At 71.4% G+C, this 56,397-nt stretch carries 57 protein-coding genes and 1 pseudogene (2 of these 58 only partly in view); 34 read left to right on the top strand and 24 right to left on the bottom strand.

The window, feature by feature from the left end:
• The 3 genes and pseudogenes from LZ604_RS05385 to LZ604_RS05375 form a co-directional block, all read left to right on the top strand.
• Positions 1-574: pseudogene (locus tag LZ604_RS05385) on the top strand (response regulator) (it extends 60 nt beyond the left edge of the window).
• 221 nt (positions 575-795) lie between these two features.
• Positions 796-2,535, top strand: coding sequence for an MFS transporter (locus LZ604_RS05380; protein ID WP_234512996.1), 1,740 nt, complete (start codon positions 796-798; stop codon positions 2,533-2,535).
• A 130-nt stretch (positions 2,536-2,665) separates the two neighbouring features.
• Positions 2,666-3,328, top strand: coding sequence for a class I SAM-dependent methyltransferase (locus LZ604_RS05375; protein ID WP_234512995.1), 663 nt, complete (start codon positions 2,666-2,668; stop codon positions 3,326-3,328).
• 88 nt (positions 3,329-3,416) lie between these two features.
• Here LZ604_RS05375 and LZ604_RS05370 read toward each other — a convergent pair whose 3' ends face one another.
• Together LZ604_RS05370 and LZ604_RS05365 are read right to left on the bottom strand one after the other, a co-directional pair.
• A complete protein-coding gene (locus tag LZ604_RS05370) occupies positions 3,417-4,619 on the bottom strand; it encodes a site-specific integrase (protein WP_234512994.1) in 1,203 nt (400 codons plus the stop codon).
• The gene (locus tag LZ604_RS05365) at positions 4,612-5,163 is read right to left on the bottom strand and encodes a helix-turn-helix domain-containing protein (protein ID WP_234513110.1); all 552 of its coding nucleotides are present in this window, start codon (positions 5,161-5,163) and stop codon (positions 4,612-4,614) included. The genes LZ604_RS05370 and LZ604_RS05365 overlap by 8 nt, the downstream gene beginning before the upstream one ends.
• 60 nt (positions 5,164-5,223) lie before the next feature.
• Between LZ604_RS05365 and LZ604_RS05360 the strand changes: the two genes are divergently transcribed.
• The 11 genes from LZ604_RS05360 to LZ604_RS05310 all read left to right on the top strand — a co-directional run bounded on the left by LZ604_RS05360 (position 5,224) and on the right by LZ604_RS05310 (position 13,600).
• Positions 5,224-5,418 carry a helix-turn-helix domain-containing protein gene (locus LZ604_RS05360; protein WP_234512993.1) on the top strand — a complete coding sequence of 65 codons (195 nt, stop codon included), beginning with the start codon at positions 5,224-5,226 and terminating at the stop codon, positions 5,416-5,418.
• A 244-nt stretch (positions 5,419-5,662) separates the two neighbouring features.
• Positions 5,663-5,836, top strand: coding sequence for a hypothetical protein (locus tag LZ604_RS05355; protein ID WP_234512992.1), 174 nt, complete (start codon positions 5,663-5,665; stop codon positions 5,834-5,836).
• A gap of 298 nt (positions 5,837-6,134) precedes the next feature.
• Complete coding sequence (locus LZ604_RS35985; protein ID WP_234512991.1) at positions 6,135-8,942, top strand: YfjI family protein; 2,808 nt, start codon at positions 6,135-6,137, stop codon at positions 8,940-8,942.
• Complete coding sequence (locus LZ604_RS05345; RefSeq protein WP_234512990.1) at positions 8,939-9,106, top strand: hypothetical protein; 168 nt, start codon at positions 8,939-8,941, stop codon at positions 9,104-9,106. The genes LZ604_RS35985 and LZ604_RS05345 overlap by 4 nt, the downstream gene beginning before the upstream one ends.
• Complete coding sequence (locus tag LZ604_RS05340; RefSeq protein ID WP_234512989.1) at positions 9,103-9,249, top strand: hypothetical protein; 147 nt, start codon at positions 9,103-9,105, stop codon at positions 9,247-9,249. Before LZ604_RS05345 ends, LZ604_RS05340 begins: the two co-directional genes overlap by 4 nt.
• A 187-nt stretch (positions 9,250-9,436) precedes the next feature.
• Positions 9,437-9,799 carry a hypothetical protein gene (locus LZ604_RS05335; RefSeq protein ID WP_234512988.1) on the top strand — a complete coding sequence of 121 codons (363 nt, stop codon included), beginning with the start codon at positions 9,437-9,439 and terminating at the stop codon, positions 9,797-9,799.
• Positions 9,800-9,801: 2 nt separating this feature from the next.
• The gene (locus LZ604_RS05330) at positions 9,802-10,446 is read left to right on the top strand and encodes a hypothetical protein (RefSeq protein ID WP_234512987.1); all 645 of its coding nucleotides are present in this window, start codon (positions 9,802-9,804) and stop codon (positions 10,444-10,446) included.
• Positions 10,443-11,051 (top strand): hypothetical protein, encoded by a 609-nt coding sequence (locus LZ604_RS05325; RefSeq protein WP_234512986.1) that lies wholly within the window; start codon positions 10,443-10,445, stop codon positions 11,049-11,051. The genes LZ604_RS05330 and LZ604_RS05325 overlap by 4 nt, the downstream gene beginning before the upstream one ends.
• Entirely contained in the window at positions 11,048-11,875 is an 828-nt protein-coding gene (locus tag LZ604_RS05320; RefSeq protein WP_234512984.1) for a hypothetical protein, read from the top strand. The genes LZ604_RS05325 and LZ604_RS05320 overlap by 4 nt, the downstream gene beginning before the upstream one ends.
• Positions 11,876-12,368: 493 nt before the next feature.
• A complete protein-coding gene (locus LZ604_RS05315; RefSeq protein ID WP_234512982.1) occupies positions 12,369-12,755 on the top strand; it encodes a hypothetical protein in 387 nt (128 codons plus the stop codon).
• Positions 12,756-13,099: 344 nt separating this feature from the next.
• Positions 13,100-13,600, top strand: coding sequence for a low molecular weight protein-tyrosine-phosphatase (locus tag LZ604_RS05310; protein WP_234513109.1), 501 nt, complete (start codon positions 13,100-13,102; stop codon positions 13,598-13,600).
• Between the two features lie 128 nt (positions 13,601-13,728).
• Here the strand turns inward: LZ604_RS05310 and LZ604_RS05305 are convergent, their stop codons facing one another.
• From LZ604_RS05305 to LZ604_RS05265, 9 genes are all read right to left on the bottom strand, one after another.
• Positions 13,729-15,927, bottom strand: a complete 2,199-nt coding sequence (locus LZ604_RS05305; protein ID WP_234512980.1) for an FtsK/SpoIIIE domain-containing protein — start codon at positions 15,925-15,927, stop codon at positions 13,729-13,731.
• Positions 15,928-16,013: 86 nt separating this feature from the next.
• Positions 16,014-16,190, bottom strand: a complete 177-nt coding sequence (locus tag LZ604_RS05300; protein WP_234512978.1) for a DUF6257 family protein — start codon at positions 16,188-16,190, stop codon at positions 16,014-16,016.
• 1 nt (position 16,191) lies between these two features.
• On the bottom strand, positions 16,192-16,347 hold the full coding sequence (locus LZ604_RS05295; protein WP_234512976.1) for a hypothetical protein: 156 nt from the start codon (positions 16,345-16,347) through the stop codon (positions 16,192-16,194).
• Between the two features lie 3 nt (positions 16,348-16,350).
• A complete protein-coding gene (locus tag LZ604_RS05290) occupies positions 16,351-16,653 on the bottom strand; it encodes a hypothetical protein (protein WP_234512975.1) in 303 nt (100 codons plus the stop codon).
• A complete protein-coding gene (locus LZ604_RS05285; RefSeq protein WP_234512974.1) occupies positions 16,650-17,585 on the bottom strand; it encodes a hypothetical protein in 936 nt (311 codons plus the stop codon). The genes LZ604_RS05290 and LZ604_RS05285 overlap by 4 nt, the downstream gene beginning before the upstream one ends.
• A 190-nt stretch (positions 17,586-17,775) precedes the next feature.
• Positions 17,776-18,141 (bottom strand): DUF6907 domain-containing protein, encoded by a 366-nt coding sequence (locus LZ604_RS05280; RefSeq protein WP_234512973.1) that lies wholly within the window; start codon positions 18,139-18,141, stop codon positions 17,776-17,778.
• Positions 18,138-18,461, bottom strand: coding sequence for a hypothetical protein (locus LZ604_RS05275; protein WP_234512972.1), 324 nt, complete (start codon positions 18,459-18,461; stop codon positions 18,138-18,140). The genes LZ604_RS05280 and LZ604_RS05275 overlap by 4 nt, the downstream gene beginning before the upstream one ends.
• Before the next feature lie 2 nt (positions 18,462-18,463).
• The gene (locus LZ604_RS05270) at positions 18,464-18,613 is read right to left on the bottom strand and encodes a hypothetical protein (protein ID WP_234512971.1); all 150 of its coding nucleotides are present in this window, start codon (positions 18,611-18,613) and stop codon (positions 18,464-18,466) included.
• Entirely contained in the window at positions 18,613-19,143 is a 531-nt protein-coding gene (locus tag LZ604_RS05265; RefSeq protein ID WP_234512970.1) for a DUF6907 domain-containing protein, read from the bottom strand. Before LZ604_RS05265 ends, LZ604_RS05270 begins: the two co-directional genes overlap by 1 nt.
• A 186-nt stretch (positions 19,144-19,329) precedes the next feature.
• Here LZ604_RS05265 and LZ604_RS05260 point away from each other — a divergent pair, with 186 nt between their 5' ends.
• From LZ604_RS05260 to LZ604_RS05250, 3 genes are all read left to right on the top strand, one after another.
• Positions 19,330-20,244, top strand: coding sequence for an N-acetylmuramoyl-L-alanine amidase (locus LZ604_RS05260; RefSeq protein ID WP_234512969.1), 915 nt, complete (start codon positions 19,330-19,332; stop codon positions 20,242-20,244).
• 158 nt (positions 20,245-20,402) lie between these two features.
• Complete coding sequence (locus LZ604_RS05255) at positions 20,403-21,158, top strand: DUF5336 domain-containing protein (RefSeq protein WP_234512968.1); 756 nt, start codon at positions 20,403-20,405, stop codon at positions 21,156-21,158.
• A gap of 113 nt (positions 21,159-21,271) precedes the next feature.
• Positions 21,272-22,306 carry an LLM class F420-dependent oxidoreductase gene (locus tag LZ604_RS05250; protein WP_234512967.1) on the top strand — a complete coding sequence of 345 codons (1,035 nt, stop codon included), beginning with the start codon at positions 21,272-21,274 and terminating at the stop codon, positions 22,304-22,306.
• Positions 22,307-22,357: 51 nt separating this feature from the next.
• Here the strand turns inward: LZ604_RS05250 and LZ604_RS05245 are convergent, their stop codons facing one another.
• A complete protein-coding gene (locus LZ604_RS05245; protein ID WP_234512966.1) occupies positions 22,358-22,912 on the bottom strand; it encodes a hypothetical protein in 555 nt (184 codons plus the stop codon).
• Between the two features lie 162 nt (positions 22,913-23,074).
• On the opposite strand from LZ604_RS05245, the gene LZ604_RS05240 reads away from it, so the two are divergent.
• On the top strand, positions 23,075-23,368 hold the full coding sequence (locus tag LZ604_RS05240) for a hypothetical protein (protein WP_234512965.1): 294 nt from the start codon (positions 23,075-23,077) through the stop codon (positions 23,366-23,368).
• 22 nt (positions 23,369-23,390) lie between these two features.
• Here LZ604_RS05240 and LZ604_RS05235 read toward each other — a convergent pair whose 3' ends face one another.
• A complete protein-coding gene (locus tag LZ604_RS05235) occupies positions 23,391-24,770 on the bottom strand; it encodes an FAD-binding oxidoreductase (protein ID WP_234512964.1) in 1,380 nt (459 codons plus the stop codon).
• Between the two features lie 45 nt (positions 24,771-24,815).
• Positions 24,816-25,853 (bottom strand): antibiotic biosynthesis monooxygenase, encoded by a 1,038-nt coding sequence (locus tag LZ604_RS05230; protein ID WP_234512963.1) that lies wholly within the window; start codon positions 25,851-25,853, stop codon positions 24,816-24,818.
• On the opposite strand from LZ604_RS05230, the gene LZ604_RS05225 reads away from it, so the two are divergent.
• Positions 25,845-26,411, top strand: coding sequence for a nucleoside deaminase (locus LZ604_RS05225; RefSeq protein WP_234512962.1), 567 nt, complete (start codon positions 25,845-25,847; stop codon positions 26,409-26,411). The genes LZ604_RS05230 and LZ604_RS05225 overlap by 9 nt on opposite strands.
• Before the next feature lie 73 nt (positions 26,412-26,484).
• Here the strand turns inward: LZ604_RS05225 and LZ604_RS05220 are convergent, their stop codons facing one another.
• From LZ604_RS05220 to LZ604_RS05210, 3 genes are read right to left on the bottom strand one after another with little or no spacing between them, the layout of a single operon-like run.
• Positions 26,485-27,555 (bottom strand): prenyltransferase/squalene oxidase repeat-containing protein, encoded by a 1,071-nt coding sequence (locus LZ604_RS05220; RefSeq protein ID WP_234512961.1) that lies wholly within the window; start codon positions 27,553-27,555, stop codon positions 26,485-26,487.
• Positions 27,552-28,304: a class I SAM-dependent methyltransferase gene (locus LZ604_RS05215; protein WP_234512960.1), complete on the bottom strand. Its 753-nt coding sequence runs from the start codon at positions 28,302-28,304 to the stop codon at positions 27,552-27,554. The genes LZ604_RS05220 and LZ604_RS05215 overlap by 4 nt, the downstream gene beginning before the upstream one ends.
• Entirely contained in the window at positions 28,298-29,749 is a 1,452-nt protein-coding gene (locus LZ604_RS05210; protein ID WP_234512959.1) for a glycosyltransferase family 4 protein, read from the bottom strand. Before LZ604_RS05210 ends, LZ604_RS05215 begins: the two co-directional genes overlap by 7 nt.
• 224 nt (positions 29,750-29,973) lie before the next feature.
• Between LZ604_RS05210 and LZ604_RS05205 the strand changes: the two genes are divergently transcribed.
• Positions 29,974-30,621 carry a TetR family transcriptional regulator gene (locus tag LZ604_RS05205; protein WP_234512958.1) on the top strand — a complete coding sequence of 216 codons (648 nt, stop codon included), beginning with the start codon at positions 29,974-29,976 and terminating at the stop codon, positions 30,619-30,621.
• A 230-nt stretch (positions 30,622-30,851) separates the two neighbouring features.
• On the opposite strand, the gene LZ604_RS05200 is transcribed toward LZ604_RS05205, so the two are convergent.
• A complete protein-coding gene (locus LZ604_RS05200; RefSeq protein ID WP_234512956.1) occupies positions 30,852-31,085 on the bottom strand; it encodes a ferredoxin in 234 nt (77 codons plus the stop codon).
• Positions 31,086-31,088: 3 nt separating this feature from the next.
• Positions 31,089-32,549 carry an aldehyde dehydrogenase gene (locus LZ604_RS05195; RefSeq protein ID WP_234512954.1) on the bottom strand — a complete coding sequence of 487 codons (1,461 nt, stop codon included), beginning with the start codon at positions 32,547-32,549 and terminating at the stop codon, positions 31,089-31,091.
• Between the two features lie 404 nt (positions 32,550-32,953).
• On the opposite strand from LZ604_RS05195, the gene LZ604_RS05190 reads away from it, so the two are divergent.
• From LZ604_RS05190 to LZ604_RS05145, 10 genes are all read left to right on the top strand, one after another.
• Entirely contained in the window at positions 32,954-33,976 is a 1,023-nt protein-coding gene (locus tag LZ604_RS05190) for a Strvi_7410 family MBL fold metallo-hydrolase (protein ID WP_234512952.1), read from the top strand.
• Positions 33,977-34,367: 391 nt separating this feature from the next.
• Positions 34,368-35,603, top strand: a complete 1,236-nt coding sequence (locus tag LZ604_RS05185) for an SCO2321 family membrane protein (RefSeq protein ID WP_234512950.1) — start codon at positions 34,368-34,370, stop codon at positions 35,601-35,603.
• On the top strand, positions 35,600-36,277 hold the full coding sequence (locus LZ604_RS05180; protein ID WP_234512948.1) for an SCO2322 family protein: 678 nt from the start codon (positions 35,600-35,602) through the stop codon (positions 36,275-36,277). The genes LZ604_RS05185 and LZ604_RS05180 overlap by 4 nt, the downstream gene beginning before the upstream one ends.
• Entirely contained in the window at positions 36,250-37,368 is a 1,119-nt protein-coding gene (locus LZ604_RS05175) for a CbiQ family ECF transporter T component (RefSeq protein ID WP_372482091.1), read from the top strand. Before LZ604_RS05180 ends, LZ604_RS05175 begins: the two co-directional genes overlap by 28 nt.
• Entirely contained in the window at positions 37,365-39,074 is a 1,710-nt protein-coding gene (locus LZ604_RS05170; protein WP_234512945.1) for an ABC transporter ATP-binding protein, read from the top strand. The genes LZ604_RS05175 and LZ604_RS05170 overlap by 4 nt, the downstream gene beginning before the upstream one ends.
• Positions 39,074-39,976 (top strand): ECF transporter S component, encoded by a 903-nt coding sequence (locus LZ604_RS05165; RefSeq protein WP_234512944.1) that lies wholly within the window; start codon positions 39,074-39,076, stop codon positions 39,974-39,976. Before LZ604_RS05170 ends, LZ604_RS05165 begins: the two co-directional genes overlap by 1 nt.
• A gap of 112 nt (positions 39,977-40,088) precedes the next feature.
• Positions 40,089-41,027: a CHRD domain-containing protein gene (locus tag LZ604_RS05160; RefSeq protein ID WP_234512943.1), complete on the top strand. Its 939-nt coding sequence runs from the start codon at positions 40,089-40,091 to the stop codon at positions 41,025-41,027.
• Positions 41,028-41,174: 147 nt separating this feature from the next.
• Positions 41,175-41,522, top strand: a complete 348-nt coding sequence (locus LZ604_RS05155; protein WP_234512942.1) for a zinc-binding dehydrogenase — start codon at positions 41,175-41,177, stop codon at positions 41,520-41,522.
• An 86-nt stretch (positions 41,523-41,608) separates the two neighbouring features.
• Positions 41,609-42,163 (top strand): DoxX family membrane protein, encoded by a 555-nt coding sequence (locus tag LZ604_RS05150; RefSeq protein WP_234512941.1) that lies wholly within the window; start codon positions 41,609-41,611, stop codon positions 42,161-42,163.
• 421 nt (positions 42,164-42,584) lie between these two features.
• A complete protein-coding gene (locus LZ604_RS05145; RefSeq protein WP_234512940.1) occupies positions 42,585-43,001 on the top strand; it encodes an aggregation-promoting factor C-terminal-like domain-containing protein in 417 nt (138 codons plus the stop codon).
• Positions 43,002-43,077: 76 nt separating this feature from the next.
• On the opposite strand, the gene LZ604_RS05140 is transcribed toward LZ604_RS05145, so the two are convergent.
• Complete coding sequence (locus LZ604_RS05140; protein ID WP_234512939.1) at positions 43,078-43,500, bottom strand: ATP-binding protein; 423 nt, start codon at positions 43,498-43,500, stop codon at positions 43,078-43,080.
• Positions 43,501-43,592: 92 nt separating this feature from the next.
• Between LZ604_RS05140 and LZ604_RS05135 the strand changes: the two genes are divergently transcribed.
• Both LZ604_RS05135 and LZ604_RS05130 read left to right on the top strand, forming a co-directional pair.
• Entirely contained in the window at positions 43,593-44,441 is an 849-nt protein-coding gene (locus tag LZ604_RS05135; RefSeq protein WP_234512938.1) for a helix-turn-helix domain-containing protein, read from the top strand.
• Entirely contained in the window at positions 44,401-44,676 is a 276-nt protein-coding gene (locus tag LZ604_RS05130) for a DUF397 domain-containing protein (RefSeq protein WP_234512937.1), read from the top strand. The genes LZ604_RS05135 and LZ604_RS05130 overlap by 41 nt, the downstream gene beginning before the upstream one ends.
• 43 nt (positions 44,677-44,719) lie before the next feature.
• Here the strand turns inward: LZ604_RS05130 and LZ604_RS05125 are convergent, their stop codons facing one another.
• Positions 44,720-45,889, bottom strand: coding sequence for a steroid 3-ketoacyl-CoA thiolase (locus LZ604_RS05125; RefSeq protein WP_234512934.1), 1,170 nt, complete (start codon positions 45,887-45,889; stop codon positions 44,720-44,722).
• A 258-nt stretch (positions 45,890-46,147) separates the two neighbouring features.
• Here LZ604_RS05125 and LZ604_RS05120 point away from each other — a divergent pair, with 258 nt between their 5' ends.
• The gene (locus LZ604_RS05120; RefSeq protein ID WP_234512933.1) at positions 46,148-47,383 is read left to right on the top strand and encodes a cytochrome P450; all 1,236 of its coding nucleotides are present in this window, start codon (positions 46,148-46,150) and stop codon (positions 47,381-47,383) included.
• 239 nt (positions 47,384-47,622) lie between these two features.
• Positions 47,623-49,383 (top strand): DUF8823 domain-containing protein, encoded by a 1,761-nt coding sequence (locus tag LZ604_RS05115; RefSeq protein ID WP_372482090.1) that lies wholly within the window; start codon positions 47,623-47,625, stop codon positions 49,381-49,383.
• 20 nt (positions 49,384-49,403) lie between these two features.
• Here the strand turns inward: LZ604_RS05115 and LZ604_RS05110 are convergent, their stop codons facing one another.
• From LZ604_RS05110 to LZ604_RS05100, 3 genes are all read right to left on the bottom strand, one after another.
• Entirely contained in the window at positions 49,404-49,751 is a 348-nt protein-coding gene (locus LZ604_RS05110) for a hypothetical protein (RefSeq protein WP_234512931.1), read from the bottom strand.
• Positions 49,744-53,574, bottom strand: a complete 3,831-nt coding sequence (locus LZ604_RS05105; RefSeq protein WP_234512930.1) for a polymorphic toxin-type HINT domain-containing protein — start codon at positions 53,572-53,574, stop codon at positions 49,744-49,746. Before LZ604_RS05105 ends, LZ604_RS05110 begins: the two co-directional genes overlap by 8 nt.
• Positions 53,575-54,695: 1,121 nt before the next feature.
• Positions 54,696-56,397 carry the 3' portion of a bifunctional glycosyltransferase 87/phosphatase PAP2 family protein gene (locus tag LZ604_RS05100; protein ID WP_234512929.1) on the bottom strand. Its footprint extends 416 nt past the window's final position, so the window shows 1,702 of its 2,118 coding nt (coding positions 417-2,118); the start codon falls outside the window, past its right edge — the gene reads right to left on this strand; its stop codon occupies positions 54,696-54,698.

The following is a 56,397-nucleotide window of genomic DNA, read 5'->3' as shown; positions in this document are numbered from 1 at the left end:
ATGATGCGCGGCGCCCTCGCCCTGCTGCTCGGCATGGAGGAGGACATCGAGGTCGTCGCGCAGATCGCGGCGGGCGACGCGATCGTGGACGCCGTGCTGACCCATCGCCCCGATGTGGCCCTGCTGGACATCGAGCTGCCGGGCATGAGCGGCCTGGGACGCGGCGGCCGTGCTGCGCGAGCAGGCCCCGGACTGCCGGGTGCTGATCCTCACCACCTTCGGGCGGCCCGGCTATCTGCGCCGCGCCATGGAGGCGGGCGCCGCGGGCTTCCTGGTCAAGGACGGTCCGGTGGAGGAGCTGGCCGCGGCGATACGGCGGGTCCTCACCGGGGAGACGGTCGTCGACCCGGCCTTGGCCACGGCCGCCCTCAGCGCCGGTCCCAGCCCGCTGACCGCCCGCGAGTGCGACGTGCTGAACGCCTCCGTGGACGGGGCGACGGTCGCGGACATCGCCGCGAGGCTCCATCTCTCGGAGTCCACCGTGCGCAACTACCTCTCCTCCGCCATCGGCAAGACGGGCACCCGCAACCGCATGGAGGCGATGCGGGAGGCCCGGCAGCAGGGGTGGCTCTAGAACGCCGAGCATCGCCCGACGGGCCGTGCGCGACGTCCGCCGCCCGATGAGGCCCCGCCCGCCGGAACGCCGGAAAACCAAGGACGGGTCAAGGATTCGTTAGGCCGCCGAAGCAACGGAATAGTTGCCCGTGCATACGGGTTGCACCGAGCACTCACCCGCACGGATTCCGCGCGCGGCCCGTCCGCTCCCGTTCACTCCCGGCCTGGAGGCCCCCTGCCATGACGCACACGACGACCGACCAGCCCGCTCGGAGGCCGTCCGGCGCGGTCGTGCCGGTGCTCGCCTTCGCGGGCATCGTGGTCGCGGTGATGCAGACGCTGCTGGTGCCGGTCATCAAGGATCTGCCCCAGTTGCTGAGCACCGCACCCAGCAACGCCACCTGGGTCCTGACCTCCACCCTCCTCTCGGGCGCCGTGGCCACCCCGATCATGGGCCGCCTCGGTGACCTCTACGGCAAGCGGCGGATGCTGCTTGCCAGCCTGGCCGTGATGGTGGTCGGCGCACTGGTCAGCGGGTTCACCGACGCCCTGCTGCCGATGATCGCCGGCCGTACGCTCCAGGGCTTCGCGATGGGCGCGATCCCGCTCGGAATCGGCCTGATGCGCGACATGCTGCCCCGGGAGCGGCTGGGCTCGGCGATGGCCCTGATGAGTTCCTCGATCGGCGTCGGCGGCGGACTCGCGCTGCCCGCCGCGGCCCTGGTCGCCCAGCACGCCGACTGGCACACCCTGTTCTTCGGCGCCGCCGGACTCGGTGTCCTCTCGATCGTCCTGACCCTGCTCGTCGTGCCGGAGTCCCCCGCGCGCGCCGCGGGCTCCTTCGACCTGCCGGGCGCGCTCGGCCTGTCCGCCGGTCTGGTGCTGCTCCTGCTGCCGATCACCAAGGGCAGCGACTGGGGCTGGGGCTCCGGCACCACCCTCGGTCTGTTCGGCGCGTCCGCCGTGGTCCTCGTCCTGTGGGGCCTGCTGGAGCTGCGCGTGGCCGCCCCGCTGGTCGACCTGCGCACCACCGCCCGCCGCGAGGTGCTGCTCACCAACCTCGCCTCGATCATGGTCGGCGTCTCGTTCTATGTGGTCTCGCTCGTGCTGCCGCAGCTGCTCCAGCTGCCCGCCGCCACCGGCTACGGCCTCGGCGAGTCGATGGTCGTCGCGGGCCTGTGCGTGGCCCCGCTGGGCCTGACGATGATGTTCACGGCACCGGTCTACGCCCGCCTCTCCGCCCGCTACGGCCCCAAGGTCACCCTGATCCTCGGCCTGCTGGTCATCGGCATCGGCTACGGCGGCGGCCTCGGCCTGATGGACGCCGCCTGGCAGACCGTGGTGACGTCGGTGGTCCTCGGCGCGGGCATCGGCCTCGCCTACTCCTCGCTGCCCGCGCTGATCGTCGGCGCCGTCCCGGCCTCGGAGACGGGCGCGGCCAACGGCCTCAACACCCTGATGCGCTCCATCGGCACATCGGTCTCCAGCGCCGTCATCGGCATGGTGCTCGCCAACACCGCGCAGCATGTGAACGGCATCGCGATCCCGACCATGCACGGCTTCCGCGTCTCGTTCGTGATCGCGACCGCCGCGGTGGGGCTCGGCCTGCTGCTCGCCCTGTTCCTGCCAGGGCAGCGCCCCTCGGCCCACACCCAGCTGCGTGCGAGCAGCGAGGAGGACGCCAACCTGGAACGGGCCGAGGAGGTTCTGCGGGGCTTCCGCGGCCGGGTCATGGACGCCGGTGGAGCCCCGGTCGCCCGCGCCAAGGTCACGCTGATCGACCGCCGGGGCCGCCAGGCGGGCGCCACGCTCTCCGCGGAGGACGGCAGCTATGCGCTGGCCGTACCGGCGCAGGGCCCCTATGTCGTGGCCGCCAGGGCGGCGGGCCACGCCCCGCTCGCCTCGTCGGCCACCCACACCGGCGACGAACGCCCGGTGGATCTGGATCTCTCCCTGCCGGGCGAGACGGTCTCCGCCTGACCCGCCCCCCATCCGCACCCCCTGTCGCCCACGCGCCGGGGGGTGCGGCAGCATGGGGCGCCTACAGGTCCGTACGACGCCCTTCGCGGCCGTGCGAGATCTGCCCGTACGTACGACCGAAAGGACCCCCATGCCCGCGGCACCGAAGCCTGAGATCCTGGCCGCTTTCGAGGCCGCGAAGGGGTTCATGCCGCTGCGCGAGGGGCTCGCGCTGTACGAGGCCGCCGTGGAGGCCGGGCGGCTCGGGCTGCCCCTGCTGGAGGTCGGCACCTACTGCGGGCGCTCCACGATCCTGCTCGCCGACGCGGCCCGCGCCACCGGGGTGACCGCGCTCACGGTCGACCACCACCGCGGCAGCGAGGAGCAGCAGCCGGGCTGGGAGTACCACGACCCGGAGACGGTCGATGCCGAGGTCGGCCTGATGGACACGCTGCCGACCTTCCGGCGCACCCTGCACAAGGCGGGTCTGGAGGACCACGTGGTCGCGCTCGTCGGCCGATCGCCGCAGGTGGCCGCCGTCTGGAACAGCCCCCTCGGCCTCGTCTTCATCGACGGCGGCCACACCGACGAGCACGCGAACGCCGACTACGAGGGCTGGGCTCCCCATGTGGCCGAGGGCGGCCTGCTCGTGATCCACGACGTGTTTCCGGATCCGGAGGACGAGTTCACCGGCCAGGCCCCCTACCGCGTCTACCTCCGGGCCCTGGAGTCGGGCGCGTTCACGGAGGTCTCGGCGACCGATTCGCTGCGCGTCCTGAGGCGAACGCGGACGGGGAGCACGGCGCGCGGTTAGGGTCGCAGGCATGTCGTAAGGATTGCGAAGTCTTCCCAGCTCAGTGGCTATTCAGTTGTCGATGTGAGAGACCGAATCTCACGATTTCTCACACCGGGGTCTCGGACGGGCCGTCGGCGACGCCGAGAAGTTCGTTGAGGTGGAGCACCGCGGTACCCATGTCGGCGGCCGTCGGGTGCACGTACTTCTTCTTGGTGAAGCTCGCGTTCGCGTGGCCGGCCCACGCGGCGAGGATGACGTCGGGGACGCCGTTCACCGCAAGGAACGTCAGGCAGCTGTGGCGGGCGTCGTACAGGCGCACCCTCCGCAGCCCCAGCTTCGCCATCAGCCGGTATGCGTGCTCTCGCAAGTGCCGGGGCGTGAGGGCCTGGCCCAGCTCGTCGACGAACACGTAGCCGGAGCCCACGTAGTAGTCGCCGACCGCGGCTCGCTCCGCCTCCTGCAGCACCTTGAAGTTCATCAAGGCCAGTCGCACCGGTTCCGGCAGCGGCAGTGTGCGCTCGCCCGCCTCGCTCTTGGTGTCCTTCTCCAGGATGCGCGCGTTCCGGATCATGGTGCGAGTGTTGGCCACCTCCAGCGCTCCCGCCTGGAAGTCGATGTCCTGCTCCCACCGCAGGCCAGCGACCTCGGCGGGCCGCAGCCCCATGCAGGACAGCAGCAGCGGTGCGAACAGGCGATCCTCGCGGATGCCGACGACGAACGCCTTCACCTCCTCGACACCCCATGGGGCCGGCCGTTGGTTGTCGCGGCGATCCTGCTTGCGGGCCCTGCGCGGCACGGTCACGTACTCGGCGACGTTCCGGGCGACGACCCGCTTCCGGACCGCATACCGCAGGGCTGCACGGAGCCGGCCGAGGACGCCGTCGACAGTCGACGGCCGCAGCCCGGTGCCCTTCGGACCGCCGCGGCGCCGGGCCTCGGTGAGCAGCCACGTCACGAACTCTTCGACGTGCTCCTCGGTGAGGTCCTGGACCCGCAGCGAACCGAGACGGGCACGGATGTGCGTCAGCCGGTTCTCGTACCCGTCGACGGTCGACTCCTCCAGGTCGCCATCCTTGGCGTCCATGTAGGCGTCAAGCAGCTGGTCGACGGTCATCCTGCTGGGCACGATCAACTGCCCCGTGCGCCGCTCGTTGAGGATGCGCGCCCGCTCGTCGCGGCACTCGGTCTTGGTGTCGCGGGTGATGGTCAGCTGCTTGCGCTTCCCGTCCGCGTCCTTGCCCACGTCGATGACCGTGCGCCAGCGCACGTCACCGTTCTGCAGGACCACCCGCTTGATGGGGTCACCCATCGCCGTCCCCCACTCCGAGTTGCATCCTCCGGCCCGAGGGCCGGGCGTACAGCTGGAACTGAAGGATGGCCCCTGTCGGGTCGCCGGGCTTGACGTCCTCGATGGGCATCTCGCCGTCGACCCAATCCCACGCCCGCTCGGCGTCGACCTCGCCAACTCCCGTCAGCTCGATCGTCTGCGCCGGATCGTCGGTGAGCGGCAACAGCAGGGCAGACGGGTTGACGCGCAAGACCGCGGCCAAGGCCACTAGGTCATCCACATCGACCCGCCGGATCTGCTTGGCGTCCGGCTTGGCGCCGTTCTCGATCTTGTTGATCGCGTCCTGACTGAGCTTGCGGCCGACGCCGTCCAGCGCTTCCGACAGAGCTCTGAGGCTCCATCCTCGCGCTTGGCGCAGCCGCTTCACGTTCGCGGCTACTGCTCGTCCACTGGCACCCAACTCGATACGTCCTGTCGTCATGATCTCGATGTTATCTATCGAGATCTTCTCGAAGATTCTCGGGATCTTGCGGATAACGCCCGCTTGCCCTACCGTCGTCATCATCACGCAGGCTCTCGTGATGATGCAACCCCTTCTTCGAGAAAATCTCGAAAGGATGGAGCGATGGAAGACGAGTGGCTCACCCCGAAGCAGGTAGCCGCCCAGCTCGACGTACACCCCGGAACCCTGGCCAACTGGCGCGCATGGGGGCGTGGCCCCCGCTTCAGCAAGCTCACCGACGCGCCCAACTCCCCCGTGCGGTACAGGCGAACCGACGTCATCGCGTACCAGCAGCAGACGCACCAGGGGGCGGCATGAACGCCCCTACGCGCCCCGCCCTGAAGGCCACGCAGCCGACGCTCGCCGAAGTTCGCGAATGGCCAGCCACGTGCAGCGTGCGCCGTGCCGCCCTAGCGATCGGCTGCAGCCCAACCCACCTTGCCGCTCTCATTCGACGCGGTGAATCCCCCGTGAAGACCATCCCGCTCGGCACCAGCCGGCGCCAGCTCGTCATCACCGCCGACCTGGTCCGACTGCTGTCCGGAGAAAGGACGGAGGCGGCATGACCCCGGAACTCCTCGACTGGCGACACGCACAGGTTGGCGACCCCGCCCCATGCGTCCTCTGCCGCAGCCCTGCGCTGATGCGGGATCCCGACACGAACCAGCCCAAGCACAAGGTGTGCGCCGAACAGGCCCTCGCCGCGCGCAAGCGGGCGGAGAACGAGGCTGCCTAATGACCATGAACGCAGAGAAGGCCCTGCGGCAATCAGGGCCTTCTCAGAAAGTCTCCGCGGACGGCGGGGCGACTACGCCCACCGTAACGCAGGACACCCCGCCCCGTGTAGCCGGACGACTCGACACCTACCGGTCCCGCTCCTCGAAGTGGCACCGACAGGTCAAGGTCGAGAAGTGCCCCAAGTGCGGGCACCCCCACCTGCACCGGGCGCCTCTCCCACTCGTGCGATCAGTCCTCAAGATTGCGCCGTGCGGCCTTGAGTACCTGGTCGTCCTGCGTACCCAGGCGGTGAAGGCGTGAGCAGGTTCAAGACGGCATCCGTGCTGGCCGACAACGGCGTGACCGGCGAATGGCTGAAGGCGCAATTCGGCGAGGCCGGCGGCCTCATCGCCCTCAGCTGCGTAGGCGACTGGTCCGGCGTACAGGTCGAATCAGTCGACCAGGCGCTGAACACCATCGCCCGCTGGAACGGACAGGGCGTCAGCGGCATCTACGCCCGCGCGACCACCGTGCGGGAACGGCTCGCCCCTGGCAAGCGCGGGGGCGCCGCCGACACGCACACTCTGATCGACATGTGGTCCGACATCGACATCGCCGGCCCGGGTCACAAGGATCAGAACCTTCCCCTGGACGACGAGCAGGCGCTGCGCGTCTACACCGAGTCCGGACTGCCGCCCCACACGCAGCTCATCCACTCCGGTGGCGGCCTGTACGTGCGGACCAGCTTCACCGTGCCGCTCATCGTCGGTGAGGACGTCGACCTCGACGAGGCGGCGCGGCTCGCTACGGACTGGCAGCGCGTCCTCGGTCTGTCCGCCGAGCGCCTCAGTTGCAGCTATGGAACCGGCGTTGGCGACCTCTCCCGCGTCCTGCGCGTACCAGGCACGGTCAATCGGAAGATTGTCACCGAGCCGCGAGTGTGCCGCGTCCTCGAGTCCGGCGGCCCCCGCTACAGCTTCACCGAGCTGCGCGAGACCGTCGACCGGCTCCTCCCGAAAACGCCGAGCCCGCGACGCTCTGACAAAACTGACGCAACCCGTCTGTCGTCCCGCCAGACGGACCGGCGACAGGGTTCTGTCAGTTCTGTCAGTGGGAATCGGGGACCGCTCGGCATCCTCGGCGAGCACCACGCCGTGCCCGACGTCCTGGAAGCGGCCGGCTGGTCGTACCGGGAGCAGGCGCCCGGAGCATGCCGTGTCTGCGGCTCCGGAGGCTGCCAGCTGTGGAGCTACCCCGGGTGGGACCCACAGACCTCCGGGACCGGCGCCAACGTCCACAAGGACGGGGCTGCGATCACCGTGTGGTCGGAAACCCCGGGCCTGCCCACGGGCCAGGTGATGAGCGCCGGACAGCTGTTCGCCCACCTGCACCATGGCGGAAACGAGTCCGAGGCCGCGCGGGACATCCTGCGCGCCGCCCACGGCCGGCCGTCGACCACGGCCGCCGCCGACCTCCCCGAGGCCGTTCTCGCCGAGGTTCGCGAGGCGACCACCGAGAGGACCCGAGTGCCTGACAAAACTGACGCAACCCCTGCCAGGGGCCACGATGCGGACCCCGAGGACGGTTCTGTCAGTTCTGTCAGGGAAGTTGAGCCCGTCTGGGACGCGCCCGTACCCATCGACCGTCCGCCGCTGCCCGGCTTCCCCCTGATGCTGCTCGGGAAGAGCCTCTCCGGCATGGTCGAGGCGATCGCAAAGGCCACCCAGGTGGCACCCGACCTGCCCGCGATGATGGCGCTGCCGTGCATCACCGCGGCCATCGGCGGACGGGCTTACGTGCGCATCCGGCCCGGCTGGAGTGAGCCCGTCACCCTGTGGACCGTCGGCGTCGCCCTGCCCGGCGAGCGCAAGACCGGCGTAGAGGAACGGCTCACCGGCCCTCTGCGTGAGGAAGAGATCCGGCTGCGCGCCGAGACGGAACCCGTCATCGAGCAGACCAAGCAGCGCATCCGGATCGCCGAGGAACGGCTGAAGGACGCCGAGAAGAACGCCATCAAGGCAAAGCCTGAGAATGCCCAGCTGGCAGCTGACGACGCGGTCATCGCCCTGCAGACCCTGCAGGACATCGGCCAGCCTCCCGCGCTCCCCTCGCTGTTCTGGGGAGATATCACGCCGGCCGCGATGCCGGTGAAGGCTTCGGAGAATGCGGGGCGCGGGGCCGTCCTCGACAGCGAGGGCGTGTTCTTCGCGAACGTCACCGGCCGCAGGTTCGGCAACGGCTCGCCTGACACGACGTTCGCCCTGCAGGCCTACGACGGGAAAGCCGTACCGGTGCACCGCGTACAGCGCGGCAGCACCGAACTGACGGCCGCGCACCTGACGCTCGGTCTGCTGGTGCAGCCCGTCATCCTGCAGGGTCTGGCCCGCAGCGAGGACGACGAGGTACTGCACAACGGGTTCGTACAGCGGCCCCTCTACAGCTACCCCGAGTCCAACCTCGGGCAGCGCGACCCGAGGGCGGCCGTGCCGGTCCCAGAGACCGTGGCAGCCGACTACAGCCAGCGCATCAAGAACCTTGTGGCAAAGCTGTGGGAGGCCGAGGCGCCGCGCGTCCTCGCCTTCACCCCGGAAGCCAATGAGTTCATGTACCGGTTCGAGGAACACCTCGAGCCTCGCATGGGAAACCTCGGTGACCTGCGCCCGATCATGTCGTGGGCGTCGAAGCTGCCGGCGAAGCTCGCACGCATCGCCGCGGCGCTGACCCTCTATGACAATTCTGACGCAACCGAGGTCACCGGCCCGTACATCGCTGCGGCCATCAGCATGGCGCCGTACTTCATCGCGCACGCCCGGCTCTGCCTCGACCTGATGGGCGCCAACCGGGACGCACAGCTCACCCCGGGCCGTGACGTACTGGCGTGGCTGCGCGCCCGTGAGAAGCCCGCAGAGCCGTTCTCCCTGCGCGACGTGCAGCGCGGCGTGCAGAAGAAATGGGCACTGGACGGCGGCGCCGACGCCATCCACGCGGCCGTCAACCACCTGGAAGACCTCGGCTGGGTCGCCAGGAAGCCCGACCCCGACAGGGAAGGCAAGACCGGCCGCAAGCCCTCCCCGAAGTACGACGTGCACCCCTGGATCTACGACCCACCAATGGAGACGGCATGACCAGTCACGTCGACCAGGCCGTGGCCGCGCGGATAGCCGCGGCCCGACTGAAGCGCGAGCAGCGGCGGCAGCAGCGCGCCGAGCTGGCCGAGGCGCGCGAGCACGGCCTGCAGGCCCGCATGGCGGCCAAGGTCGCCCGATGGCAGCAGGAGGACGAATCGTGAGCCGGAAGCAGGACAAGAAGCGGAGCGGCCGCACCTGCCGCCTCTGCCACCAGTACGCCGGCAACCGCGCCGTCTGCGCGACGTGCAGCCCGAAGCGCGGGACCAGACCACACCGCGACAAGTACGCCAAGGCGACCGCATGACCCGGGCCCGCAGCCGCTGCGCCGTCTGTGACCGACCGCTGAAGGCCGGCCGCGGCAGAGCCTGCGTGCGCGGCTGCGGCGCCCACCTCTGCCGAGCCACCCACCGCCCGCCGTGCACCGACGTACACGGCGGCCAATGCCCCGAACTCCAACTCCCAGACGAGACCTGAAGAGAAAGAGAACCGTCATGCCCCCTGCCAAGAAGAAGCCCGTCGCCCGCAAGACCGCCCAGCGTCCCGCACCGCCCATCCCGGCCAGCTCCGACGCGCCCGTCATCGGCATCCTCTGCGGACGCGAAGTCGAGATGCTCCCCATCAACAAGTGGCGTAAGAGCGCCATGCAGGCCATCCAACTCGGCGACCTCGAAACGTGGGCGGAATCCTGCCTCACCGACGACGGCCTCGACGTGTGGGACGAACTCGACCCCACGATGGAGGAGGTCGGCGAATTCTTCGCCTCGTTCAACAATGAAATGCTCGCCACCCAGGCCGAGATGACCGCCACCGCCAGGCCCAACCGCGCCCAGCGCCGCGCCACCGGCCGGAGGTAGCCATGCCGAAACCCAAGCACCTCTACCCCCTACCGGCAGGCCGCGACCCCGACGAACTCCGCAAGCCCATCCCCGGAACCGAACGCCTCGCCGCCGTCATCGACGCCGAAATACGCGCCACCCACACCGCGACAGAGGCAGCCTTCGCCCGCTGGCGGGCAGGCGTCGGCGACGCCCGCGCCCCGCAGCTCCTGTGGGACTGCTGGACACAGAACAAGATCAGAACCCGGACCCTGCGGAAACACATCGGCTCCATCTGGCAGACCAGCGACATCCCCGACTACTGGCTCACCCACGACCAGTGGCGGCAGCTGTTCCGCGCGGCCGGATACACCCACGTCCGCTACGGCAGCGCCGGCCCCGGGCTCATCAGCCACGAGCAGGGCGAGCCCGCCACACCCCCCACCCGCGCCATCCGCGTCTACCGCGGCGCCATCCGCGAACGCCGCGACGACTGGTCATGGACCGCCAGCCCCCACATCGCCGCCCGATGGGCCAGCGGCCGGCAGTACGGCCGCCCCCGCAGCACCGTCTGGACCACGACCGCGCCACCCGATCACGTGCTGTGCCGGATCGAACGCTGGGACCAGTACGTCATCGACACCCACGGACTCACCATCACCGAGCACAAGGAGAACCCCCGATGACCCGCGACCAGATCATCGCCGCGTACAACGCCAAGCTGTCCCGCATCCAGGCCAGCCGCACCTACAGCGACCACGCCAAGAAGGTCATGGCCGCCAAGGCGTACACCGAAGCGCAGGGCGCCATGGACAAGCTGAGGCAGCAGGAGGTCGACGCCATCGAGGGCCGCCGCGAGGCCCTCCAGCGGAAGATGTTCGGACGCGACAACGTCGCCGACGCGCAGACCGTCATCGCCCGCCGTGACGCCAACGACCGGGCCGCCAAGCTCGACAACCCGCGCCTGGCCGCCGAGCAGCTGCAGACCGCGCTCCGCGAGGGCGACACCACCATGGCGCAGGCCATCGCCCAGCGCGCCAACGAATGGGGCTGGAGCGACGTCCTCGGCACCTACGCCGACACCCGCCCCGGCTTCCGCGAGGCCGCCGAGGAATACAACAGCCTGCCCCAGACCAGCGGCAGCGACTGGAGCGTGCACCACAGCTTCGCCCACGTCGCCCCGCTGCCGTCCATCCTCGGCAACGCCAACATGGCCCAGGTCCTCGGCTACGCCGAGCAGAGCCTCGACGAGCCCGGCAGCCCGCTCCCCGTCGGTGGTGATGCCGCGTGAGCAACGTTGCCGACGCCATCAAGGCGGTCACGGCCGCCGAGCGGCGCAAGCTGCCCGTACCCGACGCGGTACGGGAAGCCGCCGCCGTCCAGGCCGCCGTTGCCGACACGGCCCGCCGGCCCGACCCGGAGCGGCCTGCCCTGCCCGAGGATGCGGCCAGCGTGCAGCAGGTCATCCGCGACCACGCAGCCGAGCTCCAGCTCCTCGACGTCACCCGCCGGGCGGCGAACCGGTTCCACGAAGAAGCCGACCACCGGTACGTGCAGGCCGTCCGCGCCGCCATCCCCGCGTGGATCGACGGCCTGCAGAAGGAGTACGCCGCCCTCGTCGGCGTCGTGCAGAAGGCCGCCGCCAGGCTGCCCGACGCCCTCGACCGGATCGACCCCCGCCGGATGGACTGGAACAACGCCGCTCACACGGCCGCGTACACCAAAGCGGAAGGCGCAGCCGTCCAGCTGGAACAGCTCATCTCCGACAGGGCCGACATGGTCAAGGTGGCAGGTGGAGACGGAGGACGGGACAACGCCCTGTTCGCCGTGGCCGCACTGCCCGAGCCGACCGTCGAGCAGGTGCTGACCGGCGACTGGAAGAGGCTCTCACCTGCCATCGCACAGTGGCGGGAGCTGAAGCAGCAGCCGGTCGCACGCTGGGTGTACCTCGTCAGGCAGCAGGAGTTGAGCCTGTCGCTAGCCACACCAGGTGAGGTCAGGCAGCGCGCTGCCCAGGTGGAGCGGTGGCGGGACGCGGGGCACGCCATGCGGTCGGCCCTCAGCCGCTCAGGGGCAGAGGCAGCAGTCAGGCAGCACCTCGCGGAGACGGCATAACCCATGATCTCGGCGTCAACGGCACCGATCCTGCAGGGCATGACAGGCATCGGACCCATGGTGCGGCAGCCGGCTACCTCTCGACCGCACCAGCGCCGACCGCCTGGCCCTGCCCCCACCCGACCGCCCTCCACTGGGTGTGGGCAGGGCACAGGCCACAGGCACAGCACACAGCACCAGACGAGTTCGGATCGATCTTCAGCAGCGAACAACAGAACAAGATCACAAAGCGTTGAAGCGAACCCAAACGATCAACGAGGGCGAACCGAGAGCAAGGGCAACGACGCAGGCTCTCTACCTGCACGAACGATCGTGATCATGCCTCTAACCTGCGGGAACACCCTGGGGGCCCAGCCCCTCCCCGGCCCCTGGCCAGATCGGGCAGGTATAGCCCCTGACTGTGGCTGACCCCTGAAACGCTCCCATGCCCCCGCTGACCTGCGGGTTTACCCAATACGCTGACGCTCCGTCAGAACGCTAGGAGGTACCGACCATGACCCATCTGAACGTTGCCGCAGGTCAGGACGCTGTATCCGTAACGCCCGTGCCGGATGGCCTGGACGAGTCGGGCACCCGGCTGTGGGAGTCAGTGGCCGACGGGTTCGACCTGGACGTGCACGAGCAGCTGCTGCTGCTGCAGGCCTGCCGCACGGCGGACCTGCTCGACCGGTTGTCCCTCGAGGCGGGCCGCGGCCGGCTGACGGTGCGGAACGCCAAGGGCGAGGAGGTGACGAACCCGGTCATCACGGAGCACCGGCAGCAGTCGCTGGTGCTGGCCCGGCTGTTGGCGTCGCTGAGGATGCCGTCGGGCGAGGAGGACGGCCGGCCGCAGCGCCGTGGCGGCGCCCGCGGCTCCTACGGTGTGCGGGCCGTCTCGTGAGGCGGCGCGTCGCGGGCTCCGGTGGTGGCCTGCCGGCTCACCTGGTCCGGTACGACTGGCGGGACTGGCGGCCGGAGCCTGACCCGGATGATCCGGCGCCCTGGTACAGCTGCTGGTACTTGGGCCTGTTCGACTGGCGGGAGGCTCGCCGGGAGTGGGCCACCGTCCGGGGCGTTGCTGAGCGCGCCCTGCCCGAGCAGGTCACCCCGCCGACGCCCGACCTGATCACAGCAGCGCAGCCTGAGCCTGCGCCGGATGCTCTCCCCAGGGTGAACCGGGCCACGGTCGTGCACCGGTCACGGCCCATCAAACTCCGCTGACGACCCCGCCCCCTTGGGAGATTGATCATGTACCGCGTGTGTTTCGTCTGTACCGGGAACATCTGCCGCTCGCCGATGGCTGCCCTGGTGTTCGGGGCGCTGGTGGAGCGTGCCGGCCTGGCCGGCCGGGTGGCGGTCGACAGTGGCGGCACCGCGGGCATGTTCGCGGGCTATACGGCCGATACGCGGGCGATCGCGGTGCTGGAGGCTGCCGGGTATCCGAGCGACCACACGGCCCGCCAGCTGCGGCCGCGCTGGTTGCGGACGCGGGATCTGCTGGTGGCTCTGGATGTCGGGCATGAGCGGTTCCTGCGGCGGATGGTCGACCGGCACGGCGGGGGCGAGGTGGCTCTGCTGCGCTCCTTCGACCCGGCCCTGCCGGACGGTTCGGGGCTCGGCGTGCCGGACCCGTACACCGGCGGGCAGGCCGCGTTCGTTGACTGCCTGGCCATGGTGGAGCCGGCCTGCCGCGGGCTCCTGCAGGACGTGCGGAGGCGCCTGGATCAGGCAGTCGCGGTCAGCTAGGGAGGGACGCAAAAAGGGGCCCCCGTCCGAACGCGCGGACGGGGGCCCCTGTACCCCTCTACGGGCACTACTTCGCAGGTGGGGGCCCTCTACCAAGGTCACTACCCGGGTAGCGGGCCCCCTCTACATCAGGCGCCCTCCGTGATCTCGCCGGAAGGGGTCTCCGTAGCGGGGTTCGTAGAGGGGGTGGCCTCTACCCGGCGTGCGGCGAGCAGGAGTTCAGCGGGCACGGCGGCCTCGAGGTCGCTCCTGCGGTAGCCGGCGAGGTTCTTCCCGTTCACCTTGACCTGCTTCGTGGTGCGGTCGACGCCCGCGGCCTCGAGTTCGGCGGCCAGGCGCTCGGCGTCCCAGTCGCCGTAGCGGTCCTCGTCGACGTTCACGAGCCGGTCGAGCAGGTCGACGGTGTGCATGCGGTCGGTGTGCCGCATCACGTCGAGGCAGTCGGACAGCACCGGGGCGATCGTCAGGCCCGCGGAGTCGGCGGCCGCGGTGACGTCGCCGACCGCGTCCCCGGTGAGCTGCCCGTGCTTCACCCGGAGGGCACGGCCGCGCTGGCACAGCTCGGTGAACCCGGTGCCGTCCAGGAAGTCGGCGAGCACCGTCACGAACGACGCGGGGCCCGTGACCAGCACACCCGTGCCCCTGTGCTCCTCGGACAGTACGGACGCGTCTGCGCCCTGGGCGGCCTTGCCCTTGCCCAGCACCATGTCAGAGCTGGTCTGGTCGACGACCTGCGTGCAGTACCGCAGGGTGATGATCTCCCGCAGCTTCGTCGGCACGCTGTCGGCGTCCGGGCGCTGGGAGGCGAAGTTGCTGACGAACCCTGCGGCGGGGCCACGGCGGGCGATCCTGCAGAGGTCGTTGATGACCTGGTCCCGGTCGTCCTTCTCCATCGCGGTGAAGTACTCCTGCAGCTCATCGATGGTCACGAAGATGACCGGCAGGTTGTACTTCTCCACGATCGCGGGCGTGAGCTTGCCCTCGGGGCACACTGAGACGGGCAGGCCGCGCAGCAGGACGAACCGGCGCTCCATCTCCGCCAGCAGCTCCTTCAGCATGGCCTTCAGTGCCTCGACGGCGTCATCCTCGGCGCCCATGACCAGCCGGTGCGCGACCGCCTTCATCGGCATCCAGTCGGCGCCGCCCTTGCCGTCGGCGACGTAGTGCCTGACGAAAGGGTCCAGCAGCCCGGCCGCGGTCATCAGCCGCTGCGTGAACGTCTTGCCACGCCGGGGCAGACCGCCGAAGAACAGGGACTGCCACATGACCGGCACGGTGATCCGGTTCCCGCGGGCGTCCCGGCCGAACGGGATCGGGTCCCAGATCGAGAACGTCTCCGCCTTCAGCAGCGGAGTGTTGTTCTTCGGCTCCCCGTCCAGCAGGTACGGGTCGTCGTCGGCAACCCACATCGACACCCGCCCGGCGTTGCCGCCGGCTGCCGCACGGACGCGGGAGGCGATGACCTGGATCTCGTCGACGCCCAGCTCGGCGGCGATCGTGGTGCGCTTGGCGAGGACGTCAGCGGCCGTCTTCCCGCCGCCCTTGGGCAGGTCGAAGATGACGGACCAGCCGCGGCCGTCGCGTACCGGGCCCATGACGCACGTGATGCGCGGTCCTTCGTCGTCGCCCTTGCCCTGCTTCAGCAGGCCCGCGGCGCGCAGGGCGTCGTTGAGCTGCTGGGCGGACATGTCGACCCGCAGCGGCGGCGTCGGGTTGTCGAGCAGCTGCGCGTCTTCACCCCGCCCGAGGTACGCCAGGGGCACGGTGACGGCTGCGGCGATGGCGGCCTGCAGCAGCGGCGGCGCCAGGTACCAGCCGACCGCGGTCGCGGCGACGGCGGTCGCGGCGGCGCCCCACCGCCAGCGGCGGGCCATGGTGCGCTCACGGTGCAGCAGCGCATACCTGACGGCCATGTCGACGTCCTCGGGCTGCTGCCTCACCTGCGCCCGCAGCGCCTTCACGGCCGCGCTCCGGTCGTGGGCGGTCAGCGTCGGCCACAGCCCGCGCACGGCCCGCCCAAAGCCCTTGACGGCCAGCCAGGCCATGCGCAGCGCGTACTTCGGCACCCGAAGAGCGTGGTAGCGGCAGTGCCACACGCACAGCCGGCCGAGCGCCGCGGTGTTGGCCTTCAGGGACGCCGCCGACCGGGCCCAAGCGGGCAGGACCGGGGTGTCGGGGACGGTGAGCCAGTCGGCGAGCGGGTTGTCGGCGCGGTCGACTGCCTCGACGACCGGGGCGTCGACGGCGGCGAACTCGTCCTCCCACTTGATCAGGGAGACCTTCGGCTTGGCGTGCCCGTTGACGGCCGCGATCAGGGATTCGGTCATGATGGTGATCTCCGGTTGCTCGATGGGTGATCGGGGCCCGGGGGCGGCTGGCTTCTTGGCGGTTGCGGGCCGCCCCCGGGGCGTAGCTATTTGCCGTGCTTGCGGCGCCGGGCCGTGTTCTCGATCCGCTCGATGCGGCGCGTCAGGTCGCTGATGTCGACGTCGGGGCCGGCGGCGCCACGCTTCGCGGCGCGGGCGATCAGGACGCCGATACGGGCCTTCTCGCCGAGGGTGAAGTCCGAGAACTCGATGTCGTCGGCCATGTCAGCCACGCTCCTTCTTCGCCTTGTGGTCCTCGCCCTGCCGCTGCGCCTGGTAGGAGCTGTCGACCTGCCAGCCCTTGGCGCCGCAGGAGCACCGGTACTCGTACTTGCGGCCGCCCCGGCAGGACATGACGGTGACCTGGTGGCTACTGGACATGGGTCAGTTCCCTTTCTGGAAGTCGCGCCACATGGAGCGCAGGATGAGCAGGCAAGCGGTGGCGCAGACGGCGCCGACGGCGATGGCCACGGCGAACAGGGCGCCGACCAGGCCGACGGAGACGACCACGCCCCCGATGACGACCCACTTCTTCGCGTCGAACCGCTGCGCCGGGGCGGCCGGCTGCTGCGGCTGCTGCTGGTTGAGGAGCTGCTGCGCGGCGAGGATGGCCACGATCTGACGGGTCAGCTCCGTGTTGTCGGCGGCCTCGACCGCCTCCCGGGCGGCCTTCTCGATGGCGCTCACGGCTGCCCCCCGCCCGGGCCAGCGAGGGCCTTCTCCCGGTCGTACAGGGCGTCGATGGTCTCCCACGACCCGGTCAGCTGGCGGGCGTTCATCTCGGCGCGCATGGCCTCCCTGAACTTCCGCTTCGACGGCGGCGGGTTGGTCGCGTACAGCTGCGCGGCGAGCAGCGCCACCGCCTGGTCGTTCGCAGCCTTCGCGGCCGTGCCGCCACCCGTGCCGGACGGCGTGCCGGACAGGTCGGAACCCCCCGTGCCAAGTGCAGGAACAGCCCCCGGCACACCCCCGGACAGCAGGGCCTCCAGGTCGCTGTCAGAGACCAGGCCAGGCAGCTCCCCAGCAGGCTCCGGCAGGGGGTGCTGCTCGATCACCTCGGCGTACCGCTCGTAGGCGTCGTGGGTGACGGTGACCGCCTCCGCTTCCGCCTCCCGCGTCGCCTTCAGGATCTCCGCCGCGGCCTTCGTCTCGTCGGCCCGTGTCGCGGCCACAGCCCGCGAGACGGCGATACGGTCACGGGTTGCGGCGCGGGTCCGGTCGATGGCGGCCTGCGCGCGGGCACTGATCCGGGTGCGGTCCCGGTCGATGGCCATCACCAGCGTCACCTTGGCCAGGACGGGGATCAGCGCGCCGACCGCGGCGGCCAGGACGTCACCGGCGAGCAGCCCGCGGGCGGCCAGCACGGCCACGGTCAACGGCAGGAACACCCAGCCGATCACCTTCGGCAGAGTGGCCTTGGAGCCCTGCCGGCGGTGCGCGGTCTCCTGCGCGAGGGCGTACAGCCAGACGGCGTCATACAGGGCGGCGACGCTGTACGCGAACGGGGCCGCGGCCTGGTTGGCGAGGATGCCGCCGATAGCGTCGATGGCCCAGGCCACGGCAATGCTGGTGAGGATGGACGGCAGCACCCAGGGTGTTGCCTTCTTCCAGTTGCTCATTCGCCCATCTCCTTGGGGGCAGCTGCGCGCACCACACGGTGCGACGCGAGACAAACGCCCTCGAGGTCACGCCGGTCGACGGCGTCGACCAGGGCGGCCATGAGGGCAGGAACAGGGGGGAGGGGCCGGGCCGACCGGCACGCGCGCAGGGCGGCATGCTCGGTCGGCCGGCGGACGGGCCACTTGGCCTTCATGCGAGGCCCTCCCGCAGGCGGATCGCCTCGGCGGCCACGGCCTCGATGCGGCTGGCGGCCAGGCGCAGGCCCTCGGCGACCGCGCGGCCGTCCTCCGCAGCAAAGTCGTGCTCCACGTCGACGATCAGGGAGATGACCGGCACCAGCTCCTTGAACGGAGCCCACGACACCCGGGCCTCCAGCATCGGCAGCCAGCCGTGCGTTTCCGTGGTCGCGCCGGCCTTCACCCGCACACTGTTATGGGTGAGGTCGTCGCGGTACGGGTCGCGCTGCCAGTGGTGCCCGATGCACCAGTCGGGCTCGACCAGCTCGACCGGGCCGTGGTCGACGGTGACGATCGTGATCGTGCGGGGGGCGCTCACTGGCCCTCCCCGGTGGGGAGGCTGACAGCCTCGGACCAGGTCTTGCCCTCGTCGAGGGCGGCCTGCGCCTGGTCGACGGTGACGTACCCGGTGACCGGGTGCTCGGCGAGCCGCTCCCGCAGGTACCGGGCGTTCCATGCCGGGCCCATGTCGGGACCGAGGTCGGTGTCGCCGAGGGCGCTGCGCAGGGCGAGCCGGGCGTACACGACACGGGCCGACAGCAGCCGGTCGTGCACTTCGGCGCCGCCGGTCGTCGCCGGATGCGGCAGGTCGATGGCCTCCAGGACCGCCGCGAGCAGGTCGCGGACATCGGCGTCCACGCTTACCACCCCCGGACGCGCATCGCACGACGCCGGGAAGCCGGCTTCGCGGGCAGCTGCGGAAGGGCCGGCGTCTCCTCGACGCGGGTGAGGTCGACCGACTCGACCTGCAGGTAGCGGGAGCGGTTCACGTTGCGGTTACGCCTGGGCATCAGACGGCACCGCCCTCGTGGCGCGCGGCCTGCTCCTTGTACTCGGCGCGGACCTCGACCAGGCGGCGGTGCGTCTCCCGCATCCGCTCGACCCGGGCGGCCAGCGTGTTGATGACCGTCTCCAAGCCGTCCGGGTCCAGGCCGTCGATGAAGTGGTCGTCGACCAGCTCGATCACCGCGTAGGGCAGCCGCTCGGACACCTTCGCCGACCACGGCTCGACCTTGATGACCGTGGACAGGACGCGGAACTCCTCGGGGGTGCCGTTCTCGTTGACCGGGAGGGTCAGGGACTCGTCCCAGAACCAGCACCAGATGTCCTCGCGGTACACGGGCCGCTCGGCGTCCCGCTGGTGGTTGATGGTGCAGCCCGTCATGCAGGTGTAGGTGAAGGGCTGGCCGGTGCGGCGGTCGGTGAGCGTCCACGTGCGCGGCTCGGCCGGCGCGGACATGTCCGCGGCCGTCGGCTGCGCGGGGATGCCGGCGAGAGCGGCGATGTGCTGACTGATGGAGGGCTGTACCTTGGTGCCCATGGTCTGACTCCTTGGTGATGAAGGGTCGGATCTAGGCGCTGCCGGTGTTCCCGCACCGGCAGTACGCCGTCTCACGCGTGTCTCACAGACTGTGTGCGCGTGAGCCCTTTCGGAGCCTCTGACCTGGGGTTTCTACTTGCGAATCAATCCCTATGCACACCATGGACGACAGGTATGGTGGCAGGCATGTCGTACGTTGGACCGGACTTCGATGCCCCCGAGCCCCGCCCCCCGCGGCGCGGGCCGCTGACGGTCGCGATCGCCGCCCTGGTGCCGGCCGCCCTGCTCGGCTGGCTGGTGTACGAGGCGGTGGCCGACACCGGCGGCAGACCGGCCGGCGCGGCACCCAGGACGGGCCCGCCCGCGGCCGCGCCCTCGGCGGACGACGGAAAGCTCTCCCCCTCCTCCCCCGCCCCGGCCCTGTCCGGCTCGCTCAAGGGAAAGGTCGTCCTCGTCGACGCGGGGCACAACCCCGGCAACTTCCGGCACACCGCCGAGATCAATCGCCCGGTGGACATCGGAACGGCCCGCAAGGAGTGCGACACCACCGGCACATCCACCAACTCGGGTTACACCGAGGCCCGGTTCACGCTGGACGTGGCGCGCCGGCTGCGCACGATCCTCGAACGGCAGGGCGCGACCGTGAAGTTCACCCAGGACGGCGACCGCGCCTGGGGCCCGTGCGTGGACGAGCGGGCGCGCATTGGCAACGCGGCGCACGCGGACGCGGCGGTCTCCGTCCACGCGGACGGCGCGGCGCAGGGCGACCGCGGCTTCCATGTCATCCTCCCGGCCTCGGTGCACAAGGGAACCGCCGACACCCGTCCCATCGTGGGCCCCTCGCGAGACCTGGGCGAACGCATCGAGGACAGCTTCACCCGCGTCACCGGGAGCAAGCCCTCGAACTATGTGGGCGACGGCACGGGTCTCGACGTGCGCAGTGATCTCGGCGGGCTCAACCTGTCCACGGTTCCGAAGGTGTTCATCGAGTGCGGCAACATGCGCGACAGCACGGACGCGGCACGCTTGACCAGCGGCGCGTGGCGGCAGAAGGCGGCGCAGGGAATCTCTGAGGGAATCGTGAGTTTCCTGCGCGGGTAACGATCACCCATGTGGACCCGGCGGACACCCCGGCCGGGCGGACGATAGTGTCGACCCTACGATGAGGGGCCGCCCACGCGCTTCGCACCGCGGCCCGAGGGCGACATGGTGACAGCGACGCCTCCACCGGCGAAGAGACGACAGACGAAGGACCCGAAGTGAATATCCGCTCCCTCACTAGAGGCGACGGCGTGGTGATCGGAGCAGCGGTATTGCTGTTCATCGCGTCGTTCCTGGACTTCTACTCGGCCGCGGGCTTCAGCGGCGCCTCGAACGCCTGGGACACCCTCGGTGTAGGCCTCGGCCTGTACATGGGTGGAGTCATCGGTGCCGCTCTGATCGTCGCCAACCGCTGCCTGCCGCAGCCACGCAAGATCGCCGGTCTGGACCTCGGGACGGTCGGCGCGGCGTTCACGATCCTCGCCGCGTGGAGCCTGTTCTGGTTCCTGGTGGACGTCCCGAGCAGCCTGGACGCCGGCTCCGGTCTCGTCCTCGGCTTCATCGCCGCCCTCGTGCTGGCCGGCGCCGCCATCGCCACCCCGCTCGTCCCGGCCCTTCAGGCCGCCCTCGTCCCCGCGCCCAAGCCCGCCGCGCCCCAGCCCTACGGCGCACAGCAGCAGACGGGCTACGGCTACCCGGGCGCCCAGCAGCCCTACGGCGGCCAGGCCCAGCAGACGCAGCCGTTCGGCGTTCAGCCGCAGCAGGCTCCCGCCCCGGACTTCTCGCCGTTCTGGTTCGCCGTGCCGGTGCCGCGTCCGCTGTACGCCGAGGACGGCTCGCCGACGCCGATCGCCGAACTCGCCCCGGGCACCTGGTACTTGGCGGTCGAGCAGCGCGGCTCCGCACTGGTGGCGCAGACGCAGGACGGCCGCCGTGGCGTGCTCCAGGACACGAGCGGTATCCAGCGCGGCTGAACGCCCTTCGCAGGAACGGCCCCTCGCCCCTTCCGGGCGGGGGGCCGTCGTCGTACAGTCGCACCTCGGCAGCGAACTGACGTAGCGTCAGTCATCGATGGTACGGAGGCGTGATGCGGCTGGGACTGGCGCTCGGCTACTGGGGCCGCGGGCCCGCGGCGGACCAGGTCACGCTGGCGCGGGAGGCCGAACGGCTCGGCTACGACTCCGTGTGGACCGCCGAGTCCTGGGGCTCGGACGCCTTCACCCCGCTGACCTGGATCGCCGCACGCACGTCGAGGATCAAGCTGGGGACGGCGGTCGCCCAGATGGCCGCGCGCTCCCCCACCGCCACGGCGATGCACGCGCTCACCCTCGATCACCTCTCCGGCGGGCGCATGATGCTCGGCCTCGGCCTGTCGGGGCCGCAGGTCGTCGAGGGCTGGTACGGACGGCCGTTCCCCGCCTCCCCGCTGACCGCGACCCGCGAGTACGTCGACGTCGTGCGCCAGGTGCTGCGGCGCGCGGCCCCGGTGACGCTGGACGGGCGCTTCCACTCCCTGCCCTATCGGGGCGCGGACGGCACCGGACTCGGCAAGCCGCTGAAGCCGATCACGCATCCGCTGCGAGCCGGCCTTCCCGTCCTGCTGGGCGCGGAGGGCCCGAGGAACGTGGCGCAGACGGTACGGATCGCGGACGGCTGGCTGCCGCTGTACTGGTCGCCGACCCGTCCCGAGGTGTACGAGGCGTCGCTGGCCGGGCTGCGGGAGACCGGCGGCGACGGCGGCCCGCGCCCCTTCCTCGTCGCGCCGATGGCCCGGGTCAAGGTCTGCGACGACGTGGCCGAGGGACTGCTGCCGGTGAAGGCGATGCTCGGCTTCTACATCGGCGGGATGGGCCACGCGGCCCGTAACTTCCACGCCGCCCTCATGGCGCGCATGGGCTACGAGGAGGAGGCGCACCGGATCCAGCGGCTGTTCCTGGAGGGCCGGCGGGAGGAGGCGGTGCTGGCCGTGCCCGACGCCTTCGCGGACGAGATCTCCCTCGTGGGGCCGCGCCCGCGTATCGCGGAACGCCTGGAGTTGTGGCGCAAGGGCCCGGTCACGGATCTGCTGGCCCTGTCCCCCGACCCGCACACGCTGCGGGTGCTGGCCGAGCTGAACGGCTAGGGGGTGTCCGGCAGTGCGCGCCGGAGACCCCCTCGGGCGGCACCGTCCCGGTCAGCCCCGGGCGAGCTGAGGGCTCGACGGGACCAGGGGCCGGACGGGGACGCCCGCGCTCTTTCCCGCGGCCTTCACCTTGCGGATGACGGCGTCGAAGGAGCCGACGGCCGACTCGTCGCCCTTGCGCAGCCTGCCCGGCAGGGACTTGAGGGAGTCGATGGACGGGGCGAGCGGGGCGATGGCCCGGGACAGCGCGGGGTCGCCCTGGGCGTTGCGCCGGGCGGCCAGGAGCCGGTGGTACGCGAACGAGCCCGCCAGGGCCGCCTTCACCAGCGCGGCGTTGCGTCCCTTCGCCTTCTTCGAGAACGCCCCGGCCTTCCACGGCTTCACGATCCACTGGTGGACCGCCCCGGCCGCGAGACCCGCGTTCACCGCGAATCGGGCCTTGGCGAGCCTCTGCCACTGCGCCGGGGTGCTCGGCGAGGGCGAGGGGACCGTGATGTAGGCGGCGACCTCCCGGGTGGCGCCGCCGCTCCCGCAGGCGACGACCCCGGCGATCAGGGTGCCGCACAGGGCGAGCGCCAGGGCGAAGGGGCGTATCGATGCCGGCACGGGCTCCTCCGGGTCGGGAAAGGCGACTGCTCCACCGGCAGCCTCACCCGTCGCGCGGGGCCGCGCCGCCCCGGAGGGGCCGATCGGGTGACGCCCTTGTCCCGCAAGGGTTTCGCGGGTCCTCCAGGGTTTCAACGAAGGGCGGCGGGCAATCCGGAGGACATGTCCCCTCGATATCGCAACGGTGCCAATCAAGCCGGCACGGTCATAGCGGTCGTCGCCGATGTCATGGCCCTCATCCTGGGCCTGTGGATCCTGATGTACCTGCTGGACGCGAACCCGGGCAACGCCCTGGTCCAGTTCGTCCACGACACCGCCACGTGGCTCGCGGGCTGGTCGCGTGACCTGTTCACCTTCGACAAGGCCTGGGCCCGCGTCGTCGCCGGATACGGTCTGGCCGCCGTGGTCTACCTCTTCGTCGGCCACGCCATCGCCAACCGCATCCAGCGCCACTGAGCCGGCGCCGGGAGGACCCGCCTCAGGCGGACAGGTAGGAGAAGAAGAGACCCTGCGGGTCGTACTCGGCACGCAGAGATCGCAGACGCTCCCAGTCGGAGGGCGTGAACGACCGGCGGGCACGCAAGGGGTCGGCGGTCAGGTCCGCCTCGCCGATGTAGTGCCCGGTCCCGAACGGCTCCACTGTGCCCATGGCCTCGCGCAACCAGCGCACGTTGGCCTCGTCGTGCGCCGGATCGTCCCAGATCGCGTACGGCACGGCGTAACTCGCTCCGAGCACGGAGAACGCCATGTTCCGCAGCAACTCGTCCTCCTGTGAAACCGGTGAGACGGGCGCCAGCACGATGGACTTCCCGGAGGGTGCCCCGGCGAACGCCTCGCCCAGTCGCACCAGGAGCGAAGCGTGGTCCTCGTTCGACCACAGCGTGTCGGCCGCGTAGCGGTGGTGTTCGGGCCATATGCCCGTGGAGGTGTCGTAGAGAGCGGCAAGAGACGTCGGCGTGTCGAGTTGCCGGGACAGCGGGCGCTCGGAGAGCGGGCAACTCCGCAGCGGGTGAAGGGCGCGAAGGGCCTCGGGGTGGGAGTTCGCGAACGCGGTGGCGGTGACGACGACCACCTTGGGCTGCGGGCCGGTCATCGCGCGGAATGCGTCCTGTGTGGCCAGTACGAAGGACAGCTCGACGTTCGCAGGCAGCTCACGCGCCGTCGCGGCGGCCCAGCGGGCCACGGGGCCGACTGCCTCGAGGGGGAAGACGTAGGAGGTCGTGGCGAGTGCGGTCGGTCGCGGTCGAAGACGGAGACGGAAGCCGGTGACGACGGCGAAGAAGCCGGGACCGGCTCCCCGCGCCGCCCAGAACAGGCCGGGGTGCTCGTCCTCGGTGCACCTGAGCACTTCACCGTCGGCCGTCACAGCGGTGATCTCCCGTATGCCCGCGCAGCCCGCTCCCCACAGACGGGAGTTCCAGCCGAGGCCGCCGCTGAGCAGGTATCCGCCCAGAGCGACGGAGGCGCAGTGACCTGCCGGGAAGGCGAGACCGTGCCGGGCGAGCTCCATGGCGAACCCACTGCCGATGACACCGGGCTGCACGGTCGCCGTCGCCGAGCCGGCGTCGATGCTCCACCGGTCGAGTCCGGAGAGGTCGAGAAGGACGCCTCCGTCCCGCAGTGATGAGCCGTACCAGCTGTGCCCACCCGCTCGGACGGCGACCTGCAGACCCCGGGCCCGGGCCAGCCCGAGGACTTCCGGGACATCCCGTTCGCAGGCGACCTTGACGATCACGTCGGGGTACCGGTCCGGCTTGAGTTCGTTCCAGACCGCGCTCGCACGGCTGGTCTCGTAGTCCGCGTCGCCCCTGCGCAAGAGCACGCCCTCGGTGCGTGGACGAGGGCTGCGTTCGCTCATGACGACCTCCTCGTGGCGACGGCCTCCGGACTGGGGCCCCTTCGGTCAGCCGGTGGTCAGACCGAAGATCGCGATGAACGCCAGCCAGCACATCACCACCACTGCGGCGCCTGCCACGTCGATGCGGAGGGATCGCCGCCGTCCGGGAACCAGCCAGAAGGTGAGGGCTCTGTTCACCAGCGGCATCAGCAGCCACGTCAGAATGCACACGCTCAGCACGTTCGAGATGAACAGGGCGAGATATCCGGGAACGCCGAGAGCATCGAGCGGGGGGCCCACCGTGATGTTGAGGATCTTGACCGTGGGATAGAGGGCCAGCACCACGGACATGGCCTGCTTCCAGTTGGGCGGAGCGCCCTCTTCCTCACCCTGCTCGAAGCGGAACCAGCTGCCGAACGCGGATCCGACCTTACGCACGTCGTAGGACACGAAGCTCTCTCGCCCTTCGTCGAGGAGCCTTCGGCGTTCGGGGGATTCAAGCCATGCGTCCAGGTGTTGACGGTTGTCGAAGCGGAAGACGGTGACCCATTTGTCCTGAACGCCCTTCACGGGCCGGAACAGCTCCGAGCCCATGAAGCCGGGGAACTTTCGCTGAGCCGCCAGGATCTTCTCCTGCCAGCCCGCAAACGCATGTTCCTGGTCGGGTCGCACGTCGTGCGAGATCACCGCGGTGACGGCGTCACGCACCGGAGTGCCGCCCGCGAGAACTTCCTGTGTCGGGGGTTCCTCGAACAGGGCGCTTGCCTCTTCGAGGAGTTCACGGCGCCTGCCGGAGCCCAGCCACGTGGTGAGCTGATCCAGACGGGAGAAGCGAAAGACGACGACCCACTCGTTGCCTTCGGCAGTCGGCGGGTACTGCTCCATGCCCTCGAACCCGTCGAATTCGCCTGCGGCCTCGTTCGTTCGATCCTGCCAGCGCCGGTAGTCGTCTTCACAACCCGGGCGCACCTTTTGGGAGGTCACGACGGTCGCGCTCTCGTTGTGGGAGCCAGGGGTTGCATGCGGACTCACCACTCCTAGAGTAGATAGAAGGCACATATGGCGCAAAAGTAGCGCCTGATCGGAGGCACCGAGATGGGACACAGGGAGTACCTGGCCACAGCGGCGCAACTGGCCACCGAATCCGTCGAGAAAGGCTGGGGCGGTCCGTTCGGTGCCGTGATCACCTGCGACGGCGAGATCATCGCTCGGGGACAGAACCGGGTGCTCCTCACGGCAGACCCCACCGCGCACGGCGAGGTGGAAGCGATCCGCAAGGCGATCCAGTTCCTCAACCCGGATGCGCCCACGGTCTCCGAAGAGCACCAGAACGAGTACACACTGGAGTTGGTGCCTCGTCCCGAGGGGTCCCCGGACATCCTGCCGGAGCGTGCCCGCATGCTCCAGGGGTGCTCGATCTACACGTGCGGCGCGCCCTGTCCGATGTGCATGAGCGCCATCTACTGGGCGCGGATGGACGCGGTCTACTACAGCTGTGACTGGAAGGCCACCAAGGACATCGGCTTCAGTGACGACTTCCAGTACGAGGACTTCCAGCGGCCGCTGGACCAGCGCAGCATCACCATCGAGCAGATGTACCCGGAGTTGGGTGACAGGGCCTACCAGGCGTGGCGCGACAAGCCGAACCACCATCCGTACTGACGGTCACGCCCCGGCCGCCGTGGAGACCTGACCGGGCCGCCATGGAGGCCTGATGGTCCGACACCGGCGTGACCTAGGCGCAGCAGTCCGGGTCCAGGCCCCGGGGCAGGCGTTCGCCGCCGAAGACCGCGCAGGTCGGTTCGTCGCCGCCCAGCGCCGCCACGGCCAGCAGCAGCGAACCCGCCGTCCAGGAGGTCAGCTCCCGCGGCCAGATCGCCCGGTCCTCGAAGACATAGCCCGTCCAGTAAAGGCCCGTCTCCGGGTCCCTCAGGTGCTGGATCGACTGGAGGATGCCCAGCGCCTGGTCGGACTCTCCCATCGCCCACAGCGCCAACGCGAGTTCGGCCGACTCGCCGCCGGTCACCCACGGGTTGGGGACCACGCACCGCACCCCGAGACCGGGTACCACGAAGCGCTCCCACTCCGCCTCGATGCGCTCCTTCGCCTCCGCGCCCGTCACGGCACCGCCGAGGACGGGGTAGTACCAGTCCATCGAGTAGCGGCCCTTGTCCAGGAACCGCTCGGGGTGCCGGCGTATCGCGTGCCGCAGCGCCCCCACCGCCAGTTCCCAGTCCGGCTGCGGCTCCTCGCGCTGCTCGGCGATGGCCAGGGCGCAGCGCAGCGCGTGGTGGATGGACGAGCACCCGGTCAGCAGGGCGTCCGAGAGGTCCGTGCCGTCGTCCTCCCGCTTCCAGCCGATCTGCCCCCCGGGCTGCTGCAGCCGGAGCACGAACTCCACGGCCCCGTACACCGTCGGCCACATCCGGTCCAGGAAGGTGTCGTCGCCGGTGGCCAGGTAGTGGTGCCACACGCCGACGGCCACGTACGCGACGAAGTTCGTCTCGCGGCCGCGGTCGGTGACGTGTTCCGGGTCGCCGTCGGCGTACGCCGCGTACCAGGAGCCGTCCTCGTTCTGGTGCCGGGCCAGCCAGTCGTACGCCTGCTCGGCCGCCGGGTGCTCCCCGGCCGCGTCGAGCGCCATGGCCGCCTCGACGTGGTCCCACGGGTCGAGGTGGTGCCCGCGGAACCACGGTATGGCTCCGTCCTCCCGCTGCACGGCGAGGATCCCGCCGACGGTCGCGGCGGCCTGCTCGGCGGTGAGGACCCCGGGCAGGACGAGGTGTTCCGTCCGGGGGGTCGTCACTGGGTGGCCGCCTCGGACTGCTCGGAGAGCCGCGGCAGGTGCGGCTTGGTCGCGTACGCCACGAAGCTCTTGCCGATCAGCGGGTTCAGCGCCTGTTCGGCGACCCGGGTGGCGAGCGGCTTCTTCATGATGTCCCAGACCAGGAGCTTGTGGTACGCGCGCACCGGCAGCGCCTTGTCGTTGTCGACACCGAAGGCGCACTTCAGCCACCAGTACGGCGAGTGCAGTGCGTGCGCGTGGTGCGTGCCGTACGGCCGCAGGCCCGCCCCCCGCATCTTCGCCAGGAGTTCGTCGGCCTTGTAGATGCGGATGTGGCCGCCCTCGACCTCGTGGTAGGCGTCGGACAGGGCCCAGCAGACCTTCTCGGGGCCGTAGCGCGGCACGGTGATCGCGATACGGCCGCCCGGCTTGAGCACCCGGACCATCTCGGCCAGGACGCCCTTGTCGTCCGGGATGTGCTCCATCACCTCGGAGATGATCACGACGTCGAAGGAGGCGTCGGGGAAGGGCAGCGCGAGGGCGTCTCCTTCCATGGCGGTCGCGGTGGCTCCCGCGGGGGCCTCACCGGCCTCCTTCATCGCCGCGAACCACCTGGCGACCTCTCGGATCTCCTCGCCGTTGCGGTCCAGGGCCACGACCCGGGCGCCGCGCCGGTAGCACTCGAAGGCGTGCCGTCCGGCACCGCAGCCGAGGTCCAGCACACGGTCGCCCGGGGCGAGCGGGAACCGGGAGAAGTCGACGGTCAGCACGTGGCCCTGCTTTCACGGTTGGAATCGACGTCGGTCACAAGTGCGGCACCGGCCGTCGCGGCTCCGGCACCGGGCGAGCCCAGGGGACGGGCGGCACGCGTGACGGCGGAACGGCCGGGGTGCGCCGCCACGGGGACGGCACTGCCGGCCATCGCCTCGCGGTACCGCGCCACCGTGCCCTCGGCCGCCCTGGCCCAGGTGAAGCGGCGCAGCACCCGCTCACGGCCCGCGACGCCGAGCCGTGCCCGCAGCTGCGGGTCCCCGAGCAGCCGGCCGAGCGCGGCGGCCAGCGCGCCGGCGTCTCCGGGCGGCACCGCCAGGCAGGTCTCGCCGTCGGGTCCGGCGACCTCCGGTATCGCGCCACCGGTGGTGGCCACCAGCGGCGTACCGGTCGCCATCGCCTCGGCGGCCGGCAGCGAGAAGCCCTCGTACAGCGACGGCACGCACGCCACCTCGGCCGAGCGCACCAGGTCGACCAGCTCGGCGTCCGAGATGCCCTTGACGAACTCGACGGCGCCCTCGAGCCCGTACCGCTCGATGGCCTGGGCGACCGGGCCGTCCTTCGCGCGCTTGCCGACGACGACGAGATGCGCGCCGGGGTGCTCGGTCCGCACCTTGGCGAGCGCCTCGATCAGGAAGACGAGTCCCTTGAGCGGCACGTCCGCGCTGGAGGTCGTCACGATCCGGCCCGGCACCTGCGGCACCGAGGGATCCGGCGAGAAGAGGTCGGTGTCGGCGCCGATGTGCACGACGTGGATACGGTCCCGGGAGACACCCAGGTGGCCCACGATCTCCTGGCGGGAGGTGCCGGAGACGGTGAGCACCGACGGCAGCCGGCGCGCCACCCGCTTCTGCATCCGTGTGAACGCGTACCAGCGCCGGACGGACGCCCTCCGCCGCCAGCCCTCGGCCGCGTCCAGCTCCAACTGCCGGTCCACGGTGATGGGGTGGTGGATGGTGGTGACCAGGGGGGCGCCCACGTCGCCCAGCAGTCCGTAGCCGAGCGTCTGGTTGTCGTGGACGACGTCGAAGTCGCCGCGCCGGGCGCGCAGATGCCGTCGGGCGCGCAGCGAGAACGTCAGCGGCTCGGGGAAGCCGCCGGTCCACATCGTCGCGACCTCGAGGGCGTCGATCCAGTCGCGGAACTCCTCGCGCCGCGGGGTGCGGAAGGGGTCGGGCTGGCGGTACAGGTCCAGGCTCGGCAGTTCGGTGAGGGAGAGACCCGCGAGGTCCTCGCCCTCGTCGAGCACGGGGTACGGCTGCGCGCCGATGACCTCGACCCGGTGGCCGAGCCGGGCCAGCTCGCGCGAGAGGTGACGTACGTACACGCCCTGGCCGCCGCAGAACGGGTTTCCCTTGTACGTCAGGAGCGCGATGCGCAGCGGGCGTTCCCCGTCCGCGGCCGAGCCCTCCCCGGGACCGGCCTCCCTGGCCTCAGCGGTCACTCTCGGCCCCTTCTCCCTGCGATTTCCCGCGAGATTACGACGGGACGGTAATCTAGAACAAGTTTCAGACTTGATCGTTGAAGAGGCTCTGAATCTACCGGCAGGTAAGGGCAGTGTGAGCAGGGGATCGGGTGATTCGCGCCACGGCGCGGGCCCCTGCCATGCCGTCTGAGCTGTGCGGTCATTCCCCCTCACCCACGGTCACGGAACACGGAACGGGACCCATGCCTGCGGAAGCCAAGGTGCCATCCAGTACCGCACGGCCGGCGGTGCAGCCGGCCTCGCCCCCGCTCACCGAGCGGCAGGAGGCGCGCCGCCGCCGGATCCTGCACGCAAGCGCGCAGCTGGCCGGCCGGGGCGGTTTCGACGCGGTGCAGATGCGGGAGGTCGCGGAGTCCTCGCAGGTGGCACTCGGCACCCTCTACCGCTACTTCCCGTCGAAGGTGCATCTGCTGGTCGCGACCATGCAGGACCAGCTGGAGCACCTGCACCGCACCCTCGGGAAGAAGCCGCCGGCCGGTGAGACGGCGGCCGAGCGGGTGGCGGAGACGCTGATGCGCGCCTTCCGGGCGTTGCAGCGCGAGCCGCATCTCGCCGACGCCATGGTGCGCGCCCTGACCTTCGCCGACCGCAGTGTCTCGCCGGAGGTGGACCAGGTCTCCCGGCAGACGACGGCGATCATCCTGGATGCGATGGGGCTGGAGGACCCGACGCCGGAGCAGCTGGCCGCGGTCCGCGTGATCGAGCACACCTGGCACTCGGCGCTGATCACCTGGCTCTCGGGGCGCGCCTCCATCGCCCAGGTCAAGATCGACATCGAGACGGTGTGCCGGCTGATCGACCTCACGCGTCCGGCCGTCGGGCGGGACTAGGGCACGAAAAAGACCTACGAGACAAGTTCCGACCGTTTTCCGATCTTGCGATCTTCCAACGTTTTTTCGCTCGACCGTCGATGTCGGCCCAAGCGGAAATCGTAACTTCACGCCAAAGTCGGCTACTCCGGTTGAACGTCTTTGCTCATCCCGTAGGCACTTATCAGTGTAGCTCCGACCCCTCCGGATGGAAGCCCCCAGACCTTGATTTTTTAGCCTATTTCGGGCATCTAGTCCTCCGGCGGGAACACCGGTTCCCGGCTTCCCGCCAGCGTGATCAGGATCGCCTCCACCGGGCAGTTCTCCGCCGCCTCCAGGACCGGCTCACCCGCGTCGGCGTCCGGTTCGACGGGGTGGGACTGCCGGGCGGAGTCGAGCCGGAAGGCGTCGGGCGCCCGGTGGACACACTGCGCGGAGCCGATGCACAGGCCGCGGTCGACCTCGATGTGCCAGCGGTCGCCCATGCCCTACGCCTCTCCGTAACCGGCGGGCAGATGGATCATCTTGTGCTCCAGGAACTCGCCGTAGCCTTCGGGCCCGAACTCCCGGCCGAGGCCGGAGTTCTTGTAGCCGCCGAAGGGGCCCAGCATGTCGAGGCTGAAGGTGTTCACCGAGTACGTGCCGGTGCGCACCCGCCGGGCGATCTCGACGCCGTGCTCGGCGTCCGCGGTCCACACGCTCCCGCTCAGCCCGTAGTCGGAGTCGTTCGCGATCCTCACGGCCTCGCCCTCGTCGCCGTACGGAAGCAGACAGATGACGGGGCCGAAGATCTCCTCGCGGGCGATGCGCATGGCGTTGTCGACATCGCCGAAGAGGGTCGGCTCCACGTACCAGCCGCGCTCCAGGCCGGACGGACGCCCACCGCCGGTGAGGATCTTGGCGCCCTCCTCCTGGCCGATCCGGATGTAGTCGAGATTGCGCTGCTGCTGGCGCCTGGCCACCAGCGGGCCCACCTGGGTGGCCGGGTCCAGCGGGTCCCCGACCACCAGCGCGCTCGCAGCGGCGGCGAAGGCGTCGGCGAACTCGTCGTAGCGCGAGCGCGGCACCAGGATGCGGGTCTGGGCCACACACGCCTGGCCGTTGTTCATCCAGGCGGCCGGGACGATCCCCGCCACGGCCTGGGAGAGATCCGCGTCGGGCAGCACCACGGCCGCCGACTTGCCGCCCAGCTCCAGGGTCACGCGGGTCAGGTTCCGCGAGGCGACCTCCATCACGCGCCTGCCCGCCGCCACGGACCCGGTGAAGGACACCTTGTCGACGCCGGGGTGCCCGACCAGGTACTCGCTCACCTCGCGGTCCGCGGGCAGGATCGACAGCACTCCCTCCGGCAGCCCGGCCTCGTGGGCGATCTCACCGAGGAGGTAGGCGTCGAGCGGGGACTCCGGCGACGGCTTGAGCACCACCGTGCAGCCGGCGAGCAGCGCGGGCGCGAGCTTGGCGGCGGCGACGAACTGCGGGACGTTCCACGGCACGACGGCCGCCACCACCCCGACCGGCTCGCGCCGCACGAGGATCCTCCCGAGGACCCCGTCGCGCCGCTCCTCGTGGCGGAAGCCCCGCGCGACCGTGATCGCCGCGTCCCAGACCATCATCGCGCCGAGCGCCTGCGCCAGGACGCTCCAGGAGTACGGGGAGCCGTTCTCGGAGGAGATCACGCGGGCGATCTCCTCGTGCCGGGCGCCGATCGCGTCCTTGATCCTCGTGACGACCTCGATCCGCTCGCCGAGCGTCGTCCGCGGCCAGGGCCCCTCGTCGAAGGCGCGGCGCGCGACGGCGACGGCGCGGTCGACGTCCTCGCGCGAGGCGTGCGGCACGCGTCCGATGACCTCCTCGGTGTGCGGGGAGACCACCTCGATGACGTCCTTGCCCAGGGGATCGGTCAACTCCCCGCCGATGAACAGCTGTCCGTGTTCCACGAGCTCGGTCATGGCCGACTGCCTCCCCGCGACTCTCTCTGACGATCCATCAGATATCGCCGACACCGCCACTGATACCAGCTCCGGCACGCGGAGTCCACGGACGGGGGCGGGAAGACCGCCTGGGCCGTGCCAGGTCATCGCCGCCGACGGCACCCGGCCACCGTGGCGCCCCGCTCGCCGACGGCCCGGAGCGCGCCGAAGGCGGGAATGCGGACGGGGTCCGGGCGGCGAGCAGTCCGGCACCGGCGAAGGTGAGTCGTGTGCCCGGGCGGAGGCGGCGACGGCCCGGGCGTCCTGGGCGTCGTGGGTGTCCTGGGCGTGCGACGACTGAGCCGAGCTCCGGGCGGTCTACTCGGGCTACCTTCGAAACATGTTCTAGTTATAGTGGCCGGAGGACGGCGATGGGGGGACGCATGACGCGGACGGCCGATCACGGAGGGGGCGTGCGGTCCCTCAGGGTTCCCATCCCGGACAATCCCCTCGGCCACACGCTGGTGTACGTCGTCGACACCGACCGCGGTCCGGTGCTGGTCGACACGGGCTGGGACGACCCGGACTCCTGGGACGCCCTGAGCGAAGGGCTCGCCGCGTGCGGCACCTCGGCCGCGGAGATCCACGGGGTCGTGATCACCCATCACCACCCCGACCACCACGGACTCTCGGGCAGGGTCCGTGAGGCCTCCGGCGCATGGGTCGCGATGCACGCGGCGGACACCGCGGTCGTACGGCGCACCCGGCAGGCCCGCCCCGAGCACTGGTTCGCCTATATGAGCGCCAAGCTCGCGGCGGCCGGCGCACCCGAGGAACACCTCGCGCCACTGCGCACTCCTCGCTCGCTGCCCGGCCTCTCCCCCGCCCTGCCCGACCGCGAGATCGTCCCGGGCGAGCTGCTCGACCTCCCGGGCCGCCGCCTGCGCGCGATCTGGACCCCTGGGCACACGCCCGGCCATGTGTGTCTCCACCTGGAGGAGGAGCATCCCGCCGGACTGCCGGGCCACGGCCGCCTGTTCTCCGGCGACCACCTGCTGCCGGAGATCACCCCGCACATCGGCCTGTACGGGGACCTGGAGGACACCCCGGGGGTCACCGATCCGCTGGGCGACTACCTCGACTCCCTGGAGCGTGTCGGCCGGCTCGCCCCCGCCGAGGTGCTCCCGGCACACCAGCAGCCGTTCACCGACGCGCCCGCCCGCGTCCGGGAGCTGCTGACGCACCACGAGCAGCGGCTGACCGGTCTGCTCGCCCTCCTCGGCACGCCGCTGACCCCCTGGCAGCTCGCCGCGCGCATGGAGTGGAACCGCCCCTGGGACGACATCCCCTACGGCTCCCGGAACATCGCGGTCTCGGAGGCGGAGGCCCATCTGCGCCGCCTGGTGAAGCTGGGCCGCGCACAGGCGGTACCGGGTACGTATCCGGTGGCGTACACGGCGGTGTGAAACCGTTCGCCGATGGCCGACGTCCCGGTCACGGTGACGACCCGAGACGGCCACCGCGGTCTTCCTCCCCTTCGGTGGCGCGGCGCCCCTGCTTCCCGGCCGAGCGACGTACACGGGGGCCCCTCGGGTCCACCGATACCGGCGGGTACAGTAGCCGCGTCGTACTCACACCCGTACGGGGGAAAGCCGGTGCAAATCCGGCGCTGACCCGCAACCGTGAACCACCCTCTGGGGGCGGTGAGCCGGAACGCCACGCACGGGACGTGACCGGCTCACGCGCACCGGCGGCCCGCCGGTGTACGGCACCGTCGAGGTCTACGGAGCCGAGCCGCCCGGGGGGTGCCCCGTGCCGCCCTGCTCCCGGACACCAAGGGAGAGGCACCCGCCGATCATGATCGTTCGCCGCAGCGCAGCGGTACTGGCCGCCATAGCCGTCCTCGGCGGGGGCCCCGCCGCGGCAGCCGTCGCCGCCACCCCTTCCCCCTCCGCCTCGCCCTCGCTGCCGCACGGCCTCTACGGCACCGCGGACCCCACGTACGACGGTGTATGGCGTCAGTCGCTCGCCCTGCTCGCGCAGCACACGACCGGTGTGCTGCCCGCCACCGAGGCCGTGGACTGGCTGACGGGACAGCAGTGCGACAGCGGGGCGTTCGCCCCGTACCGGGCGCAGCCGACGGCGAAGTGCGATGCGAAGACGCCCGTCGACACGAACAACACCGCGGCGGCCGTGCAGGCCCTGGCCGCGCTCGGCGGCCACGGCGCCCAGACCGGCAAGGCGCTGACCTGGCTGAAGTCCGTGCAGAACAAGGACGGCGGCTGGGGCTACACCGCGGGCTCCCCGAGCGACGCCAACTCCACGTCCGTGGTGATCGGGGCGCTCACGGCGGCCGGCGAGCGGCCGGGGGACGTCCACAAGGACGGCAAGTCCCCGTACGACGCGCTGCTGAAGCTCGCGCTCCCCTGTCACGGAGACGGGGCGGGCGCCTTCGCCTACCAGCCCGACAAGAAGGGCGGGCTCACGGCCAACGCGGACGCGACGGCGGCGGCCGTCGTCGGCGCGCTGGGCAAGGGACTGGCCGGGGCCGCGGCCCGGCCGGACGGCACCGCCCCGGCGTGCAAGGAGGCCACCGACCCCGGGCAGGCCGCACGCAACGGCGCCGCATACCTCGGCAAGGCCCTGGCCAAGGACCAGCACCTCACGTCGGCGCTGCCCGGCGCCAAGGACCAGCCCGACTACGGCAACACGGCGGACGCGGTCATCGCGCTCGCGACCGCCGGCCGGGGCGAGCGGGCGACCGGCGCCCTGCACTGGCTGGAGACGCACCACGGGCCGTGGGCGCGGCAGAACGGCCCGGCCGCCTACGCCCAGCTGATCCTCGCCGCACACGCGATGGGCACCGACCCGCGCCACTTCGGCGGCTCCGACCTGGTCACCGCGCTCAACGCGACGGGCCCGGCCCCGCAGGCGGCCGGGAGGACCGGCAGGACCGAGAAGACCGACGCGCCGGGCAAGAAGACCGGCTCGGGCTCCGGCTTCGGTGTGTGGTGGACCGTCGGCGTCTGTCTCGTCGCGGGTATCGGCGTCGGCTTCCTGCTCAGCGGCCGCCGCAAGGGACGACAGCCGTGAGCCGCAGCCGCACCCTCGTCCCGTTCCTGGCCGCGCTGCTCCTCCTGCTGGGAGCCGCAGGCCAGGCCCGGGCCGTCGGCTACCGCTACTGGTCCTTCTGGGAGCGGCACGGCAGCGCCTGGACGTACGCAACCGAGGGACCGTCGACCAGCCGCCCTTCCGACGGGGACGTCCAGGGCCTGAGGTTCGCGGTGAGCGAGGACTCCGGGGACGCCACGAAGCCGCGCGGCACCGCGGACTTCGCGACGATCTGCGCCGGGACCCCCGCGCGGGGCGGCGACAAGCGCGTGGCCCTGGTCCTCGACTTCGGTACGGCGGCGGACGCGCCCTCCGGCGAGACCCCTCCCGCCGCGCGCACGGCCTGCGCCCGCGTACCGGAGGACGCGACGACGGCGGACGCGCTCGCCGCGGTCGCGGGGCCCCTGCGCTATGACACCAACGCCCTGCTGTGCGCGATCGCGGGCTATCCGGGCAAGGGGTGTGGCGAGCAGGTGACGACCGGCCGGGCGACGGGCAAGGAACAGGCCCCGGCGAAGAGCACGGCTCGGAAGGAGCAGGCGCCGGCGAACAGCGCGGCGGACCACGGCCCGTCGGTGGGCGTCCTCGCGGGCGTCGCCGCCGTGGCCGCACTGGGCGGCGCGGCGCTGTGGCAGGCACGCCGCCGCAGGGGCTGACGGTGGCGTCCCGTCCCGGCCGCGGCCGGCCGGCCGTGCACCCGGGCGCCTGGTGGCTGTGGGCCCTCGGTCTCGCCACCGCCGCCACCCGCACCACCAACCCGCTTCTGCTGGCCCTGCTCGTCGCCGTGTCCGCCTACGTCGTGGCCGCCCGCCGCACCTCCGCCCCCTGGTCCCGCTCCTACTCCGCCTTCGCCAGGATGGGCCTCGCCGTCCTGGCCATCCGCCTGCTGTTCGCGGTGGTCCTGGGCTCCCCCATCCCCGGCACCCACACCGTCGTCACCCTCCCCGAAGTCCCGCTCCCGCACTGGGCGCAGGGGATCCGCCTCGGCGGCCGGGTCACCGCCGAGAGCCTCGTCTTCGCCCTGTACGACGGTCTGCGACTGGCCACGCTGCTGGTCTGCGTGGGCGCCGCCAACGCCCTCGCGAACCCGGCCCGGCTGCTGAAGGCCCTCCCGGGCGCGCTGTACGAGGCGGGCGTCGCGGTCGTCGTCGCGCTCACCTTCGCCCCGCATCTCGTCGCCGACGTGCGGCGGCTGCGCGCCGCGCGCCGGCTGCGGGGCCGGCCCGACCGGGGCCTGCGGGGTCTGCTCCAGGTCGGACTGCCCGTCCTGGAGGGCGCGTTGGAACGCTCGGTGGCGCTCGCCGCCGCGATGGACGCGCGCGGCTTCGGCCGCACCGCCGCCGTCCCGCCGGCCGTCCGCCGTACCACCACCGCCCTCACGCTGGGCGGGCTGCTCGGCGTCTGCGCGGGCACCTACGGACTGCTGACCGCGGAAGGAACCGCCTACGGGCTGCCCGTGCTGCTCGCCGGTCTCACCGCCGCCCTGGCCGGGCTGCGGCTCGGCGGCCGCCGCTCACCGCGCACCCGCTACCGTCCGGACGTGTGGGGCGCGCGGGCGTGGCTGGTCGCCGGCTCCGGGATCGCCGCGGCGGTGATCCCGGCCGTCTGCGCCGCCTACGACCCCGCCGCGCTGCATCCCGGTGTCGTCCCCCTGACCGCCCCGACGCTGCCGCTGCTCCCTGCGGCGGCGGTACTGCTCGGTCTGCTGCCCGCGTTCGTCACTCCCGCCCCCGAGGAGGCCGCGTGATCCGCTTCGAGAAGGTCTCCGTGACGTACGACGGGGCGGCCGAACCCGTGGTGCGGGACATCGACTTCGAGGTCCCCGAGGGCGAACTGGTGCTGCTCGTGGGCCCGTCCGGGGTCGGCAAGTCGACGGTGCTCGGCGCGGTGAGCGGGCTGGTTCCGCACTTCACGGGCGGCACCCTGCGCGGCCGGGTCACGGTGGCCGGACGCGACACCCGCGCGCACAAGCCGCGCGAACTCGCCGACGTGGTCGGCACGGTCGGGCAGGACCCGCTGTCCCACTTCGTGACGGACACCGTCGAGGACGAACTCGCCTACGGCATGGAGTCGCTGGGGCTCTCCCCCGAGGTGATGCGGCGGCGGGTCGAGGAGACCCTGGACCTGCTCGGGCTGGCGGGCCTGAGGGACCGGCCGATCGCCACCCTCTCCGGCGGACAGCAGCAGCGCGTGGCGATCGGCTCGGTGCTCACCCCGCACCCTCGGGTCCTCGTCCTGGACGAGCCGACGTCCGCTCTGGACCCGGCGGCGGCCGAGGAGGTCCTCGCCGTGCTGCAACGGCTCGTCCACGACCTCGGGACGACGGTCCTGCTGGCCGAGCACCGGCTGGAGCGGGTCGTGCACTACGCCGACCGAGTCGTGCTCCTCCCGGCTCCCGGCGCCCGTCCGGTCCTCGGCACCCCGGCGGAGGTGATGGCGGTCTCCCCGGTGTATCCGCCGGTGGTGGACCTCGGCCGGCTGGCGGGCTGGTCCCCGCTGCCCCTGACCGTCCGCGACGCCCGCCGCCGCGCGGGCGCCCTGCGCGAACAACTGGCCGAGGCGCCACCCGCGGCACGCGAGACCGGGAGCGTGCGTCACCTCGTGAACCCCGGCCCCGCGGCCGTCTCCGCCCCGCGCCGCTTTCTGCGCCGACGCACCCCGGCACCCGTCGCCGAGGAAGCGGGCACCCCTGCGACACCCCTTCCCGCCGCGGTCGTCGAGTCCCTCGGCGTCCGTCGCGGCCGCGTCGAGGCCCTGCGCCATGTCGACCTCACCGTCGGCCCGGGCGAGACCGTCGCCCTCATGGGCCGCAACGGTGCCGGGAAGTCCACACTGCTGGCCGCGCTCGTCGGGCTCGTCGAACCTGCCCGTGGCCGTGTGCGTGTCGGCGGCGCGGTGCCGCACCGCACGGCACCGCGCGACCTGGTGCGCCGTGTGGGCCTCGTACCGCAGGAGCCGCGGGACCTGCTGTACGCGGACACGGTGGCCGCCGAGTGCGCGGCGGCCGACCGGGACGCGGGCGCCGCCCCGGGCAGCTGCCGGGCCCTGGTGTCCGAACTGCTGCCGGGCGTGGCGGACGACACCCACCCGAGGGACCTGTCGGAGGGGCAGCGGCTGGCGCTCGCGCTCGCCGTCGTGCTCACGGCGCGCCCCCCGCTGCTGCTTCTGGACGAGCCGACACGCGGTCTCGACTACGCGGCCAAGGCCCGTCTGGTGGCCGTGCTGCGCGGGCTCGCCGCCGACGGCCACGCCCTCGTGCTGGCCACGCACGACGTGGAGCTGGCCGCCGATCTCGCGCACCGCGTGGTGATCCTCGCAGACGGCGAGGTCGTCGCCGACGGCGCCACCGCCGAGGTGGTCGTCGCCTCCCCGTCGTACGCACCCCAGGTGGCGAAGGTCCTCGCCCCGCAGCGGTGGCTCACGGTCGCCCAGGTGCGGGAGGCGCTGTCGTGATGAGCCACCGTCCGCCGGAACCGGTCACGTCCGCCGCTCCGCCGGCCGTCACGGCCTCCGGACCTCGAGCCGACGCGGCCCCCCAGGCGCGTCCCGTGCGTCTCGGCCCCCGTTCCGTGACCGCTCTGCTTCTGGTGAGCGCGGTCGGTGCCGTCGGTTTCGCCTGGCCGCTGTTCGCCGATCCCGCCTCGGGGCTTGGCGCGCACGCCCAGGACGCCCCCTGGCTCTTCGCCGGGCTGCTCGTTCTGCTCGTCGCCGTCGTGGCGGCGGCGGTCTCGGAGTCGGGGCTGGGGCCGAAGGCCGTGGCCATGCTCGGTGTGCTGGCAGCGACCGGCGCCGCCCTGCGGCCGATCGGCGCGGGCACCGCGGGCCTCGAGCCGATGTTCTTCCTGATGGTGCTGAGCGGGCGCGTGCTCGGGCCGGGCTTCGGGTTCGTGCTCGGCAACGTGACGATGTTCGCGTCCGCGCTGCTGACCGGCGGGGTCGGCCCCTGGCTGCCGTTCCAGATGCTGGCCATGGGGTGGTTCACGCTGGGCGCGGGACTGCTGCCGGGGCCGGACGGTCTGCGAGGGCGGGGCGAGGTGGCGCTGCTCGCCGGGTACGGGTTTGTGGCCGCGTTCGCGTACGGCACGGTGATGAACCTGGCCGGCTGGCCGTTCATGGGGGCGCTCGCCTCGAACGTCGCCTACGACCCGCACGCCCGTCTCGTCGCCAACCTCGCCCGCTTCCTCGCGTACTGCCTGGCCACCTCCCTGGGCTGGGACCTGGGTCGTGCCGTCCTCACGGCCGTCCTCACCTGCTTCCTCGGCCCGGCCGTCCTGAAGGCACTGCGCCGGGCGACCCGCCGCGCGGCCTTCGAGAGCCCGGTGGCCTTCGACCCGCACCAGGGGCGAGGAATGTGACGCGCATCACAGCTCTGGACTGAGTCCAATCCAAGATTCATTCCGTACTCATGTCCGGAAGCCGACGCAGGGGGTGTCGGCTGAAATACGGGGAGACAACAGAATCATGTTCATGAACGGGATGTTCCCGGCACGCCGTCGGAGCCTGACCGTCGCCGCGGTCGCGTTGGCCGCCGTCGGCGGCATCGCCGCCGCGGTGACCCCGGCCTACGCCGGCACGGGCCACACCGGCAAGGACGCGACCATCCTCGCCGCCGGCCTGCGGGGCGCCAACGAGGTACCCGTCGCGGGCGGGCCGGCCGTCGGGGACAAGGACGGCGCCGCGCTCGAGTTCATCAGGGTCCAGGGCAACAAGGTGTCCGTCGCCGTGACCTGGCGCCGCACCGGCAGGCCGACCTCGCTCCACATCCACCAGGGCGCCAAGGGCACCAACGGCGGCGTCAAGGTCGACTTCGGCAGGCTGCTGGACAAGGTCAAGGGCCACACCGTCACCGGCACCGTGAAGGTGAACGACCCGGCCCTGCTCAAGAAGCTCACCACCGACCCCGGCTCCTTCTACGCCAACCTGCACACCGCCGAGTTCCCGGGCGGCGCCGTCCGCGGCCAGCTTCACAAGGTCACCACGTCCGTCCCGTTCCGCAGCGCGGCGCACAGCTTCCAGGCGTCCGTGGTCAAGGGCAGGCAGATCTACGAGTGCAAGCCGGCCGACGGCGGCGGCTACGCCTTCGCCCAGCGAGACGTGAGCGCTCTGCTCGGCGGCGCCATCCGGCACTCCTTCGTCAAGCCCGGCTCCGGCACCCCGCAGTGGGTCGCACCGGACGGCAGCGCCGTCACGGGCGCCCTGATCGGCAAGACACCCAACGGCGCCGGCAACATCCCCGAGCTCGACCTCAAGGCCACCCAATCGGGCAAGCACCGCGGGCTGCTCGCCGGCACCACGGAGATCCTGCGGCTGAACACCGTCGGCGGAGTCGCCCCCACGGGCTCCTGCGCCCCGGGGTCGATCGTCGCAGTGCCCTACCAGGCGGACTACGTCTTCGTGCAGCGCTGACGACAGCCGGCACAGGGCCGGAACATCCCGAGGGGCGTCGCCCCCTGGTGGCCGTCATCGCCGGAGGCGACGGCGGCCACCGCGGGCGCGGCTACGATCACCGTCGGCGGCTGGTGGGGCCACGGCGGGCCGGAGGTGCTGGAGGCCGTGGCCATCGACCGGCCGAGCCTGCTCCCGGGCGAGGTCCTGGTGCGTGTGCGCGCCTGCGGGGGTGAATCCCGTGGACGCGGCGGCGCGCTCCGCCCCGGAGGCGTACTCGTCAGCATCCTCGAGGACAGCGAGGAGCTCCTCGCGACGGCCGAGGCACTCGGCATGCGCTTCGCCGTGGTCTCCGCCGAGCCCGACTACGCCGCCTTGGAGAAAATCGCGGAACTCGCCGACGCCGGAAAGATCCGTCCGTACGTCGAGGCCACGTTCGCCCTCGCCGATGCGGCCGGCGCACATGCGGCGCTGGACGCCGGCCGAGTGCAGGGCAAGCTCGTCCTCACGATCTAGGGGCCGCCGGGCCGAGGTGCACGACCGGAGTGTGTGCGAAACGCTGGAGTGAGAGGCCCTCACGGCGTCTTCACCGGAGCAGTCGGATGGCGAAGAGCAACTCGTACCCGCCGTCGGCTCCCACGGAACCGACAGCCCATCGCCCACCCTGGCCGCAGTCATGGGCGGGCGACTGGGGACTCCTGCTCCTCAGGCTGACCTTCGGACTGCTGATGGCCGCACACGGCTCCCAGAAGCTCTTCGGGATCTTCGGAGGCAAGGGACTGACGGCCACCGGCCAGGCGTTCGCCGGCCTCGGCTTCCGTCCGGGCAAGGCCTTCGCCGTGATCGGTGGCCTCTCCGAGTTCCTCGGCGGCCTCGGTCTTGCCATCGGGCTGCTCACCCCTCTCGCGGCCGCCGCCCTGATCGGCGTGATGATCAACGCCATGGTGGCCGTCACCGCAGCCAACGGCCTGTGGGAAACGGAAGGCGGTGTGGAGTACAGCGTCTGCATCGCCGTCGCGGCCCTTGCCGTCGCCGCCATCGGTCCGGGCCGTCTGTCCGTCGACCGCTTCTTCCCCTGGGGCAGGGGTGGCTGGGCCTCGGCCGCCGTCGCCCTGGGCCTCGGCGGTATCGCCTCCGCGATCACGCTGAGCCTCTGAAGCCCCTCGCCCACGTGCGACGCCGGTCACATCGAACGCCCCTCTCGTGCGGCCCAGCTCACACTGTCTGATTCCTCCCCGTATAGGCACTGTCAACCGTCTGCCACGCAAACCGTGACGAGCCCCACGTGACCACCGTCACCTACGGCCCGAGGCCGTAGCCGGAAGCCAAGGCATGCGCGCGTCAATTGGGGGGCTGACCTGGGGATTGAGAGCCACGTCACACAGAGCACCTTTACCGCGGATGCGACCACAACTAGTAAAAGGGGGCATTGCGGACGAGTTCTTCGCCTGCTTCTCTGGATGACGTCGCAGGGCGCCACGAACCCACACGGGTCGCGGCGCCGGCGTATGCCCCCCACCGCCTCCGCGTGGTTCCGGCACGTCTGCGACGCCCATGTTCCCGACGAAAAGGTTCTCTGTGTCCGTCTCCTTCATCCGCCGCATCGCCAACCCGAAGAAGGCCGTCGCCGCCACCGCCCTCGCCGCCGCCGCGGCCGGCCTGGCAATGACCTCGGCGCCCGCTCAGGCCGCCACGCCCACCTCGGCCTCCAACGCGAAGGCGATCGCGCACCAGATGATCCCGGACGCCACGCAGTTCGAAGCGTTCAACAAGATCGTCACCCACGAGAGCGGCTGGAACGTCCACGCCACCAACGCCTCCTCCGGCGCCTACGGCCTGGTCCAGGCTCTGCCGGGCTGCAAGATGGCGGCCGCCGGTGCCGACTGGAAGACCAACCCGGCCACCCAGATCAAGTGGGGCCTGAACTACATGAACTCCCGCTACGGCAGCCCCGCCGCCGCGTGGAACTTCTGGTCCACCCACCACTGGTACTGATAGCGCCGGACGCTGTGACTGCGAAGGCGGTGACCCCCATCCCGGGGTCGCCGCCTTCGGCGTGTCCGGACACGTCTCAGCGGGGCGCCAGGCACTCGAACCACACGGTCTTGCCGCCCGAGGGTTCCCGTTCCACACCCCACTTGTCGACCACCGCGTCCAGCAGAACGAGCCCCCGGCCGCCCTCCGCGTCCTCGGGCACCTCACGCCGGGCCGACGGAAGCCCGGCGAACCCGTCGGTCACCTCCACCCGGACCCCCGCCGCCCGCCGCTGCACCAGCAGCGCGCACCGCCGGTCCGGAACATGCCGTACGACGTTGGCGACCAGCTCGCTCACGGCCAGCTCCGCGGCCTCGCTCAGCTCCGCCATCTCCCACTCGTGCAGGAACGAACGGATGACGCGCCGGATGTGCCGCGCCGAGTGCTCGCCGACGGTCAGGCGCATGCGGTACCGGGTGGGGCGGGGCTCCAGCGGGGCGGGGGGAATGTAGTCGTTCACGGTGCAAGGCTGACCTGCCGCGACTACGCTGCGCTACAGATGGGATACAACCGGTGCCGCAGTGGGCCGAGTTGTGCGAGAGGGGGCTGTACGTGAGCCACATCAACGTCCTCGACCCGGGCGCCTCACCGCTCGACTACTACGGGTTCGAGCTGCGCCGCCACCGGGAGGCCGCGGGGCTGACCCAGAGACAGCTCGGGGACATCATCAACTACACCGGTTCACTGGTGGGCCAGATCGAAACGGCCAGAAAGCTGCCGACACCGGAGTTCAGCGAACGGGTGGATGCGGCGTTGGGGACGGGTGGGTTGCTTTCGCGGCTGGTCGGGCTGGTGATGCGGAGCCAGTTACCGGCTTGGTTTCAACAAACGGCGGAGTTGGAGGCGCGGGCTGCGGAGATCTGCACCTTCCATACGCACCTGGTGCACGGCTTGCTCCAGACCAACGGGTACGCACGCGCAGTACTGGGAGCGCTGGACCAGGCCGGCCTTGATGACCGCACCGCCGTGCGGCTGGCGCGCCAGCGGATCTTCGAGAAGGGCGAGCCGCCTGTGTTCTGGGCAGTGGTCAGTGAGGCCGCGCTGCACCAGGAGACGGGTGGTCCAAGCGTCATGCGGGAGCAACTGGCTCGCCTGTCATCGTTTGAGAGCAACCCCCGGATCAACATCCAGGTACTGCCGTTCTCGGCCGGGGCGCATGCCGGTTCGCAAGGCTCGTTCGATCTGTTCCGTTTCACCAACGATCCGGACATCGTGTACACGGAGGGCTATGGAAGCGGGCATCCGACCGCCAATCCTGACACCGTCAAGGACTGCTCGCTCCGTTACGATCACCTCCAGGCCGCCGCACTTTCCCTTAGGGACTCGGCGGAGCTGATCCGGCGCGTGATGGAGGAACGCTATGGAGAGCAACGCGACTCTGACGGGGATCCAGTGGCGTAAGTCCAGCTATAGCGGCGACCAGGGCGGCTCCTGCGTAGAGTGCGCGCCCCTCGGCGGCCTCGCCTGGCGCAAGTCGTCGTACAGCGGCGACCAGGGCGGCAACTGCGTAGAGATCGCCGAAGCCCCGTGCGCCACCGTAGCCGTACGCGACTCCAAGACCCCCACGGGCCCGACGCTCGCCTTCCCGCCCGCCGCGTTCACCACGTTCGTCGAGTGGGCGTCAGCCGCAAGCTGACGCCCAGTCGGGGCCACCCGCCCGGGCCCGAATCCGCCAATCGCTACAGCCGTTGGATGATCGTGCCCGTGGCCAGCCCGCCGCCCGCGCACATCGTGATGAGGGCGAACTCCTTGTCCGCGCGCTCCAGTTCGTGCAGGGCCGTCGTGATCAGCCGGGCCCCCGTCGCCCCGACCGGGTGCCCGAGTGCGATCGCCCCGCCGTTCACGTTCACCTTCTCCAGGTCCTGGTCGAAGACCTGCGCCCAGCTCAGCACCACCGACGCGAACGCCTCGTTGATCTCCACGAGGTCGATGTCCGTGAGCGACATCCCGGCCTTGCCCAGCACCGCCTTCGTCGCGTCGATCGGGCCGTCGAGGTGGAAGTGCGGGTTCGCGCCCACCAGCGCCTGCGCCACGATCCGCGCCCGGGGCTTCAGCTTCAGGGCGCGCGCCATCCGCTTCGACGCCCACATGAGGGCGGCCGCGCCGTCCGAGATCTGCGAGGAGTTGCCCGCCGTGTGCACCGCCGTCGGCATGATCGGCTTGAGCCCGGCCAGCGCCTCCATCGAGGTGTCCCGGAGCCCCTCGTCCCGGTCGACCAGCCGCCACATGCCCTGACCGGCCCGCTGCTCCTCCTCGGTCGTCGGCACCTGCACCGCGAACGTCTCGCGCTTGAACCGCTCCTCGGACCAGGCGACGGCGGCGCGCTCCTGCGAGATCAGCCCGAGCGCGTCGACGTTCTCCCGGGTCAGCCCGCGGTGCCGGGCGATCCGCTCGGCAGCCTCGAACTGGTTCGGCAGGTCCACGTTCCACTCGTCTGGGAACGGCTTGCCCGGGCCATGCTTCGATCCGGAGCCGAGCGGCACCCGCGACATGGCCTCGACGCCGCAGCTGATCCCGACGTCGATGACGCCCGCCGCGACCATGTTGGCGACCATGTGCGCGGCCTGCTGGGAGGAGCCGCACTGGCAGTCGACGGTCGTCGCCGCGGTCTCGTACGGCAGCCCGACGGTCAGCCATGCGGTGCGTGCGGGGTTCATGGACTGCTCGCCGGCGTGTGTCACCGTGCCACCGACGATCTGCTCGACGCAGTCGGCGGGGATGCCGGTGCGGCCGAGGAGTTCGCGATAGGTCTCGCCCAGGAGGTAGGCGGGGTGCAGATTGGCGAGCGCGCCGCCGCGCTTGCCGATGGGTGTGCGAACGGCTTCGACGATCACGGGTTCCGCGGCCATGGGGGGCTCGTCCTCTCCTCGGTCACCCGCGCGGCGCGGGCGTCCCGGCCCACCCGCCACGCAGAACTAGTACGCGTTCTAGTTCTGCTTGCAGTCTGCTGACCCGGCCGTCAAGGCCGCAAGGGTCGTGCAGTCTCCGAAGTCGTGATCTGCACGAGTTCCGCACGCAATTGGGCGTGCTGGACCCCTTGCGGCTTGTAGAACCCGTTACTACCTTCACGGCAATTCCTGATGGGCCGTCAGAATGGTGGGTGTCCCATGCCCTGTCCCGCGCTGCCCGACGGGTTCGACTTCACCGACCCGGACGTGCTGCACCACCGTGTGCCCCTGCCGGAGTTCGCCGAGCTGCGCCGGACCGAACCGGTCCGCTGGATCCCCCAGCCTCGCGGTCTGGCCGGTTTCACGGACGAGGGCTACTGGGCCGTCACCCGGCACGCGGACGTCAAGTACGTCTCCACGCACCCGGAGCTCTTCTCCTCCTGCCTCAACACGGCGATCATCCGCTTCAACGAGCACATCCGGCGCGAGGCGATCGACGCCCAGCGGCTCATCCTGCTGAACATGGACCCGCCCGAGCACACCCGGGTCCGCCAGATCGTCCAGCGTGGCTTCACCCCGCGCGCCATCCGCGCGCTGGAGGACCGGCTCCGGGCCAGGGCGCAGGCCATCGTGGAGCGGGCCCGGGAGCACCGGGGCCCCTTCGACTTCGTCACCCAGGTCGCCTGCGAACTGCCGCTCCAGGCCATCGCCGAGCTGATCGGCGTGCCACAGGAGGACCGGGCGAAAATCTTCGACTGGTCGAACAGGATGATCGCGTACGACGACCCGGAGTACGCCATCACCGAGCAGGTCGGCGCCGAGTCGGCCACTGAGATCATCGCGTATGCGATGAACATGGCCGCCGAGCGCAAGCGGTGCCCGGCCCAGGACATCGTGACCACGCTGGTGGCCGCCGAGGACGAGGGCAACCTCGGCTCCGACGAATTCGGCTTCTTCGTCCTGATGCTCGCCGTCGCGGGCAACGAGACGACCCGCAACGCCATCACGCACGGGATGCACGCCTTCCTCACCCATCCCGGTCAGTGGGACCTCTACCGGCGGGAGCGCCCGTCGACCGCCGCGGAGGAGATCGTCCGCTGGGCGACCCCGGTGGTCTCCTTCCAGCGCACCGCCACCCAGGACACGGAACTGGGCGGCAAGCGGATCAGGAAGGGCGACCGGATCGGTCTCTTCTACTCCTCGGCCAACCACGACCCCGAGGTCTTCGACGACCCGGACGTCTTCGACATCACCCGCGATCCCAATCCGCATCTCGGGTTCGGCGGTGGAGGCCCGCACTACTGCCTCGGCAAGTCCCTGGCCGTGCTGGAGATCGACCTCATCTTCGGCGCGATAGCCGACACCATGCCCGGCATAGCGCCGGTGGGCGACCCGCGCCGGCTGCGTTCCGCCTGGATCAACGGGGTGAAGGAACTCCGGGTGACCGCGGGCTGACAGACGCGGGCCGCCGGCCTCCCGGCGCCGCCGGCCCGTCCCGTGGGAGGCAGGGGCACTCCCCCTACGCCCGCCCCTGCCTCCTTCACGCCCCGTACGGCGCACCAGCACCCGTACGGGCGCATGTCCTTCTTCCGTTCCGCGTCTCCTCAGAGGCACAGTCGTCCTGCCATCGCCTAAGACGCCGACGCCGACGCCTGCGCGGACGCCGACGAACGGAACGAACGGAACACGTGCCCGTGATGCCTGCCGCACTCGCGCCGGTCCGGCCCAAGGACACGTCCGTCTTCCGGAACCGGCGCCTGCGGGCGTTCCGGGCGCGCCACCGGATCCCGCTGCTCGCCACGCTCCCCACCCTGCCGCTGTACGCGGTGTGGTGGCTGTTCCTCGCCACCGGAGGAGGCGACCTCGCGGCCCAGGAGGCGTGGGCCCGGTTCGCGGCCGAGCAGGGCGGATCGGCGTACAACCTCTTCTGGTACGGCGGGATGCACACCGCCAACTACAGCCTGATCTCCCCTTACCTGATGGCCGCCCTCGGTGTGCGCACGGTCACCGTGGTCTCCGGGGTGGCCTCCTCCTGGCTGGCGTCGGTGCTGATCGTCCGCACCGGGGTGCGCGGACCGCTCGGTCCGGCGCTGCTGGCCTCGCTGGCGCTGTGGTGCGACGTGGCGTCGGGCCGCACCACGTTCGCGCTGGGCGTCGCCTTCGGGCTGGCGGGCTGTGTGCTCCTGACCGGGCAGCGGCGCCTGGTGTCCGCGGCGGTGTGCACGGCGCTCGCGACCATGGCGAGCCCGGTGGCCGGCCTGTTCCTGGCGGTGGTGGGGGCCGGCTTCCTGGACGTACGGGACCGGTGGCGGGCCCTGGTGCTGCTGGTGCCGCCGTGCGCGGTGGTCGCCACCACGACCCTGCTGTTCCCCTTCACCGGGGAGCAGCCGATGTCGGCGGACCGCGTCTGGCAGCCGGCGCTGCTGGGGCTGGCCGTGGCGGCGTCGGCCCCGCGCGGCTGGCGGGTCGCGCGCCGGAGCGGGGTCGTGTACACGGCCGGGACCGTGCTCGTGTATCTGATCCCCTCGCCCGTCGGGACGAACGTCGAGCGGTTCGCGGAGCTGTTCGCACCGGCGGCGTTGCTCGCGGTGCTGCTGACCGCGCCCCGGCTGCGGGGGCCCCGGCGCGTTCTGCTGGTCGCGGCACTGGTCTTCTCCGTCATCTGGGTGGGCCGTAAGACCGTCAGCGATCTACGGGTCTCCACCGCCGTGCCGGCCTGGGCGGCGGACACCGACGGGGTGCTGCGGGCCTTGGAGGGGCTCGGCGCGGACCGGACCCGGGTCGAGGCCGTCCCCGCGCGCAACCACCGCGAGGCCACCGCCCTCGCCACCCACATGAACCTGGCACGCGGCTGGAACCGGCAGCTCGACATGGAGCGCGGCCGTCTCTTCTACGACGGCACGTTCTCGGCGGCTGCCTACCGCCGGTGGCTGGACCGCTGGGCGGTCGGGTTCGTCGTCCTGCCGCCGGGCAGGCCGGACGGATACGCCGAGGACGAGGCGCGGCTGGTGCGCGAGCACCGTCCGGCCTGGCTGGAGCCGGTGTGGCGGGACGCGTACTGGAGGGTGTACCGGGTACGTGACGCCGTGCCGCTGGCGACCGTGCCCGCGACCGTCCTGCGCACCGCGAGCGCCGGGATGGACGTGCGAATGCCGCGGCCCGGTTCGGTCACCGTACGGGTCGCCTACTCGCCGTGGCTGCACACCGACGGCGGCTGCCTCACCAGGGACGGCGAGTTCACCCGGCTGACGGTCAGCGCACCGGGCGTCTTCCGGATCGGCTCGGAGTACGGATCGGAACCGGAGGGGGGAGAATGCCGACCTCCCCCGGGAGCGCCTGCCGCCCCGGGTACTCATGGGTCGTCCCAGCCGGTCCACGAGTACCCGCCGCGACGGCGGCCTCCTACCCGGATATCGGGCTGTGCGCCCCCACGGGGGCCGCAGTTCATCGCATGATGACCCGCGGCCCCCGGCGATCAGGCCGTCCGGGCGAGCGACCCGAGCAGGCGGACCATCCGCTCCAGCGCCTCCGTGTAGGAGCGGTAGTCGCTCACCAGTCCGGCGTCGTCCTCTCCTTCCGGGGTGATCGCGTCGAGGTCCTGCCGGAGGGTCTCCACGTCCAGCACGAGCGCATCGACATCCGGGACCTCGGCGGCACCGAGGCGCCGGTCGTACACCCGCGTTGCGTACCCCGCGACATACCCGTCGAGCTCCAGCAGACGGGAATTCCAGTCACGAAGCTCCTCCTGACGGGGATAGTCGGGGTACGGCATGGCCCGGAAGGCCTCGAAGGCCGCACGGAATTCGGCTGCTGTCTCAGTCATGCCAGGTGACGATCTTCCCTTCCTTGGTGTAGATGCCCTCTCCGCCGAACAGACCGCCCCTGATCTTCCAGCCCATGTCACCGTTCTTCAGCTTCCACGGGATGCGGTCCTCAGCCTTGGTCTTGTTCCAGAGATCCATCGCTTCCTTGGTGTACTCGGCGAGCGTCCTGCCCTTGCCGTGCTTGTCGAGGTGGTAGACCGCGGTCTCCTCGGCGCTGCCGAAGGTCGCCGGGTCCCAGTGCTTGAGGGCGTCCGCGTCGGGCCCGCAGAACTTGCCCGAGTTGTGCACCAGTACCGGGGTGTTCCCGGCGAGGACATAGTAGGTGTGGAGTTCGGCGACCGTCAGGTTGTAGACGCGCTGGTCGGGCTTGGTCCAGGCGATTGTCGCGGTGACCCGGGTCCGCCCGCCCGTGTCGGTGCGCAGCCGCATGCCGGGCTTGAGGCGGGCCGCGTCGACCCATGTGCCGCCGCCGTCCGTCACCCAGAAGGGGTGCTTGTCGGTGGCGACGACCGTGCCACCGCGTCCGGCCGCCGATCCGCCGACCGTGACACCGACGAGCGCCTTGAGGCCCCGTCCGGTGATGGTCGCCTCGACGGGCTCGGCCTCGGTCCGACCGGACCGCGGATCAGTGGCGAGGACGCGATCGCCGACGCGGATGTCCTCGATGGACTTGGTCCGCCGGCCGGCCAGCAGGACGCGGGTACCGGGCGCGAAGCTGTTGCACGGTGACTTCCTCTTGAACTTCAGCTTGAGGGCATACAGCGCGAGGTCCTTCACGCACGAGGAGTCGAACTTGTCGAAGCACTTCTCGATCTGGTCGATGCCCACGTACCAGGCGATCAGGCGGTCCAGGTAGGTGGTGGTGATGCAGCCCATGCCGCCGGCTCCGTCACCGCCGCACACGAGGATGGTGTCGCCCGACTTGATGTCGCCGTTGAAGGCGTGTTCCCTGCGGAACTCGAACAGCCGCTTCTCGAGAGCCGTCCGGAGTTCCTTGTCCGAGAGCGGTTTGCTCGGATCCTTCGACTCCTCCTGCACCTGCGCCTTCAGCTCGGCCACGAGCTTGTCGGCCGCGATCTTCATCGCCTCCGACGACGCCTTCGCCGCCGCCGTGGCGTCCTTGCCCGCGGCGCTTGCCGAGGCGGCCGCCTGGTATGCGGCGGTGCTCGCCTGGGAGGAGTAGACCGATGCGACGGCCGCGGAGTGTTCGGCCCGCTGCGCGGAGTGGGCGGCCGACTGGGCGTCCTTCTGGGCCGCCGCGGCCGCGTTCCTGGCGGTCTTGGCGGACTCGGCGGCGCGGTCGGCGGACGCGGCCGCGTCGTTCGCCGACTTGTTGGCCTGATCGGAGTAGTCGGACGCCTGCTTGGCGGACTGCTTCGCCTTGTCCGCCCACTCGATGGCCTTCGCGGCGTCCTTGCGTGCGTCGGCGGCCACCTTCTGCGCGTCGTCGGCGTCCTTGTAGGCGAGCGCCGCCGACTTGTAGGCCGCCATCAGCAGGGTGTTGATCTCGGCGATGTGCGCGGCCGCGTTGGCGTCACGCTGCTTCGCCCGGTACAGGCCGACCTCCAGGAACGACCGCAGCCCGGCCGGCGGCCCGCTCAGCGCGGCCTGCGCCGCGGCCTTCACCTCGGGACCACCCTCGGCCAGGGCCTGGGAGACGGCTACCCGGTCATCGTCCTCGCGCGCCTTGTACTGGCCGACGTCCAGGAACTCCTGCAAGTCGGCGTCCGTGCCGTCCAGCGCCTTGCTGCCGGCGGCCTTCACCCCCGGTCCGCCCTGGGCCATGATCTGCCCGACGGCGACCCGGTCGTCGTCCTCCTTGCCCGGGTAGGCACGGGTACGCAGGAACTCCCGCACCTGGTCCGTCGGTTTGTCCAGCACGTCCAGGGCGGCCTGCCGCTGCGCCGGCTTGTCGCTGGTCTCGGCGATGTGCGCCACGCTTGCCCGGTCGTCCTGTTCCAGGGCGATGGTCAGGCCGCTGCGCACGAACTCGGCCACATCCGCATCGGTACCGGTCACGGCCGTCTCCGCCGCGTCCTTGACCCAGGAACCGCCACTGGACAGCAGGTTGACGGCCGCCTGCCGCCCCTTCGCCGCCGTGACCTGCGGGTCCGTCGAGGCGGCGGCGTCCTGCACCAGCCGCTGGGTCTCGGCGTCCAGTTTCTGGATCCGGCCGGCCTCCCACTCGGCCTGGGCAACCTGGGTCTCGTGCTCCCTGTTCGCCTCCTCGGCGGCGAGCACGTCCTCGTCCTGCTGCTCGGCCAGACGCTCGGCATCCGCCTTGCGGGCCAGGTCGGCCACGGTCGCCGCCTGGTCCGCAGCGGTCTGCGCGTCGTCGGCGGCCCGGGTCGCCTCGTTCGCCGCCTCAGTGGCGTCCTTGGCCGCGTCCACCGCCTTGCCCGCCTCATCGGCGGCCTTGTCCGCCGCCGTCGCCGCAGCCTCGGCGTGCGCAGCAGCCTGATTGGCCGCATCGCGCGACTGCCGTGCGGCCGTCGCAGCCTGGTTGGCGTTGGCCTGCGCGGCGTGGGCCGCCCGCGTGGCCTGGTCGGCCAGCCGCTGCGCCCGCGCCGCCGCCTCCTGGGCCTCGGCACTCTTGGCACCGGCCTCACCGGCCCACCGGCCCGCATCCGCCGCGGCGGCCGCGGCCGCGGCGGCGTTCGCCCCGGCACTGGCAGCGGCCCCGGCGGCCTTGGCCGCGTTGTCGGCGGCGATACCCGCCTGGTCGGCGGCGTCCGCCGCCTTCCGGGCCCCGGCCGCGGCCTTGCGCGCGTTCTCCGCCGTCTCCCTGGCCTGCTTGGCCCGGGCGGCATCCCCGGCCGCCGCCGCGGCAGCCGACCGCGCCGAGGACGCCGCACTGCCCGCACGGCCCGCGGCATACGCGGCCTGCGCGGCGGCACTGGCGGCCACCCGCGCCGTCGCGTTCGCCGCCGCAGCGGCCGACACCGCCGTACGCGCCGACTGAGCCGCGCGGTCCGCGGCGGCCGCCGCACGCGAGGCGGCCGCAGCCGCCCTGCCCGCGGAGGACTTGGCGTCCTGCGCCTCCTGCGCCGCGACCTGCGCCGCCTCCTTGGCCCGCTGGGTGGCCGCCTCGGCCTTGGCCGCCTCCTCCTTGGCCGTGTCGGTCAGCTCCTTGGCCTGCTTCTGGGCGTGGTCGGCCAGATCGGCCAGCTGAGAGACCGTCAAGGTCTCCTGGTCCCGGGCGGAGGCGACCTGCCATCCGTCGTCCAGGAACGCCTGGACGTCCTCGGGCGTCCCGTCCATCGCCTGCTGCGCAGCCTGCTTGACGTTCGTGCCGCCCGCCGTCATCAGCCGCAGGACCTGGATCCGGTTGTCGTCCTCACGAGGACGGAACTGCCCCTCGTCGACGAACGCCTGCCAGTCGTCGGGCGTTCCGTCCAGCGCCTTACTGGCTGCCGCCTTCACTCCCGGCCCGCCGTTGGCCATGATCTGCGCGACCCGGACCCGCAGATCCTCGTCGTAGGGCGCCTCGAAGCCGTCGTTGAGGAAGGCCTTGAGCTGCTCGACACCGCCGCTCAGCGCGGTGTTGGCCGCCGCACGCACACCAGGCCCGCCGATGGCCATGACCTGGGCGACCTGAACCCGCAGATCCTCTTCCTCCAGGACGGGCAGGTCCTTGCTCATGAACGTCTGGACGTCCTCGTCCGACCCCACCAGGGCGGCCTCGGCCGCCCTCTTCGCGCCGGGACCCGCGGTCTCCCACACCTCCAGAACGTCCGCTCTGTCGTATGCCGGTGTCGGGGGCCCGTCGGCCACTGCCGGCCGTATGTACATTCCCAGCAGCAGCGCCAGGGCGACCAGCATGGCCGCAACGCCATGCCGACCTGGCACCACCCGGAATCCGGTTGCCAATGTCTCTTCTCCTCCATACCTGTGGCTGAACGGTTCGCACGGAAGTGCTCCGCGAGAACCGCCGGTAGTCGGCGCCGATCGGCCGCCGACTTGCGTTCACGACCGTCCGGACGACCACCGCGGCCCCCGGCCGGCCGGCCGGACGCCGCGCGAGGAACATGCGATGGGTGTCCGGACAGGCGAGACACGTGGGGACGGTGCTCACGGACAAAGGCCGGACGCGAATGACCTCCGCGCCGCGCGATCGTGAGTCCCCGTCAAGCAGCCGAGGACCGGCGTTTCACCGGCAGCCCGGTCACGCCACGTCGCCCCATGCCGGGTCACCGACGGGTACGGTGCTGCTTCCGCCGGGCTTCGGTCCGGTGCGGACCTTGCCAGGGGCGCCGAGCCGGACACCACCGGCCGGCCCGGCCGCGAGCTCCTGCCCCGGGCCGCCGCTCACCCGCCGGGACCCGCGGCCCGGTCGAGGGGGAAGGCGGCCCTGGGAACGAGGGCCGGCTTGACAGGCACCGGGGGATGAGCCGTTGCCGTCCGGCCGTTCAGTGCGGCGGCGCCCAAGGCCGTCACCGCGACAGGCGGCAGCACGAATCTGCCACGCAGTTTCATCTGTAGTCCTCGAGTGAGAAGTCGAGTACGCCGGGACCACGCGCGGTGCTCGTGTGATTCGGGGCACGGCGCGACACGACGTGGACGCGGAGCGTCGGCGGTAGAGGGGGAGGTGAGGGGCGTCAGTCGGTGGCGTACAGACCGCCCTTGAGATCCCCGTCCGCTCGGACAGCCCGGTCCCGGCCTCGGACGGCGGCCAGTGGTCCGCCGCTCCCGGCCGTCACCCCTGCGGGCGGTGCCACGGCCTCAGTCGCCGCCCGTCCGCGCATGCCACGCCGCCCCATCTTTCCCCCGTGGATGAACAGTCGGTGTCCGGGCATGCCGCACACCGTCCCCCCTGCTGTACCGAGCGCGGGTGCGCGCCACGAGAGCCGTCGGCACGCCCGCGTCGCGCATTTCCGGTCAGGAAACCTGGCGCGAGAACGTGACGCGACTTTACCCGATGTTCACTGGTTTCACAGCCAACTTCAGCCTCCGATGGCCGGTTTGGACCACTCGCCTGCGTCCGGCGCGACCGCACCCTTCCCGGAAGCGGCGTTCTCACCTGTGCCGTCGTCGACGACACGGGCCCCTGGGAGACGAGCCCCGCCGTGCGGCCTGGTCACCGCCCGCGGCCCCGAGAGGAGATGGGTGAGCCCGAAGCCCGTAACGACCACCGCCGCGCCGCCGACCGCGTCCAGCACCCAGTGGTTGCCGGTCGCCACGATCGCGGAGACCGTGAACAGGGGGTGCAGCAGGCCGAGGGCCTTCGTCCACCGCTTGGGGGCGAGGACCGCGACGGTGAGCCCGCACCACAGCGACCAGCCGAAGTGCAGCGAGGGCATGGCCGCGTACTGGTTGGTGACCGCTGTCAGCGCGCCGTAGTCCGGCTTGGAGAAGTCCTGGACTCCGTGCACGGTGTCGACGATGCCGAGGTGCGGCATCAGGCGCGGCGGGGCCAGCGGATAGAGCCAGAAACCGGCCAGCGCGACCAGGGTGGTGAAGCCGAGCACCGAGCGCCCCCACCGGTAGTCCACCGGGCGGCGCCAGTAGAGGGCGGCGAGCACGGTCAGCGGGATCACGAAGTGGAAGGACTCGTAATAGAAGTCGAAGAAGCCCCGCAGCCAGCCGATCTGGACGACGGCGTGATTGACCCCGTGCTCGATGTCGAGATGGAGGAACCGTTCGAGTCCGAGGATCTGGTCGCCGTGGTGCTCGGCGGTGGCCCGGCCCGCCGTGCCGTCGTCGCCGGTCGCCGCGAGCCGCACCCGGGAGTAGGCGGCGTAGGTGACCCGGATCAGGAGCAGTTCCAGCAGCAGATTGGGGCGGGTGAGGACCCGGCGCAGGGACGGCAGGAGCGGGACGTGCCGCAGCCGGGCGGGAACGGGCGGCGCGTACCGCGTGGGAACGGGGGCCCGGTAGTAGGGCGAGGTGCGGAAGAGGAACGGTACGAAGACGGCGGCGGCGAGGGCGGCCAGCAGCACCAGGTTGTCGCGGAGCGGTTCGACCACCGTCACGTTCGGCAGCATCATCTTCGCGGGCAGCGCCATCACCAGGACGACGGCGACCGGCCAGACATACCGGTCCGAGGCCCTGGTACCGACCCGGCCGACGACCGCGAGCAGCACCCACAGCAGCTGGTGCTGCCAGCTGGTGGGCGAGACGGCGACCGCGACGCACCCGGTGACCGCGACGGCCAGCAGCAGCTGCCCGTCCCGCGCGTACCGGATGGCGCGGCGCAGCCCGAGGGCCGCGACGGCGGCGCCCAGGACGAAGAACAGGCCGATCTCCAGCGGCCCGGACAGGCCCAGCCTGAGCAGGGCGCCGTGCAGGGACTGGTTGGTGTGGTCGTCGGCCTTGCCGCCCAGACCGGTGCCCGCCAGGTGGTGCACCCAGTAGGTGTACGAGTCGTGTGGCATCGCGGCCCAGGCGAGCAGGGTGCACACGGCGAAGGTGCCGACGGTGGAGGCGGCGGCGCGACGGCGGCCGGTGCACCAGAGCAGGGGCGCGAACACCAGAACGGTCGGCTGGAGCGCGGCACCGAGGCCGATCAGCAGGCCCCCGGTCCGCTCCCCGCGCACCACGAAACAGCCGAGCAGGACCAGCAGGACCGGGATGATGCCGGTCTGGCCGAGCGAGAGGGTGTTGCGCACCGGCAGCGACACCATCAGCAGACTGATCGCGACGGGC

It is taken from the genome of Streptomyces glomeratus (genome assembly GCF_021462825.1).
In the GTDB taxonomy this organism is placed as follows: Bacteria; Actinomycetota; Actinomycetes; order Streptomycetales; family Streptomycetaceae; genus Streptomyces; species Streptomyces glomeratus.
The sequence above is the reverse complement of the archived record's forward strand: the minus strand, read 5'-3'. Positions and strand labels throughout refer to the sequence as shown.

Coding starts and splice junctions, on each gene's coding strand:
- LZ604_RS05375 (WP_234512995.1), top strand. CDS start 2,666: ATGCCCGCGGCACCGAAGCCTGAGATCCTGGCCGCTTTCGAGGCCGCG.
- LZ604_RS05360 (WP_234512993.1), top strand. CDS start 5,224: ATGGAAGACGAGTGGCTCACCCCGAAGCAGGTAGCCGCCCAGCTCGAC.
- LZ604_RS05105 (WP_234512930.1), bottom strand. CDS start 53,574: ATGCTGGTCGCCCTGGCGCTGCTGCTGGGAATGTACATACGGCCGGCA.
- LZ604_RS05200 (WP_234512956.1), bottom strand. CDS start 31,085: ATGGGCGACCGCTGGCACATCGAGGTCGACCGCGGCCTGTGCATCGGC.
- LZ604_RS05120 (WP_234512933.1), top strand. CDS start 46,148: ATGCCCTGTCCCGCGCTGCCCGACGGGTTCGACTTCACCGACCCGGAC.
- LZ604_RS05225 (WP_234512962.1), top strand. CDS start 25,845: ATGGGACACAGGGAGTACCTGGCCACAGCGGCGCAACTGGCCACCGAA.
- LZ604_RS05270 (WP_234512971.1), bottom strand. CDS start 18,613: ATGCCCAGGCGTAACCGCAACGTGAACCGCTCCCGCTACCTGCAGGTC.
- LZ604_RS05110 (WP_234512931.1), bottom strand. CDS start 49,751: ATGACTGAGACAGCAGCCGAATTCCGTGCGGCCTTCGAGGCCTTCCGG.
- LZ604_RS05355 (WP_234512992.1), top strand. CDS start 5,663: ATGACCCCGGAACTCCTCGACTGGCGACACGCACAGGTTGGCGACCCC.
- LZ604_RS05325 (WP_234512986.1), top strand. CDS start 10,443: ATGACCCGCGACCAGATCATCGCCGCGTACAACGCCAAGCTGTCCCGC.
- LZ604_RS05195 (WP_234512954.1), bottom strand. CDS start 32,549: ATGACCGAGCTCGTGGAACACGGACAGCTGTTCATCGGCGGGGAGTTG.
- LZ604_RS05160 (WP_234512943.1), top strand. CDS start 40,089: ATGAACGGGATGTTCCCGGCACGCCGTCGGAGCCTGACCGTCGCCGCG.
- LZ604_RS05265 (WP_234512970.1), bottom strand. CDS start 19,143: ATGGGCACCAAGGTACAGCCCTCCATCAGTCAGCACATCGCCGCTCTC.
- LZ604_RS05365 (WP_234513110.1), bottom strand. CDS start 5,163: ATGATGACGACGGTAGGGCAAGCGGGCGTTATCCGCAAGATCCCGAGA.
- LZ604_RS05205 (WP_234512958.1), top strand. CDS start 29,974: ATGCCTGCGGAAGCCAAGGTGCCATCCAGTACCGCACGGCCGGCGGTG.
- LZ604_RS05345 (WP_234512990.1), top strand. CDS start 8,939: ATGACCAGTCACGTCGACCAGGCCGTGGCCGCGCGGATAGCCGCGGCC.
- LZ604_RS05130 (WP_234512937.1), top strand. CDS start 44,401: ATGGAGAGCAACGCGACTCTGACGGGGATCCAGTGGCGTAAGTCCAGC.
- LZ604_RS05185 (WP_234512950.1), top strand. CDS start 34,368: ATGATCGTTCGCCGCAGCGCAGCGGTACTGGCCGCCATAGCCGTCCTC.
- LZ604_RS05250 (WP_234512967.1), top strand. CDS start 21,272: ATGCGGCTGGGACTGGCGCTCGGCTACTGGGGCCGCGGGCCCGCGGCG.
- LZ604_RS05260 (WP_234512969.1), top strand. CDS start 19,330: ATGTCGTACGTTGGACCGGACTTCGATGCCCCCGAGCCCCGCCCCCCG.
- LZ604_RS05190 (WP_234512952.1), top strand. CDS start 32,954: ATGACGCGGACGGCCGATCACGGAGGGGGCGTGCGGTCCCTCAGGGTT.
- LZ604_RS05125 (WP_234512934.1), bottom strand. CDS start 45,889: ATGGCCGCGGAACCCGTGATCGTCGAAGCCGTTCGCACACCCATCGGC.
- LZ604_RS05150 (WP_234512941.1), top strand. CDS start 41,609: ATGGCGAAGAGCAACTCGTACCCGCCGTCGGCTCCCACGGAACCGACA.
- LZ604_RS05240 (WP_234512965.1), top strand. CDS start 23,075: ATGTCCCCTCGATATCGCAACGGTGCCAATCAAGCCGGCACGGTCATA.
- LZ604_RS05330 (WP_234512987.1), top strand. CDS start 9,802: ATGCCGAAACCCAAGCACCTCTACCCCCTACCGGCAGGCCGCGACCCC.
- LZ604_RS05295 (WP_234512976.1), bottom strand. CDS start 16,347: ATGTCCAGTAGCCACCAGGTCACCGTCATGTCCTGCCGGGGCGGCCGC.
- LZ604_RS05370 (WP_234512994.1), bottom strand. CDS start 4,619: ATGGGTGACCCCATCAAGCGGGTGGTCCTGCAGAACGGTGACGTGCGC.
- LZ604_RS05165 (WP_234512944.1), top strand. CDS start 39,074: ATGAGCCACCGTCCGCCGGAACCGGTCACGTCCGCCGCTCCGCCGGCC.
- LZ604_RS05235 (WP_234512964.1), bottom strand. CDS start 24,770: ATGAGCGAACGCAGCCCTCGTCCACGCACCGAGGGCGTGCTCTTGCGC.
- LZ604_RS05335 (WP_234512988.1), top strand. CDS start 9,437: ATGCCCCCTGCCAAGAAGAAGCCCGTCGCCCGCAAGACCGCCCAGCGT.
- LZ604_RS05315 (WP_234512982.1), top strand. CDS start 12,369: ATGACCCATCTGAACGTTGCCGCAGGTCAGGACGCTGTATCCGTAACG.
- LZ604_RS05380 (WP_234512996.1), top strand. CDS start 796: ATGACGCACACGACGACCGACCAGCCCGCTCGGAGGCCGTCCGGCGCG.
- LZ604_RS05300 (WP_234512978.1), bottom strand. CDS start 16,190: ATGGCCGACGACATCGAGTTCTCGGACTTCACCCTCGGCGAGAAGGCC.
- LZ604_RS05305 (WP_234512980.1), bottom strand. CDS start 15,927: ATGACCGAATCCCTGATCGCGGCCGTCAACGGGCACGCCAAGCCGAAG.
- LZ604_RS05285 (WP_234512974.1), bottom strand. CDS start 17,585: ATGAGCAACTGGAAGAAGGCAACACCCTGGGTGCTGCCGTCCATCCTC.